Source organism: Prosthecomicrobium pneumaticum (genome assembly GCF_014199915.1).
GTDB lineage: Bacteria > Pseudomonadota > Alphaproteobacteria > Rhizobiales > Kaistiaceae > Prosthecomicrobium > Prosthecomicrobium pneumaticum.
The window spans coordinates 167,182-224,098 of the sequence record NZ_JACHOO010000003.1 but is presented as its reverse complement, the minus strand read 5'-3'; the positions used below and the strand labels follow the sequence as shown (position 1 = coordinate 224,098).

The following is a 56,917-nucleotide window of genomic DNA, read 5'->3' as shown; positions in this document are numbered from 1 at the left end:
TTGTTCGCTTCGACGCCCAATATCGGGCCGAAACGCGTTGCGGCAAACCGTCCCGATCGTCCCGCGCTGTTTCTGTTTGGTGAACGATCCCCTCGATCGCCCTCGGATCCGCCGCCGCAACGGAGGAGGGATCGACCCGGCGGCTCGGGCATTGCCATCCCGAGGGCGGCGTGGAGCGGAGCGATCCGCCGCGTCCCACGGGTCCCGCGACCGTCCCACGACGAAGCCGAACGAGAGGAAGACAGGATGGAAAAGATGACCCTGATGCGCAAGGCGCAGCTCGGCGTGCTCGCCATGGCGATGGCCCTGCCGGTCCCGGCGCTGGCGGCCCCCCTCGCCGTGCCCAGCGCGCCGACCGTCGACAGCCATCTCATCGAGGTTCAGTCGCGGGACCGCTTCGAGCGGCGGCGCGACCGGTTCGAAAGGCGGCGTGACGGCGCTTATCTCAACGGCCGCCGCGGCTATCGCGATCGCCGGCCCGGTTATCGTCAGTACAACGGCTACTGGTTCCCGCCCGCCGCCTTCATCGCCGGGGCGATCATCGGCGGCGCTCTGTCGAACCAGCGCCAGATGAGCAACGCGCATGTCGAGTGGTGCGCCAGCCAGTACCGATCCTACCGCACCTCGGACAACACCTACCAGCCCTATAACGGTCCGCGCCGGGCCTGCGTGTCGCCGTATCGGTGACCGTCCACGATCGTTGATCGGTGGAGTGTCGGCGGGCCTCGGCCCGCCGGCTTCTTCAGCGGCTGACGTAGCGCGCGGACGGGCTTCCGCCGAGTTCGACCATGGCGATCGGCTGGATCAGCGGCCCCGCGAAGCGGTCGGTTCGAAGGCCGTCATAGGCGGTGCGTCCGAAACCACGGCCGTAGGCGCGGTCCGGCGCGACGAACAGGGTGCGGATGGCGAAGGGGCGCGGCTTCTCGAGCAGCGCGTAAGGCCGCTGCCGGGTGGAGCCGTTGCGCAGCAGAAGCTGCATCACGTCGCCTTCGAAATCCGCGGCCACCAGATGGCCGAGCGGATCGCCGCCGCCCGGCGCGGGCGCCGCCGCTCCGCGCAGCGCGACGCCATAGAAGGGCGCCGCGACCGATGCACGCGCCGTGTCGCCCATGCGGGCCGTCGGCCGCGTCTCGGGCAGCGGCATGTCGGCCGGCGCATAGGCCATGACCGAAGTGGTCGCATCGGAATCACCGACAACGGCGGCAATGGCGTCGATCGCGCCGCGGCTCCGGCCGGCGTCGCGCTCTTCGGCGGCGGCGAGCACGACGTGCGGCGACGGCGAAGGCCGCGGCATCGGCATCAGCGGCTCGAGCGCGGCGCTGTCCTCGGCGGAAGCCATGGCGAAGGGGAGCGTGTCCGGCTCGGCCGGCCGGACCGGTGCACGGCGCGGCAGCGGCGCGAGCGCCGCGACGACGGCGGGTTCGGCCACCGGTGCGGCGGCGGGCTCGCGCGCGGGCGCGGCGGCGACCACCGCCGGCGCCATGTCCGCCTCGTCGTCGACCTCTTCGCGGTCGCGCCCGCCGAACAGCCGCCAGCCGCCCTTCTTGGGTGCGGCATCGGCGACGAGCGTGACCGCGCCGCCATTCGCCTTGCGCGACTTGTAGGCGGCGAGCGCCTCCTCATAGCCCGGCAGTGGCTTGCCGTCGGTCGGCACATGCAGCGTCTTGCCGTTCGGGAACACCCGCACGAGCTGCTCGCGCGTCATGCGCGGCCAGTGGCGGACGCTGCCGGTGTCCATGTGAACGAAGGGCGAGCCGGAGGTCGGGTAGAAGCCGACGCCGCCCGCCTGCATCTGCAGGCCGATCGCCCGCAGCTTGGCGAGCGGCACGTCGGGCAGGAAGAAATCGAGGGCCTTGCCCTTGGTGTGCTGGCTGTTCTGCGCGACCCCGCGGGAGCGCGAACGGAGCATGTTGTTGGTCTCGGGCGCACGATAGCCGCAGATCACGTTGATCGGGGCGCGCGAGCCGGAGCGCTGATAGACCTCCCAGACGAGATCCATCAGCTGCGGATCCATCTTCACTTCCTGGTTGCGGCGCCAGTCGCGCAGGAAGTGGTTGATCTGCGCGAGGCCCGCCGCGTCGTAGCGGTTGCCCCGCTTGAAGACGATGGTCGCCTTCTCGTGGGTGTGCAGATTGTAGAAGCTGAGGGCGCGCTCATTGGCCGCCTCGGCCGTCCCGATCGGCTTGGCGGCCATGCTGCCGGCGAGCACCAGCGCTGCCGCGACGCCGCTCTTCAGGATCGTCCCGAGCGCCCTTCGCACGCGCACGCCGAGACCGGTCGGATGGTTGGTGGTGCTACGCAACGTCTCTCGCCGTCCTAGCCCGGAATTGGGCGACCCCCGCGACGGGCAGATTGCAAGCGCAAGGTTAACGTCTGTTTACCACGATGCCAACCCGACCTTGTCGGAAGCTGTCGGGAGGCACCGACTCACCGCTTCGTGAACACTAGCCGGCGGATCATGGCTTTTGATAGGCGGGTCGGCGCGGCCGGGCTTCAGATCGGCACGCCATCGACCTGCCGCCGCAGCTGCTCGACGGTCTTGCCGAGACTCTCCCCGAGCCGCGGATCGAGGCTCAGCGCCCGCTCGAGCATGGCGAGCCCATCCTTGTCGCGCCCGAGCTGCTGCAGCATCATGCCGAGGCCGGTGAGCGCCACGAAATGGCGCGGCTCGAGCCGGATCACCCGCTCGAGATCGGAAATCGCCTTGCCGTATTCGTCGCGCATCACATGCAGCGCGGCGCGCGTATTCCAGCCCTCGATATAGTCGGGGCGCAGCAGCACGACACTGTCGAGATAGGAGAGCGCCGTGCCGATATCCTGGCGCGCGACCGCCTCCTGCGCCCATTGCATCAGGAGATCGACCGTGTCGCTGCCCGACGCCGCCCAGCGGCGCTGGATCTCGCGCTCGGCGCCCTCGGCCGCATCGCCGCCCGCAGCGAGCGTCGCGAAGAGCGCGTCGACGCTCTGTTCCGCAAGCGGCTGCACCGCCTCGCCCGCCGCGGCCACCGGCGCAGCAGAGTCCGGCGAGTCGGCCGCGACAGCGGCGACCGGCCCGGCGAAGACGGGAAGCAGCGCGAGGGCGAAAATGGAAAGGGCCCGCATGGTGCGAGGCTAACCTCGCCCGGCAGGCCCGGTCAAAGGAAAACGTCGCGCGGCGCGAAGGCGCCGCAGCGGACCGTTCAGCCCTGACGCGCCTTGTAGCGCGGGTTCTGCTTGTTGATGATGAAGACGCGGCCCTTGCGGCGCACCAGACGGTTGGCGCGGTGGCGGCCGAGCAGCGACTTCAGCGAGTTCTTGATCTTCATGACGGCGGCTCGCGAGGAATGACGGAAACGAAACGAGCGCACCAAGCCGGCTCGGGCGCTCGCTCCAAGAGTGGGCGGACCATAGGGACGGCCCCGCGGCTTGTCAACCTTGGCGGCCTCCCTCAGGCCGCCTCCTGCTTGGCGAAGCGGCGGATCAGGGCGGCGAGTTCGGGGCTGTCGACGCGCTCCGCGGCCTGATCGATCGGCAGCCATTCGATGTCGCGCTGACCGTGCTCCGGCCAGACCGCACATTCCGCGCGCACCTGCATCGCATAGAGGGCGACGTCGTCGGCACCGAGTTCGGCCGGGCCGCGGGCGTGGCGGAAGCTGCCGATCGGCAGCGGCGCCATGACGCCGAGCACGCCCGCCTCCTCGAAGGCCTCGCGCTCCGCCGATTCCTGGGCGGAGAGATCGCGCTCGATCGAGCCTTTCGGCACAACCCATCGGCGCGTGTCGCGCGTTGTGATGAGCAGGACCTCGACCCCGCTCGCCACCCGACGCCACGGCAACACGCCGACTTTCTTCGCCATTGCCGAAAACCTCCGAATGCCGATCGAACCGAACCGCCCTCTGCACGGATTGTGCCGCGATTCGTTTCAGGCCTCGGGAATATTCTCGCGAAACACGGTCTGAATCCGGACCGAGGGACCGAACGGGCGTTCGTCACCCTGCACCGCACGGCGCAGGCGATCAACCGCCTCGCGCGCCTCGACCCGCGGATTCTGGTCGATCACCGCGTCCATCGTGCCGGAGAGCAGAAAGCGGCGGGTGTGCTCGGTCAGTTCGTGGCCGACGAAAACGGTCGATTTCGCCCGGCCGGCCTCTTCGAGGGCTCGCGCAATGCCGCGGTTTCCCGCGCCGATGTTGTAGATGCCGGCGAGGTCGGGATGGCGGGCGAGCAGCGCCTTCGCCTCGGCATAGGAGCGCTCGGAATCGTCGCGCACCTCGCGCAGTTCGACCACGGCGAGCTCGCGGAACTCCTCCTCGAGAATGTGCCGGAAGCCCATCTCGCGCTCCTCGTGGCCGCGATAGGAGAGCGACCCGGCGAACAGCGCGACCTTGCCGCGGTCGGCCCGGATGAAGCGGCCGATCAGATAGCCCGCGACCCGCCCCGCCGCGCGGTTGTCGATGCCGACATAGGAGACGCGCGGCACATGGCTGATGTCGGAGCAGAGGGTCAGCACCGGAATGCCGGCGACGGCGAGCGAGCGGATCGCCTCGCGCACGGTCGGATGGTCGATGCCGACCAGGCCGACGCCGCGCGTCGTCCCCTCGATGCCGTGCAGCCGCTCGGCGAGCGCATCGGGGTTGAAGCCCTCGATCATATGGACACGCACCCGCACGTCGCGGCGCAGCCGCTCCTGCTCGGCGAGGCAGGAGGCGAGCAGATGCAGAAAGGTGTTGGTGCCGCCCGGCACGAGGAAGTCGAGCTCGACGACGTCCGCCATGTCGCCGATCTCGGCGACGAGCCGGCCGCCCTCCAGATAGCCGAGCCGCCCGGCGACCGAGAGCACCCGGTCGCGGGTCCGCTCGCGCACGCCGAGGCGGTTGTTGAGCACGCGGTCGACGGTCGCGGTCGAGACACCGGCCTCGCGGGCGATATCGGCAAGCGTCGCTCTCGTCACGGACAATGCGGTCTCCCCGTGGGCCGGAATCGGCGGAAGCTAGCTTTGTTCCCGAAACAGCGTCAATCGGCAGGACGGCGCAAAGCCAATCAAATAAATGATCGAAATGATGTTAATGCCATCATTCCGATCATTTCAGGACGGCGCCACTGCGCTGCGAAGCGTCGCCTTAAGGCCTGATTCCGCTTCGATTCTTGGCGCGTGTGCCTGCGAATTGGGCGGATACGGCACGCACGCGCAGAAATCGACGCTGCATCGCATCATGACGACAGCAGATCATGATGTGATCGCCTCTTGCTTGACATCAAGAAAAATCAAGATCAATCATCCCGGCGAAGTGCGGGACGGGAGACCCGCACGAAGGGGAGGAATTTCGCCATGACGACGCCTGCTGGCGTGTCGCGCCGCCGTGTCCTGAAGGCCGGCGGCTCGCTGTTCGCGCTCACATCCGCCATCGGCATCGCGCCGCGCTTCATCCGTCCGGCCTTCGCACAGGCCGGCCTCGCGCCCGGCATGGTCGGCGGACCGACCGGCTTTGCCGGCTGCGAACGCTATCAATACGGCCCGGATACGCCGGAGGCCCGCGCCATCGAGGGCATCAAGGCGCTCAAGGCCGCCGGCAAGGCGCCGGCGAAGATCGTGCTCGGCCTTTCGGACGGCTCGATCGGCCAGCTGACCCAGCCCTTCCCGGCCGGTGCGCCGTCGATCAAGGCGCTCTGGGAACAGGAGACCGGCGTTCCGATCGAGATCGTCGGCATGCCGAACGGCCAGGAATTCACGAAGACGATGCAGGACATTTCCACCAAGGGGGGTGCCTACGACATCTACGCCGTCGAGTGGAACCGGCTCGGCGACCTCGCCGAGACCAACGGCCTCGTCAATCTCGACGAGTTCGTCGCGCAGTACAAGCCGGAATGGGACGATCCGACCCGCGGCTATGTCGGCGGCGAGAAAGGCGTGTCGCTGCTCAACCAGTATCGCGGCTCGACCTATGGCGTGTCGCTCGACGGCGACTTCCAGACCTGGGTCTACCGCACCGACCTGTTCGGCGACGCGGCCGAGCAGAAGGCCTTCAAGGACAAATACGGTTACGATCTCGCGCCGCCCTCGACCTGGAAGCAGCTCGACGAGGTGGCGTCCTTCTTCCATCGGCCGGACAAGGGCCTGTTCGGCTGCACCGACCTGCGCAACCAGGGCTGGGGCTACACCAACTGGTACCAGCGCTACGTTTCGATGGCGGCGCCGAACCAGTACCTCTTCGCCGATGACGGCACCCCGCTCGTCAACGGCGAACAGGGCGTCGCGGCGACCAGGGAATATGTCGACAGCCTCGCCTACCATTCGCCGGACGCGGTCTCCTGGGGCTGGCCCGAGCAGTACGGCAATTTCGGCAATGGCGGCGCGGCGCTGACATGCGCTTTCTCGAACCTGCCGAAATTCCTCGACAATCCGGGCAATACCGGCTCGAAGATCACCGGCAAGGTCGGCTCCATGCTGCCGCCCGGCCGTCCGGTCGATGGCGGGCTCGTCCGCCGCTCGGTGTTGTGGCTCAACCTCTCGGCCTCGGTCTCGGCCCAGAGCGCCCATCCGGAAGCCTGCTACCTGCTCCTGCAATGGCTCGGCTCGAGCCGGATCTACTCCTGGATGACGGCGAACCCGGCCGGCTATTTCGACCCGTTCCAGCTCGCCAATTTCTCGGACGATCTGGTGCGCGAGACCTACCACGCCTACCACATGGACGTGGTGCGCGAGACGGTCGCCCGCACCGTGCCGACCATCAACTATCCGGGCGCCACCGCCTTCCACAACGCGCTCGACACCAATCTCGTCGCCGCCTGCACCAGGGAGAAGACGCCCGAGCAGGCGATGGCGGATGTCGAGCGCGAGTGGAAGCGGATCGCACGGCGCATCGGCGAGGAGAAGCTCGTCGAGGCGATCGTCACGCAGAAGCAGGCCTGGCCGACCATCGTCGACCCGGCCTGAAGGCCCTCACCCCAGCCCTCTCCCGCAAGCGGGAGAGGGAGGCTCTCTGCATTGAGGCCGTCTGAAGAGAAGAGCGGCAATCCCCTCTCCCGCTTGCGGGAGAGGGTCAGGGTGAGGGCCCTCCCTCGCCCGCCGAAGAACCCCGAGTGAGCCATGCGCCGATCCCTGCCCTTCGAGCTGTTCCGCTATGCGATGATCGCGCTCGCGCTGGCGCTGACGCTCATCCCGATCCTGTGGATGGCCTCGATGGCCTTCAAGCCGATCGCCGAATGGTCGGCGAGCGGCGCCGATCTCACCTGGTGGCCGAAGGCGCCGACCCTCGACAATTTCCGCTACATCTTCGGTGAGCAGACGACCGCCCTGATCGCCACGCTCGACCGCACCGCGACCAAGCCGATCCTCGCCTCGCTGCTCGCCGCCGTGTTCGGCACGCTGATCGCGATGTCGGCGGGGACGGCCGCCGCCTATGGCCTGTCGCGTTTCGGCTCGGGCCAGAACCTGCCGCTCGCCCTCACCCAGCTCCGCCTCTTCCCGCCGATGGCGGTGATGATCCCGGTGATGATCATGTGGGCCTTTCTCGGCCTGATCGACAGCTGGTGGGGCCTCGCCCTCATCTACGGCATCGTCACCCTGCCCTTCGCCTTCTGGCTGATGAAGACCTTCTTCGACGAGATGCCGAAGGAGATCGAGGAGGCCGCGCTCGTCGAGGGCTGCTCGCGCTTCCGCGTCTTCATGAAGATCACCCTGCCGATGATGCGGGCGCCGCTCGCCTCCTCGGCGATGTTCGTCTTCATCCTCAACTGGTCGGACTATCTGATCGGCCTGCTGCTGACGACCAAGGAATGGGTCACCATTCCCGTCTACATGGCCTCGCTGTCCTCCTCGATGACCGGCCAGCTCTACGGCGCCAAGGCCGCGCTCGGCCTGATCGCCGCGATCCCGCCCGTCATCCTCGGCATCGCCATCCAGAAGCACCTCGTCCGCGGCCTCACCTTCGGGGCGCTGAAGCAATGAGCCGGTCGACCATCAGCGCCCTCATCGCCCTGTCTTCGCGAGCCCGCCCGTGACCGCCGCCGACACCCTAGCCCCGGAGCCGACCATGCCGCCGTCCGGCACCAGGACCGTTGCGACCGACCGCGAGGAGCGCCGGCTCGGCTTCCGCCTCACGCTGCCGACCCAGGTCCTGATCCTCTTCATCGCGGTCTTCCCGCTCCTGATGCAGCTCTATATCAGCCTGACCGACTGGTCGCCGCTCGAGGGCACCGGCTGGTGGCGGGCCTATGAGCTGTGGAACGGCTTCGCCAATTACACCGACCTGCTCGGCGACAGCCGGCTGTGGGGCGCGCTGTGGCGCACCTTCGTCGTCATGCTCGTCTGCGTGCCGGCCGAGTTCCTGCTCGGCCTCGGCCTCGCCGTGCTGTTCATGGACGATTTCCCCGGCAAGCGGGTGTTCTATTCGATCCTGCTGATGCCGATGATGGTGGTGCCCGCCGTCGCCGGCTACATGTTCTTCATGCTGTTCCAGTCCGGCGGACCGGTGAACGGCATCCTCTCGGGCCTTACCGGGCTCGACGTGACGATCGCCTGGCTGTCCGACCCGACCCTCGCCCTCGTCGCGGTGATGATCGCCGACATCTGGCAGTGGACGCCCTTGATGTTCCTCATCCTCCTCGCCGGCCTCGTCGGCGTGCCGGAGGACCAGCTGAAGGCGGCGACGCTGCTCGGCGCCTCCTGGGGGCAGCGCTTCGTCACGATCATGCTGCCGCGCATCAGGACGGTGCTGATCATCGCGCTCGCCATCCGCGTCATCGAGAGCTTCAAGATCTTCGACACGCTCTACATCATGACCGGCGGCGGCCCGGGCGTCGCGACCGAGACGATCTCCGTCTACATCTACAAGGTGACGACGCAGGACCTGATCTGGGGCTATGTCGCGGCGATCGCGCTCGTCATCCTGATCGCCCTCTCCGTCCTCACCGTCCTCGCCATGAAGCGCATGGCCGCCGCCGGAGGCCGCGCATGACGACGATCCGCCTCGAAAACCTCGTCAAGAGCTTCGGCAGCTTCACCGCGCTGAAGACCATGGATCTCGAGATCGGCAATGGCGAGTTCGTCGCCCTGCTCGGTCCCTCGGGCTGCGGCAAGTCGACGACGATGAACATGATCGCCGGCATGGAGGCGCCGACCTCCGGCCGCATCCTGTTCGACGGCCGCGACATGGCGGGCGTGCCGATGGGGAAGCGCGGCGTCGGCTTCGTCTTCCAGAACTACGCCATCTTCACCCACATGACGGTCCGTCAGAACCTCGCCTATGGGCCGAAGGCCCGCGGCTGGCCGAAGGCGAAGGTCGATGCCGCGGTCGCCAAGATCGCCGACTTCCTGCAGCTGACGCCGATGCTCGACCAGAAGAGCGCCAAACTGTCGGTCAATATCCTGCAGCGGCTGGCGATCGGCCGCTCGGCGATCGTCGAGCCGGCGATCTTCCTGCTCGACGAGCCGCTGTCGAATGTCGACGCCGCCTTCCGCGCCGTGATGCGCACCGAGCTCAAGCACCTGCAGCGCGAGTTCAGGCAGACCATGGTCTATGTCACGCACGACCAGCTCGAGGCGATGACCATGGCCGACCGCATCGCGGTGATGGATCACGGCGTGCTGCAGCAGGTCGGCACCCCGATCGAGGTCTATAACGACCCGGTCAATCTCTTCGTCGCCCGCTTCATCGGCGCGCCGGGCATGAACCTCGTCGAGGGCACGCTCGCCGAGACCGATCGCGGCCTCGCCGTCGATCTCGGCGCCTTCGGCCTGTCGCCGCCTCTGCCCGCCGCCCTCGCCGGCGCGGCGCGGACCGCCGGCGCGAAGGAGGTCGTCTACGGCTTCCGCCCCGAAGAGGTGACGCTGCGCACGGAAGGGCCGGGCCTTCGGGCCGCCGTCGGCTTCGTCGAGCGGATCGGCGCCCGCACGATCGTCCATTTCGGCGCGGCCGACCGGGCGCTCAAGATCGTCGCCGAACCGAGCACGGCCGTTTCGGTCGGCGAGACGCTGTCGATCGAGCCGGTCGCGGCCTCGGTCCGCCTGTTCGACAAGGCCTCCGGCCGCGCGATCAAGGGAGCCGCCTGATGGCCGAGATCGCCTTTCGCAACGTGACGAAGCGCTTCGGCGACACGGTGGCGGTGAACGACACGTCGTTCACCATCGCCGACAACGAGTTCTTCTGCTTCTTCGGGCCGCCCTCTTCGGGCAAGACCACCATTCTGCGGCTGATCCTCGGTCTCGAGACGCCCGATTCCGGCGAGATCCTGATCGGCGGCCGGCCGGTCACGCACACCTCGCCCGCCGAGCGCAACGTCGCCATGGTGTTCCAGAACCTCGCCCTCTTCCCGCACATGACGGCGCGCGACAATGTCCGCTTCCCGCTCGTCGAGCGGAAGCTGCCGGAGGCGCAGATCGCGGCGCGCGTCGCCGCGGTGGCGGAGAAGCTCCATATCGGCCACATCCTGCACAAGCCGCCGGCGCAGCTCTCCGGCGGCGAGCGGCAGCGCGTCGCGATCGCCCGCGCGCTGGTGCGCGACCCCGCGGCCTATCTGATGGACGATCCGATCTCCGCCCTCGATGCGCGGCTGCGCGAGGAGACCCGCGTCGAGTTGAAGCGCATCCAGCGTGAGCTCGGCCACACCCTCCTCTATGTCACGCACGACCAGGAGGAGGCGATGTCGGTCGCCGACCGCATGGCGATCCTCGAGCGCGGCGCGATCCGCCAGATCGCCACCCCGCGCGAGATCTATGAGCGCCCGGCGAGCCGCTATGTCGCGGGTCTCGTCGGCGCGCCGGCGATCAATCTCCTCAAGGGCAGCGCCGACCGCGCGGCCGGCCTCTACGACCTCGCCGACGGCGCGATCCGCCTGCCGCTCGCCGCGGTGCCGGGCGAGGCGGTGGAGGTCGGCGTCCGGCCGGAGGCGATCCGCATCGCGCCGTTCTCCGGCAGCAGCACGAAGCCGGCGACGATCTGGGAGGTGGAGCCGCTCGGCGGCTTCACGGTGGTGACCCTCTCTGCCGGCGCCGACCGGCTCCGGGTTATGCTGCGCGGCCAGCCGCGTCTCACCGCGGACGAAAAAGTGGAGCTCAGCGTCGATCCGGCCGCGCTCCATTTCTTCGCGGCGGACGGCACGGCGCTCGCCGGCAGACAATGAAGACGGAGGAAACGACGATGGCCGACGCCAGGGGCTTCGCACCCGACCCCGAGATCCGGGTCAACACCTTCAGGATCGGCGCGATCGGCGCCGGCATGATCATGGCCGAGTGCCATCTCGCGGCCTATAAGGAGGCCGGCTTCCCGGTGGTGGCGATCGCCTCGCGCACAAAGGCGAACGCCGCCAAGGTCGCCGAGCGCTGGGGCATTCCGACCGTCCACGACACGCCCGAGGCGCTGATCGAGGACCCCTCCGTCGAGATCCTCGACATCGCCTTCCCGCCCGACCAGCAGCCGGCGCTGATCCGCCACGCGCTGAAACAGAAGCACATCAAGGGCATCCTCGCCCAGAAGCCGCTCTCGCTGTCGCTCGAGGAGGCGATCGCGCTCCGCGACGAGGCGGCGGCGGCCGTCAAGATCCTCTCGGTCAACCAGAACATGCGCTACGACCAGTCGATGCGGGTTCTGAAGCAGATCCTCGACAGGGGCGAGCTCGGCACGCCCGTCTTCGCCGAGATCGACATGCACGCCATCCCGCACTGGCAGACCTTCCTCGAGGACTATGACCGGCTGACGCTCGCCAATATGAGCGTGCACCATCTCGACGTGCTGCGCTTCCTGTTCGGCGATCCGGACGAGATCACCACGACGAGCCGCAAGGACCCGCGCACCACCTTCGAGCACACGGACGGCATCACCGTCTCGACGCTCCGCTTCCCCTCCGGCGTGCTGGCGCTCAGCCTCGAGGACGTCTGGGCCGGCCCGCGCGAGGCCGGCTATGAGGACGACCTCTACATCGCCTGGCGGGTCGAGGGCACGGACGGCGTCGCCAAAGGCACGATCGGCTGGCCGACGGGTGCCGCGTCCACCCTCACCTACGCCTCGAAGACGACGACGGGCGGAGCGTGGGTGACCCCGAGCTGGGACACGATGTGGTTCCCGCACGCCTTCAAGGGCGTGATGGAGCAATTGCAGTATGCGGTCGGGACCGGCACGCCGCCGGCGCTCTCGGTCGCCGACAATGTGAAGACGGTCGCGCTGATCGAGGCCGGCTACCGCTCGATGGCGGAAGCCCGCACGGTCAGGCTGTCCGAGTTCGAGACCTGAGGCGAGCCGTCATCCCGGGCGGAGCGCAGCGGAGACCCGGGACCCATCGCGCCGATCGGCGCATCGGCTGACCGGGTCCGGGCCTTCGCCGGGATGACGAACCCGCAGATGCCAAGACGAGAAAACCAAGGAGGACACTCATCATGATGCAGGTCGGCATTTTCACCGGCTACTTCCCCTATTCGCTCGAAGAGACGGCGAAGAAGATCCGTTCGCTCGGCTTCAACACCGTCCAGCTCGACCTCCACTTCAAGGACGTCGATCTCTCGGCTGGCCAGATCACCAAGGAGAAGGCGAAGACGGTCCGCGACACCTTCCGCGACCACGACCTGCCGATCTGCTGCATCTCGGGCTATACGAACATCATCCATCCGGACAAGGACGAGCGTGCCCGCCGCGTCGGCTATCTGAAGGAGATCATCCGCAACGCGCGCGACTTCGGCAGCCCCTACGTCATCTCCGAGACCGGCACCTACAACACCGAGTCGGACTGGGTGCACCATCCGAAGAACAAGACCGAGGAAGGCTTCGAGGAGTGCCGCAAGGTGATCGCCGACCTCGCCCAGACCGCCTATGACCACGGCGCGGTCTTCCTGCTCGAGACCTATGTCAACAACGTCGTCGGCTCGGTCGAGGAGACCGTGAAGATGTTCGCGCAGGTCGACCATCCCGGCCTCGGCCTGCTGATGGACCCGACCAACTATTTCGAGACGCACAACATCGACCGGATGGACCAGATCCTGAATCAGGTGTTCGACACGCTCTCGGACAAGATCAAGATCGGCCATGCCAAGGACGTGAAGCGCTCGGGTGACGACAAGAGCGAGAAGCACGCCGATATCGGCGACGAGGACGCGCTCGAATCGCATACCTTCCGCGGCGTGGGCGAGATCGAGCTGCCGGCGCCCGGCCTCGGCTCGCTCAACTACGATCTCTATCTGAAGCTGCTGGCGAAGAAGCACCCGAACATCCCGATGATCATCGAGCACCTCTCCGAGGACGATGTTCCGCGGGCGAAGAAGTTCCTCGACGGCAAGCTGCGGGCGAACGGGCTGTAAGGGTCGGGGAAGACCCTCACCCTGCCCTCTCCCGCAAGCGGGAGAGGGTTCCGCGGCCCGGCCGGATCGGCAAACCCCCTCTCCCGCGTGCGGGAGAGGGTCGGGGTGAGGGTCTTGCGGCACGGCCGGATCGGCAAGCCCCCTCTCCCGCGTGCGGGAGAGGGTCGGGGTGAGGGCTCTGGCGGCGCAGCCGGATCGGCAAACCCCCTCTCCCGCGCGCGGGAGAGGGCCGAGGTGAGGGCCTCGCGGGGCGCAGGCAACAAGAAGAAGGACGGAACGATGGTCGAACTTTTCGGTCGGACCTATACGCGGCGCGCGCTCGCCGCCCATTCCGGAATGCTGTCGCAATTCGCGGGCGTCCGGCTGACGACGCTGTCGGACGGCGTCGAGCGCGGCATCCGGCAGCTCGAATTCCGCACCGGCACGGGCCTGCGCTTCACCGTCCTCGTCGATCGCGCCTTCGACATCGCCGATTGCGACTACAAGGGCGTCTCGATCGGCTGGCACTCGCCGGCCGGTTTCAAGCATCCCGGCCTCGCCGAATATGAGGGCGAAGGCGGCCTCGCCTGGCTGCGCTCCTTCTCGGGGCTCCTCGTCACCTGCGGCCTCGACCACATCCTCTTCATGTATGACGAGGATGCGAGCCATTACGTCTACGGCCCGAGGAAGACCGTCTCGCATTCGATCCACGGCCGCATCGGCACGCAGCCGGGCCGGCTGGTCGGTTATGGCGAGCGCTGGGACGGCGACGAATGCACGCTGTGGGCCGAGGGCGAGGTACGCCAGGGCACGGTGTTCGGCGAGGATCTCGTGCTCATCCGCCGCATCGAGGCGAAGGTCGGCTCGAACGCCATCGCCATCCATGACCGCGTCGTCAACAACGGCTTCTACAAGACGCCGCACATGTATTGCTACCACATCAACCCGGCCGCGCCGGTGCTCGAGGAAGGCGCACGCTATGTCGCGCCGGTCGAGGAAGTGGTGTGGGCGGCGCATGCCGGCGCCGACTACCGGAAGCAGAATGTCGGCTATCGCCGCCTGCCCGCGCCGCAGATGAACTTCCACGAGCAGGTCTGGCAGCACGAGCTGAAGGCCGACGCGGACGGCCTCGTGCCGACCGCGATCGTCAACGATCGCCTCGGCATCGCCTTCGAGGTCGAGACCCGCAAGGATCAGTTCCCCTGCCAGTACGAATGGCAGAACTTCCAGGCGGGCCAGTATGCACTCGGCATCGAGCCGGCGACCAACCATGTCTATGGCCACGCCTATGCCCGCGAGAAGGGCGAGCTGATCTGGCTCGAGCACGGCGAGGAGCGCCGCTACGACACCGTGTTCCGCATCCATGACGGCGCGGCGGCGATCGCGGCGCTCGATGCGCGGATCGGCGCGATCGCCGTGCAGCCGGATGCGGACTATCCCGAGCCGACCGGCAACCACCGGCCGATCGGGGGACGCTGACCGCGCCCGAAGCGCCGTCATGCCCGGGCTTGGCCCGGGCACCCACGTCCATCTTCTGCCCGGCCCGATGCGTGGATGGCCGGGCCAAGCCCGGCCATGACGAGCCGAGGCGGAACGCTCGAGGCCCCGATGAACGTCAAAGGCAAGACCATTCTCTACACCGGCGCGGCGGGCGGGCTCGGCCTGCCCGCCACCCTCGCCTTCCTCCAGGCCGGCGCGACCGTGGTGGCGATCGACCACGATCCGAAGAAGATCGCCGCGCTCTCCGAGGCGGCGAAGGCGGCCGGCCACGACCGGCTGGTCATGAAGGCGCTCGAAATGGCCGATCTCGTCGAGTTCCGCGCCGCGCTCGAGACCATTTCACGCGAGGTCGGCGGCTTCGATGTGGTCATCAACAATGCCGCGATCTACCCCTCGAAACCCTTCGAGGAGTACACCATCGAGGAACATCAGGCGGTGCAGCGGGTGAATGTCGATGCCGGCATCGTCTGCGTCCAGGTCGCGCTGCCGACGATGAAGGCGCGCGGCTGGGGCCGCATCATCAATATCGCCTCGGTGACCGTCTATGGCGGCTGGGCGCTGCTCTCCCCCTATGTCCAGTCGAAGGGCGCGCTGGTCGGTCTCACCCGGGCCTGGGCGCGGGAGTTCGGCGCCCATGGCGTGACGGTCAACGCGGTCGCGCCCGGGGCCTTCCCGACCGACGCCGAGAAGATCCATCCCGATCCCGAGGGCTACACCCGCTTCGTGCTCGACCATCAGGCGGTGAAGCGGCGCGGCACCCCGGCCGACATCGCCAATGCGCTGATGTTCCTCGCCTCCGACGCCTCCGCCTTCATCACCGGCCAGACGCTCAATGTCGACGGTGGCTGGGTGATGCACTGACGGGCCGCGGGGCGGCTTCTCTCCGGCCCCGCCCCTCCTCCGGACCCCGTCCGGTCACTATGTCCCAACCCTCGCGGGCGTCGGGTGTTATAGGAACGGGGGCGTAAAGGAGAGCCCGATGAGCAAGCCCGATCTGCCCACCCATGGCATGACGCCGTTCCAGATCGGCATGCGCGGCGTCTGCCCGCGCTGCGGCGTCGGCAATCTCTTCAAGGGCTATCTCGATCTCGCGCCGCGCTGTTCCGCCTGCGGCCTCGATTTCTCCTTCGCCGATGCGGCCGACGGCCCGGCCTTCTTCGCGCAATGGGCGGGCTGCATTCCGGCGGTGATCTTCGCGCTCTGGCTCGAAGTGTCGGTCGGCCCGCCCTGGTGGGTGCACCTCTTCACCACGGTGCCGCTCCTGATCGTGCCGCCGCTCCTGCTGCTCCGCCCGATCAAGGCCTGGCTCATCGCCTCTCAGTACATGTACAAGGCCCAGGAAGGCCGGCTCGACCAGCCCTGACGCTCCGTCCTGCCGTCACGCCGCGGAGCGGACGTCCTCGGTCGGGATCGAGATGCGGCAGACGACGCCCGACGGCTCGAACTCCACCTCCGTGCCGCCGCTCGGCGTGTATTGCAGGCTGCGGGCAATCACCGTCTGGCCGAAGCCGCGCCGGGTCGGCGGAGCGACCGCCGGCCCGCCGACCTCCCGCCATTCGACCAGCGTCGAGCCGGGCTCCCCTTCCAGCCGCCGCACCAGCACCCGGCCGCCGAGCGTCGACAGCGAGCCGTATTTGACCGCGTTGGTCGTCAGCTCGTGGAAGACGAGGCCGAGCGCGATCGCCGCGCGCGGCGCGACATGGATCGACAGGCCCTCGGTCGAGACGCGGTCGCCGCCCTGCTGCAGATAGGGCGCGAGTTCGCTGCGCACGATGTCGCCGACCGAGACGTCGGCCCAGGAGCGCTCGGCGAGCAGGCCGTGCGTCGCGGCGAGCGCCTGGATGCGCGCGGTGAACGATTTCTGGAACCCTTCGAGGGTATCCTCACTGTGCATGGTGCGGCTGCTGATCGACAGCACCAGCGCGAGCGTGTTGCGGACGCGGTGGTCGAGTTCCTGCATCAGCAGGGTCTGCTGCTTCTCCGCCGCCTTCCTCTGGCTCAGATCGACCATCGTGACGACGCAGCCGCCGATCTCGTCATCGGACACCTGCAAGGGCGCGGCGCTGACCAGATAGTCCTTGACGATCGGGGCGGCCGGCGCCAAGGCCTCGAGCCCCTGGATCGAGGCGCCGCCGATCGCTCCCGCGACGAGATCTTCGGCGCCCGTGAAGCCTGCGCTACGGCGGAACTCCAGCGGGATCACCTCCGCGAAGGCATGGCCGACCGGCTCGACCCGCGTCGCGCCGCGCGCCGCCGCGTTCGCATGGCTGACGATGCCGTTGAGATCGCAGACGAGCACCGCCTCGTTCGCCGAGGCGATCACGGCGCGGGCGGCGCGCTCGCTCTGCAGCGCGATCTCCGCCTCGACGCGGTCGGTCATGTCGGTGAAGGTGACGGCATGGCCGCGCACCGTGCCGAGCCGAAGAGGCCGCGCGGCGACGAGGAAATGCCTGTCTCCTTCCGGCCCCCTCAGGCGGACCTCGGCCGCATCCGGGCTGCCGGGTGCGGGATCGAGCACCGCGTCGATCGCGGCGGCGAGATCGGCATCGACGAGATCGCCAAAACGGCGACCCTGCACGGCGCTCGCCTTCAAGTCGAGGGCCCGGGCGAGGGCGGAATTGACATAGAGCACCCGGCGGGCGTGATCGAGCGCGACCGCGCCGATGCCCATCACCTCCATGAAGGCCCGATAGGATTCGCTCTCGCCTTCGATCGTGAAGATCTGCTCGCGATCGTCGGCACCGACGACGAGAGCGTCCACTTCGCCTTCGCGGATGGCGCGGAGCGTCTCCTCGGCCTCGAACAGCCTGCGGCGCAGCTCCGCGATCTCCGCGGCGCTCATTCGCCCTCGATCCTCAGATTGACGAGCACCTTGTCGGCGTCGGAGAGGTCGCCGATGATCTTGCGGATCGGCACCGGCAGCTCGCGCACCAGGGTCGGGATGGCGACGATGCTGTGTTCCCGCGCGAGACGCGGGTTCTCCTTGAGATCGATCACCTCGATCTCGTAGCGGCCGGGCATGTGTTCGCTGCAGATGCGCTCGAGATTGGCGATCGCGGAGAGCGATTTCGGTGTCTGCCCTGCGACGTAGAGCACGAGCTTTCGGGGTGCTGTTGGGTTCGGCGGCATGTTCGATGTCCTCGACGGCGGCTCAGCTCCGCCGGCTCTCCCTGATCCTGGCGAAATCCGCCTCGGCCTGCCGAAGGAATTCCTGCTCACCCTCGAAGACGGCGGCGAGTTCCGCCTCGTCGGCCGCGAGATCGGCTTCGAGCGCCTCGATCTGCGCGCGCGTGCGGCGGCGGCGCTGGTCGAGCTGCTCGCGCAGCCGCGTCACTTCGGAGCGGCGCCGCAACTCCTCGCGCCGGGCGCGGCCTTCCTCGATCCGCCGGGCGGTGCCGGTCAGCGCGCCCGCGTCGCCGAGATAGGGCGGCAGGAGGCGGATGCCCCCGGCGCTCATGACGAATTCGCGCACCTGGTTCGAATGCGCCGTGCCCCGCGCCTTCAGGAGATAGAGTTCGCGGTTGAACTCGCCGCTCACCTCGCGGTTGAGCATCAGGATCCAAACGTCCATCAGCGAGGAGAGGCCGGCATCGGTGGTGATCGCGCCGTCCTGGCCGTGCATCAGATGGCTGAACACCGCGGTGACGCCCCGATTCTTCAGGAAGTCGACCATGCGCAGCAGCATCGCCTGCACTTCGAGCCGGTCGCCGCTCTCCGTGAAGGCGGAGATCGGATCGAGCACGACGAGCGAGGGGCCGAACCGGTCGACCTCGCGCAGCATGATCGCGAGATGCATCTCGAGACTGTAGAAAGTCGGCCGCACCGAGACGAAGCGCATCCGGTCTTCGCGGAGCGGGGTGGCGAGATCCATGCCGATCGAGCGCATGTTGCGCACCGCCTGATCGACCGACTCCTCGAACGAGAAATAGAGCGCCCGCTCGCCCTGCGCGCAGGCGGCCGCCGCAAAGCTCGTCGCGAGCGAGGACTTGCCCGACCCTGCAACGCCCGAAATGAGGATCGACGCGCCGCGATGGAAGCCGCCGCCATCGACCATGGCGTCGAGATCGGCGACTCCCGACGAGATCCGTTCTTCCGACGCCTTGTGATTCAGGCCGAGCAGGCTGACCGGCAGGACGGAGAAGCCGTCGCGGTCGATCAGGAAAGGGTATTCGTTGGTGCCGTGCGCGGTGCCCCGATATTTGACGATGCGCATCCGGCGCGTCGAGATCTGGTTCTGGACGCGGTGGTCGAGCAGGATCACGCAGTCGGAGACATATTCCTCGAGTCCCTGGCGGGTGAGCGTGCCATCGCCGCGCTCGGCGGTGATGACGGTGGTCATGCCCTTTTCCTTCAGCCAGTCGAACAGCCGCCGGATCTCGGCGCGCAGGATGGCGGGGTCCGAAAAGGCGGAAAACAGGCTCTCGATCGTGTCGAGCACGACGCGCTTCGCGCCGATCGAATCGATCGCCAGCTCGAGCCGCAGGAACAGGCCTTCGAGATCGTAATCGCCGATCTCGGCGAGTTCGGCCGGGTCGACCGCGATGTGCTCGATGACGACCTTCTCATCCTCGATCAACTGGTCGAGGGCGAAGCCGAGCGAGGCGACATTGCTGACGATGTCGACCGGACGTTCCTCGAAGGTGACGAACACGCCGGGCTCGTCGAAATCACGCGCGCCGTGGATCAGGAAGGTCGAGGCGAACAGCGTCTTGCCGCAGCCGGCCGCGCCGCAGACGAGGCTCGGGCGCCCCGTCGGCAGACCGCCGAATGTGAGATCGTCGAAACCGGTTATGCCGGTCAGAGACTTGGAAATGCCGGCCGGAACGTCCATGCGCGCTCGCAGAGGGAGGAGGAATCACGAGACCGGGCTCCTGCCTGCGAACACGCGGTTCTCCCGCCCCCGATCGTCCAACGCAGCACTGCCCGCACCCCAACGCGCGTCCCCGCGTTCGGTTGCATGACGATCGGGAGAAAAAAACGTGAGTGGCGCCGCCTCGCCTCAGGCGTGCGGCTGGACGACGGAGCGGATCGACAGGCCGGTTCGCATCAGGTCGAGCCCCTCATTGATCTCCTCGAGCGGCAGGCGGTGCGACAGCAGCCGGTCGACCGGCAGGAGGCCGCGGCGGAACAGCCGCACGAAGCGCGGGATGTCGCGCGACGGCACGCAACTGCCGAGATAGCTGCCGCGGATCGTCTTCTCCTCGGCGACGAGGTTCACCGCCGGCACGGCGAGCGTCGCGGCAGGCGGCGGCAGGCCGCCGGTCGTCACCGCGCCGCCGCGGCGGGTGATCCGGTAGGCGAGGTCGAGCGCCGGGGCGGCCCCCGCGAGTTCGATCGCCTCGTCGACGCCGCCTCCCGTCAGGGCGCGGATCGTCTCGGCGGCGTCCTCGCCCGCATGAACGACATCCGTGGCACCGAGCGCCCGCGCGAGCGCGAGCTTCTCCGGCACCCGATCGGCGGCGACGATCGTCTCGGCGCCGGCGGCACGCGCCCCGAGCAGCGCCGCGAGTCCGACCCCGCCGAGGCCGATCACGGCGACCTTCGAGCCCGGCCGCACGCGGGCGGCGTTGACCACCGCGCCGACGCCGGTGAGCACGGCGCAGCCGAACAGCGCGGCGTGCTCGAAGGCGAGGTCGGAATCGACCTTGACGAGCGAGCGGCGCGACACGACGGCGTATTCGGCAAAGGCCGAGACGCCGAGATGATGGTTGACCGCGCCGTCGTCGCAGGCGAGCCGGCGCGCGCCCGAGAGCAGCGTGCCGGCGCCGTTCGCCGCGGCGCCCGGTCCGCAGAGCGCCGGCCGGCCCTCGGCGCAACTCTCGCAATGGCCGCAGCTCGGCACGAAGATGCAGACGACGTGATCGCCGGGCGCGAGATCGTCCACCCCCGCACCGAGCGCCTCGACGACGCCCGCCGCCTCGTGGCCGAGCGCCATCGGCAGGGGCCGCGGCCGGTTGCCGTCGACGACGGAGAGGTCGGAATGGCAGAGCCCGGCCGCCTCGATCCGCACCAGCACCTCGCCCGGCCCGGGCGGATCGAGCGTGAGGGTGCGGATGGCGAGCGGCCGGCTCGCCGCATAGGGCGCGGCAAGGCCGGACTGTTCCAGAACGGCGGCACGAATCTGCATTCTTCTCCTCCGCGGATCGCGCCCGCCGGCGCGGCCCCGCTCTCCCCCGCGCACGGCGCGCCGGTCAGCCGATGTCGGACGCCTCGCGGCCACGGGTGAGCTGCGAAATGGTCACCGCGAGGATCAGCGCGCCGCCATTGAAGACGTTGGTCACCCAGAGCGGGATGCCGAGCATGGTCAGCCCGGTGATCCCGGTGGCGAGGAAATAGACCGCGACCACCGCGCCCCACGGGTTGAAGCGGCCGGGCAGGATGGTCGTCGCGCCGAGAAAGGCGGCGGCAAACGCCGGCAGCAGGAAGTTGAGCCCCGAATAGGGATCGGCCGAGCCGAGCACGCCGGCATAGACGATGCCCGCCGCCGCGGCGAGCACGCCCGAGGCGATCAGCGCGCCGAAGCGGACGCGATCGACGGCGATGCCGTTCAGCCGCGCCACCTCGCGGCCGCGCCCGACGAAGAGCAGGCGTCGGCCGAGCGGGGTGTAGTCGAACACATAGCCGAGCACGACGACCGCGGCGGCGGCGTAATAGAAGGCATAGGGCACGCCGAACAGCCGGCCGCCGACCACCGCCATGACGAGCGCATTGTCGATGCCGCCGATGGTCGAAGAGTTCGTCATCCACTGCACGATGCCGGTCATCAGCGAGGTGGTGCCGAGCGTCACGACGAGCGAGGGGATGCGGAAGAAGATGATGAAGAGCGCATTGACCGCGCCGACCACCGCCCCGGCGGCGAGCGCGAGTACGAGCACGAGGCCGATCGGCAGATGGTGCCAGACATTGAGCACGCCGATCAGCGCGGACGAGAGCGTCAGCGTCGCGCCGACCGAGAGATCGTAGTCACCCGCCGTCAAGGGCACGATGATCGCGAGCGCCAGCAGCGCCGCCGGCGCATAGGACGCGAAGATGATCGAGAAATTGCCCCAGTTCAGGAAGGACTGCGGCATCAGCGCGCCGAAGATCGCGATCAGGCCGACCCAGACGACGAGCAGCGCGATGCGCTCGAACAGCCGGCCGAGATGGAGACCGGCGGGACGGGCCTGCGTCATGGTGGAGACCGTTTCCGTCATGGGTGTCAGCTCGCAAGCGCCGGCGCCGCGGGCGCGGTCCGGCCGGTGAGGTCGATTGAAGCGTAGCAGGCCTCGGCGATGCCGTCCTTGGTGAGGTCCGGCCCGGTGATTTCGGCGCAGACCCGGCCGCGCGCGAAGATCAGCACGCGGTCGCAGATCTCGGCGAGCTGCTCGGCATCGGAGCTCGCGCACAGCACCGACATGCCCGCCGCGGCAGCGGCCCGCAGCGCGGCGAAGATCTGCACCCGCGTTCCGACGTCGACGCCCTGCGTCGGCTCGTCGAGCAGGAGGAGGCGCGGATTGCGGTTCATCCAGCGGGCGATCAGCACCTTCTGCGCGTTGCCGCCGGAGAGCGCCGAGAGCTTCATCGCCGGATCGTTCGGGCGCACCTCATAGCGGGTGCCGAGCGCGAAGGCCTCGCGCACCATGGCGCGGCGGTTGAGCAGGCCGAAGCGGAAGAAGCGGTCGACATCCGGCAGGAACATGTTGTCGACGATCGGCAGGCTGTCGACGCCGCTCGCCCCCTGGCGGTCGCCGGGCAGGAGGGCGAGGCCGAGATCGAGCGCCCGCTTCGGGCTCATCGCCGCGAGCGGCACATGTGCGCCGTCGACGAAGTCGAGCGCACCGGCGCGGCAGGGCCGGGCGCCGAAGATCAGATAGGGCAGCTCCTCATAGCCCGAGCCGATCAGCCCGGTGACGCCGAGGATCTCGCCCTTGCCGACGACGAGGTCGGTCGCGGCGAGCGCCCCGCCCGCGACCCCCGAGACACGGAGGAAAGCCGGCTTCGCGACCGCGGCCTGATGGCCCGGCGTGCCGAGCCGGGCGATGCGGCGGCCGACGATCATCTCGACGACCTCCTCGTGCGTCGCCTTCGCCGTCTCGAGCGCCCCGGCGAGCGCGCCGTCGCGCAGCACCGTGATGCGGTCGGTGATCGTCATCACCTCGTCGATGTCGTGCGAGATGAAGATGACGGAGGAGCCGGTCGCGGCGATCGAGCGGATCAGGCCGAACAGCTTCTCGACGCCCTCGCGCGGCAGGAAGGGGGTCGGCTCGTCGAGCAGGACGAGGCCGGGCTTGCCGGTCGCCGCGCAGGCGACGCGGATCTCCTCGAAGGCGCGCACGATCGCGAGCAGCGCCCGCTCGACCGGGCTCAGCCGGTCGACCCGCTCCGCGGTGTCGATCGACAGGCCGAAACGGCCGAGCGCCTCGCGCGCCGCGGCCCGTTCGGCCCGCCAGTCGATATAGCCCGAGCGCGCCGTCGTCAGATGCGCGAAGCGCAGATTCTCGAGCACGGTGAGCGACGGCACGAGGCCGAGATTCTGGTGCACGAAGCTCATGCCGAGGCGGCGGAAGTCACCCGGCTTCAGCGGCAGGTCGACCATCTCGCCGTTGAAGGCGAGGCGTCCGCCGTGATCCGGCGCATGGAAGCCGGCGAGGATCTTGACGAGAGTCGACTTGCCCGAGCCGTTCTTGCCGAGCAGGCCGTGCACCTCGCCCGGCGCGACCGAGAAGGACACGCCGCGCAGCGCCTTGGCGCCGCCGAAGGTCTTGGCGATGTCGGCCACGTCGAGGACCGGGAGCGCCCGCGGCGCTCCCGGCTCGGCAACGCGTCCGATGGCGGAGGGGACATCGGACATCGAGGCCGCCCTTACTGCAGCTTCCAGAGCGTGCGGAAGCCGGAGAGATAGGCGTCGCCATAGCCCTGGTCATAGCCCGCCGGCGTGCCGGCCTCGGCGGCGTTCGCCTTGTCGAAGATGTAGAACGGCACGTTGAGCGCGGCCGGCGAGCCGAGGCCGCAGAGATCGCGCAGATGGCCGTCGACGGTCGCATAGGCGATCCAGTCGAGGCTCTCGCCGAGGTCCATGTCGACGAGGCCCTGCTGGATGTAGTCGAGCACGAAGGGCGTGCCGTTGAAGGTCGCGACCTTCACGGTGCCCGTCTTGCCGGTCAGCCGCAGCGCCGGAACGACGAATTGCGACATCGAATCATAGATCGGGATGACGACGTCGATGTCCGGATTGGCCTGCACGGCCGACTGCACCGAGGGCTGGATCTTGGTCGCCCATTCCGTCACGCCGACATTGACCTCCTGCACGATCTTGCAGTTCGGGCAGTTGGCGGCGAGCTCGCTGCGCAGGCCCTCCATCAGCGGCTTGGTCGGCGGCACCTCGTCGGACTTGATGACGAGGATGTTCGCCTTGCCCTCGGTGTTCACCGCCGCCCAGTTGGCGAGCACGGTGCCGACCTCGCCGAAGCCGATCGTCAGCGAGCTCGAGACGAAGGGGTTCTGCGTGTCGCTCGGATCGTAGAAGTGCGAGGTCATCACCTTGACGCCCGCTTCCTTGGCCGCCTTGACCTGCGGCTCGATGGTCGCCGGGTCGATGCCCGAGATCAGGTCGACGATATCGTACTTGTCGCGGATGGCGAACTCGACACCCTGAACCCACTGGCTCGGCTGGCCCTGGTTCTCCCATTCGGTGACCTCGAGCCCGACCTCGGCGCCGGCCTTCTTCATCCGGTCGATGATGCCCTTGAGGAAGGGATTGGCGCTCGAATTGGGGATCGACAGCATCTTCTTGCCGGCGGCGCAGGCCTTGGCGTCGAACGGCTCGCCCGGCGGCACGAAGACCGGCTTGGCGGCGTATTTGGCGAGTTTCTCCTTCGCGGCGGCGAGGCCGTCCGCAGCGGCATCGGCGCGCGCCGGCATGCTCATGCCGGAAATGACGGCAGCCGCCATCAGCGCGGCGCCTGCAACGGTCCTGATCATGACATCTCCCTCTTCCGCCGCGCGGCCTGTTCCCTGCCGGCCCGCGACCGTTGAATACGCATTCAATACTTGCTCAGAAGCGGCACCGAGTCAACGCGCGCCGCAACGCGAAAAGCGGATATCGGAACGGCACCGGAAGCCCGAACATTGAACGCCGGCGCGGCTTGTTGCACACTGATGCGATCGCCGGCCGAAAGAGTGCAGGGTCGGCCGAAAACCAGAACGCGCGATGAATGCGTAGTCCGAACGCGATCAGAAAGCGGCCATGAAGCGAACCAAATCCCGCGCCACGTCCTTCGACGTCGCCGCGCTCGCCGGCGTCTCGCAATCGGCGGTGTCGCGCGCCTTCACGCCGGGGTCGAGCATCGCCGAGGACAAGCGGGCGAAGGTGCTCGAGGCGGCGCGCATGCTCAATTACGTGCCGAACTCGATCGCCTCGAGCCTGACCACCAAACGCACCAACATCATCGCGCTGATTCTCGGCAACATGCACAACCCCTTCTATGTGCACGTCCTCAACGAGTTCAGCCGCCGGCTGCAGGGGCTCGGCCGGCAGATCCTGATCTTCACCGTCGATCCCGGCTCGGAGAGCGACGACGCGATCCTGCGTGCGCTGCAATATCAGATCGACGGCGTGATCCTGACCGCCGCGCAATTGTCGACGCGGATGACCTCGATCTGCCACGAGCGCGGCATCCCGATCGTGCTGTTCAACCGCTACATCCCCGGCAGCGACGCCTCGGGCGTGCGCTGCGACAATGTCGGCGGCGGGCGGCTGATCGCCGAGGCCTTCCTCGCCGCGGGAGCAAAGAGCTTCGCGATGATCACCGGCGACCCGAAGGGCACGACGAGCCAGGATCGCGTGCGCGGCTTCGTCGAGCGGCTGATGGAAGAGGGCGTCCGGCGCAGCGAGATCGAGGAGGTGCCGGGCCATTCCTCCTATGACGGGGCGGCGAGCGCCGCGCTGTCGCTCTTCGCGGCGCGCAGCCGGCCGCGGCCGGACGCGCTCTTCGGCATCAACGACATCATGGCGATGGGGGCGATCGATGCGCTCCGCCACCGGCTCGGCCTGCGTATTCCCGACGATCTGATGGTCGGCGGCTTCGACGACATCCCCGAGGCGCGGCGCGCGCCCTACAAGCTCACCACGGTGCGCCAGCCGATCGACCAGATGGTGGCGCGCACCCTCGAACTGATGCATCTCGACGAGCCCGACCGGCCGATCGAACGCGGCATCGACCTGCCGCTCCCCTCGCGCCTCGTCTGGCGCGGCACGGTGCCGGTGCCGCCCGCCTTCCGGGCGGCGGCGGCCGAAGCGGCGGCCGCGGACCGGCCCGAATCCGGCTGAGGGCGCGCGGAGACAGCCCGCGGCGGACGGAGAGAGGGCGGGCCGAAGCCCGCCCCTCGCCTCACTCGGCGGCTTCGCGCAGCGGCGGTTCGAAGCCGAAATTGAACGGCGCCGGCGCGCCGCGCTCCGCCCGCATCGCGGCCCGCAGCGTCTCCGTCGCGTGCCGGTCGACCCGCTCGTCCGCCGTCACCACCACGCCATAGCCGTTCTTCGCCTGCTCGGCCGAGACGAGGTCGTAGCGCACGTCGCGGGCGACGATCTCGGCATCGCGCTCGAACGGATCGCCCCAGCCGCCGGCGCCCGCCGTGCGGAAGACGATGCGGTCGCCGGCGCCGACGGCGAGGTTGTCGATCTTCGAGGGGATGCGGGTCGGCTCCTCGCTGCCGGCCTTGATGAGCCATTTGCTCGACGTGCCGCCGAACTGGCCGCCATTGATGCCCCAGGGCGGCACCACTTCGCGGTCGTCATGGATCGAGACCTTGCCGGGCTCGAGCACGCGATAGATCTTCTCGATGCCGGCGCCGCCGCGATGCAGGCCCGGACCGCCCGAATCCCGGATCGGCCGGTAGCTCTCGACGAGCACCGGGTAGTAGTTCTCGATGTATTCGATCGGCGTCGCCGAAAAGAGCGGCCACCAGGCATGCCCGTCGAGCCCGTCGCCGCGCGGCCGGCCCGGCACGCCGCCGAACAGCAGCTCCATCAGCTGGAAATACTTGTTGTTCTTGTCGTGGCCGGTGAAGATGAAGTGCGGGCTGGTGCCATAGCCCGCCGCCATCGAAAGATGCGGCGCGCGCTGGCCGAGCGCGCCCGCCTGGCAGTCGAAGAAGCGGGTGTGGGTGTTGAGCCGGTTCGACAGCGCCGCGGGAAAGCGCGGATTGAGCAGCGACCCCTCCGGCAGCACGATCTCGAACAGGTCGTAGAATCCCTCGTTGAACAGGACGGAAGGGTCGAACGCCATGATCATATAGACGCCGAAGAAGAGCTTGCAGAGCCCTTCGTGGATATGGAAGTTGATCGGCCCTTCCGCCTGCGGGTCCGTCCCGGTCCAGTCGAACACCGCCTTGTCGCCGCGGCGGTAGATCGACAGCGTCATCTTGAAGGGGCCGTTGCCGAGGCCGTCATCGTCGACATAATCCGTGAAGCTGACCGGCTCCTCGGAGATGTATTTGTCGATCAGAACCTTCATCGCCTCGCGCGTGCGGTCGAGCAGCATGTCGCAGGCGGCGACATAGCTGTCGCGGCCGAAGCGGTCGCACAGTTCCTGGACGCGCGTCGCGGCGGTGCGGCAGCCGGCGATCAGCGCCATCAGGTCGGCGCGGTTCATGTCGGGCGTGCGCGTGTTGTTGAGCATGATGTCGAGCACGCCCTTGTTCAGCACGCCCTTGTCGTAGATCCGGACGGGCGGGATGCGCAGCCCCTCCTCCCAGATCGTCCGCGCGTCGAACGGCATCGAGCCCGGCACCTTGCCGCCGACATCGACCATGTGGCCGAAGATCGAGGAGAAGCCGACGAGAACGCCCTGATGGAAGATCGGCATCATCACGCACCAGTCATTGTTGTGCGAGATGGAGCCCTTGCAGGCATAGGGATCGTTCCAGACGAAGACGTCGCCCTCGTTGAGGTCGCCCTCGAACTTCTCGACGATCGCCGGGATGTAGGAGCCGAACTGGCCGACGACCATGCGGCCCTTGGCGTCGCAGATCATCGGGAATTCGTCGTGCTGCTCGCGGATGACCGGCGACAGCGAGATGCGGACGACGACGCCGTCCATCTCGGAGCGGGCGTTCTTCAGCGCATTCTCGATGATGTCGAGGGTGATCGGATCGACTTTGACGGTCATGGCGCTCAGTTCCCCCTCGAAACGGGCCAGATCAGCAGATTGCCGTGGGCGTCCACCTCGGCATAGTGGCGCGGCAGCACGACGGTGGTGGTGTCGTATTGGCGGATGATCGCCGGACCTTCGACCCGCGCGCCGACGGCGAGCTTCGCCCGGTCGTAGTTCGGCGTGTCGACGAAGGCGCCGTCGAAATAGCTCGGGCGCACCTCCATCAGCGCCGCGGCGATATCTCCGCCCGAGGCATCCGGCACCGCCTCGTCGACCGGTGCGGTCGCCCCGGTCGCGACGACGCGCAGCGCCACCAGTTCGACCGGCACGTCGAAGCGGACGCCATAGAGCCGCTGATGGGTGGCGTGGAACTTGTCGAGGATCTCGCCGGCGCCGCCCCGCGCCGCGACGAGGGCACGCGGCAGGTCGATCGTCACCTCGAAACCCTGCTGCTCGTAGCGCAGGTCGAGCGAATAAAGGATGCCGCGATCGGCGCCCTCGACCTCCTGCTCGTCGAGCCAGGCCTCGGCCTTCTGCGCCAGACCATCGAAGCGGGTCCAGATTTCGGCCGGGTCGAGCCCGACGGTCGAGCGGATGAAGGTCTGGACGAACTCGTTCTTGAACTCGGCCTCGAGGAAGCCGAGCGCGGAGAGCACGCCGGGGCTCGGCGGCACGAGCACCGGGTAGCAGCCGAGCAGCTCCGCCATGGCATTGGCGTGCAGCGGCCCGGCGCCACCGAAGGCGACGATGCCGAAATCGCGCGGATCGAGGCCGCGCTGCACGGTGATGACGCGCAGCGCTCCGAGCATCACCTCGTTCGCAATGTCGATGATGCCCTTCGCCGCCTCTTCCGCCGACAGGCCGAGCGCATCGCCGATCCGGCCGACCGCGGCGCGGGCGCCTTCCACGTCGAGCGCCATGTCGCCGCCGAGCAGCACCGGCGGCAGATAGCCGAGCACAACATTGGCGTCGCTCACCGCCGGCTCTGTGCCGCCGCGCCCATAGGAGACCGGGCCGGGCCGGGCGCCGGCGCTGCGCGGGCCGACGCGGAGCGACTTCGTCAGCTCCGACACTTCCGCGATCGAGCCGCCGCCGGCGCCGACGCTGCGCACATCGAGCGTCGGCACCTTGGCGGGGAAGAAGCCGACCTCGGTCGAGCGCGAGATCGTCGGCTGGCCGTCGATGATCACCGACACGTCAGTCGAGGTGCCGCCCATGTCGAAGGCGAGCAGCTTGTTGAAGCCGGTGCGGCGGGCGATCATCACCGTCGAGGTGACGCCGCCGGCCGGGCCCGAGAGCACGGTGTGCACCGGCCGCTCGGAGGCCGCCGCGGCGCTCATCAGCCCGCCGTCGGAGCGCACGATGTGCAGCCGGGCCGTCACGCCCTCGTCGCGCAGCCGATCCTCGATGCGCGACAGATAGCGCTTCATGATCGGCCGGACATAGTCGTTCATCACCGTGGTGATGGCGCGGTCATATTCGCGGAACTCCGGCAGGATGTCGGAGGAGAGCGAGACCGGGATGTCGGGATGCCGCTCGGCGACGATCGCGGCGAGCCGGCGCTCGTGCTCCGGATTGGCGTAGGAATGCATCAGCGAGATGGTCAGCGCCTCGATGCCGGAGCTGCACAGATCATCGATGAGCGCCGTCGCCTTCCCGATGTCGAGCGGCCGGACGATCTCGCCGCGGGCGTTCATCCGCTCCGGAATGCCGCGCGTGTCGGCGAGCGCGGCGAGCGGATCGGGCTTGTCCATCACGATCCAGCCGAACAGCGGGCCGGGCGTCCAGGACTTGGCGAGGTGGAGGGTGTATTCGAAGCCCTCGGTGACGAGCAGGCCGACGCGCGCGCCCTTGCCCTCGAGCACCGCATTGGTCGCCACCGTCGTGCCGTGCAGCACGAGTTCGATGTCGGACGGCGCTATGCCGGCCTTCTCGCAGATCAGCTTCACGCCCGCGGCGACGCCGATCGACTGGTCCTGCGGCGTCGACGGCGTCTTCGCCTGAAAGGTGCGCTGCGTCCGCTCGTCGTGCAGCAGCAAGTCGGTGAACGTTCCGCCCACATCGACTCCGAGCCTCATAGCCTCTTTCCCTCTGCTCTTGCGGCCCGCCCGGGGCGGCCGTCGACACGCTATTGAATGCGCATGCAAACTAGCATAGTTTGCTCTTCAGACGGGCCGCAAGAACAAATTTCAGGCCGATCGGGGAGGCTGTCCGGGCAGTTCGGAGAGGCCTCCGCAACGGCCCCGCGGCGAAGGCAACAGCGGACGGCGACAGCGGACGGAATGAGCGCGCTCACCCTCTACGACAAGGTCTGGCGGGACCACCTCGTCAAGGACTACGAGGACGGCACGTCGCTCCTCTATATCGACCGGCATCTCGTCCAGGAGGTGTCGAGCCCGCAGGCCTTTGCCGGCCTGATCGCGCAGAATCGCGCGCTTCGCCGGCCGGATGCGCATGTCGCGGTTGCCGATCACGCGGTGCCGACGCGCAACCGCGCCCGGCCGCTGCCCGACGGGCTCGCCGCCCGCCAGGTGTCGCGCCTGCAGGAGAACGCGACCCGCTTCGGCATCCCCTACATCCCGATGCGCGACCGCCGGCACGGCATCGTTCACGTCATCGGCCCGGAGCTCGGCTTCACCCTGCCCGGCGCGACGCTGGTGTGCGGCGACAGCCACACCTGCACACACGGCGCATTCGGCGCGCTGGCGTTCGGAATCGGCGCCAGTGAATGCGAATGCATCTTCGCGACCCAGACGCTCAGGCAGCGCAAGCAGAAGCGGATGCGGGTGACGCTCGACGGCCGCCTGCCGGCCGGCGTGACCGTGAAAGACGTCATCCTCGCCCTGATCGGCACGATCGGCACGGGCGGCGGCGTCGGCCACGCGATCGAATATGCCGGCGAGGCGGTGCGCGCGCTCTCGATGGAAGAGCGCATGACGCTCTGCAACATGTCGATCGAGGCGGGCAGCCGGGTCGGCATGGTGGCGCCCGACGAGACCACCTTCGCCTATCTCGAGGGCCGGCCGCTCGCCCCGCGCGGCGCCGAATGGGACGCCGCCCGCGCCGCATGGCGCGCGCTCGCCACCGATCCGGATGCGGTGTTCGACCGCGAGGTGCGGCTCGATGTCGGCGCGCTCGCGCCGCGCATCTCCTGGGGCACGACGCCGGAAGAGAACCTGCCGATCACCGCCGCCGTGCCGGACCCCGACGCGGAGCCCGACCCGGAGCGCCGCGCGCGGATGCGCCGCAGCCTCGCCTATATGGGGCTCGAACCCGGCCGCCGGCTCGACGAGATCCCGATCGACCGCGTCTTCATCGGCTCCTGCACCAATGGCCGGATCGAGGATCTGCGGCTCGCGGCGCGCGTCGTCGCCGGGCGCAGCGTCGCCCCGACCGTGCAGGCGATCGTCGTGCCGGGCTCGGCCGGGGTGCGGCTGCAGGCGGAGGCGGAAGGGCTCGACCGCATCTTCCGTGCCGCCGGCTTCGAATGGCGCGAGTCCGGCTGCTCGATGTGCGTCGCGATGAACGACGACCGGCTGGCGCCGGGCGAGCGCTGCGCCTCCACCTCGAACCGCAATTTCGAGGGCCGGCAGGGCAAAGGCGGGCGCACCCACCTGATGAGCCCGGCCATGGCCGCCGCGGCGGCGATCGCCGGCCGCCTCGCCGACGTCCGTTCCCTCGCCTGAGCCGCCGATGCAGCCCTTCCGTTCCGTCACCAGCGTCGCCGCCCCGCTGCCCGAGGCCGACCTCGACACCGACATCATCTTCCCGGCCCGCTTCCTGCTCCTGCTCGACCGCGAGGGGCTCGGCCGCCACCTCTTCCACGAGCGGCGCCACAAGGCGGATGCGCCGCCCTTCGTGCTCGACCGGCCGCCCTTCGATCGCGCGCGGATCCTCGTCACGGGGCGCAATTTCGGCGGCGGGTCGAGCCGCGAGCAGGCGGTCTGGGCGCTCGCCGATTTCGGCATCCGCGTCGTCCTCGCCGAGAGCTTCGGCGAGATCTTCCATGCCAATTGCTTCCGCAACGGCGTGCTGCCGATCGTCCTGCCGGCCGAGGACCAGGCCCGCGCGATGGCGGCGGCCGGGACCGGCGCGCCGATGACCGTCGATCTCGAGAGCGAGACGATCGCACTGCCCGACGGGGCGATCCTTCGTTTCGCGATCGACCCCTACCGCCGGCGCGCGCTGCTCGCCGGGCTCGACGAGATCGGCGCGATCCTCGCCGACGATGCGGCGGCGATCGACGCCTTCGAGGCGCGCCAGCGGCGCACCGCGCCCTGGCTCCATCTGGCGCGCGACCGGCTCGCCTTTTTCGACGATCTCAACCGGGCGCCCGACGGCGCCGAACCGGAAAGCCGTGCGGAGGCGGGATGACGGACGAATCGCTCTCGAGCAATTACCAGCGCGCCTTCGGCAAGCGGATCGGCTTCGGTGCCCGGCCGGCACTGATCCTGATCGATTTCGTCGAGGCCTATTTCGACCCGGCCTGCGCGCTCTATGCCGGCGTCGAGGACGCGCTCGCCGCGGCGCTCACGCTCCAGGCCGCCGCCCGGCGGGCCGGCGTGCCGGTGATCTACACCAATGTCGTCTATGACGCGGACGGCCGGAACGGCGGCCGCTTCTACCAGAAGAGCATGGTGCTGCATCATTTCGTCGAAGGCAGTCCGATGGGCCGCTGGCCGAAGGGCCTCACGGTCGCGCCCGGCGAGCTCGTCGTCTCGAAGCAGTATCCGAGCGCCTTCTTCGGCACGTCGCTCGCCTCGACGCTGACGAGCTGGGGCGTCGACACGCTCGTCATCACCGGCCTGTCGACCAGCGGCTGCGTGCGCGCCACCTGCGTCGACGCCTGCTCGCACGGCTTCATCCCGATCGTCGTGCGCGAGGCGGTGGGCGACCGCCATCCGGCGCCGCACGAGGCCAATCTCTTCGACATGGACGCGAAATATGGCGATGTCGTCGGCCTCGACGCGGCGCTCGCCTATCTCGAAACCTCCTCCGAAAGCGTCAGAGCATGAGCAAGCGCAGTCTGCGGGCGGCCCTCCAGTCCGGCGAGTTCGTCGCCGCGCCGGGCATTCACGACATGATCGCGGCGGTGGTCGCGAACAAGGTCGGCTTCGATTTCGTCTATGCCTCGGGCTACTGGACGACCGCCTCGGCGCACGGCCTGCCGGACGCCGGCATCGCCACCTATACCCAGATGCTCGACCGCGTCGCGACGCTCGCCCGCACCGTCGATGCGAGCGTCATCGCCGATGCCGACACCGGCTATGGCGGGCTCCTCAACGTCCACCACACGGTGCGCGGCTATGAGGAGGCGGGCGCCGTGGCGATCCAGATCGAGGATCAGGAATTCCCCAAGAAGTGCGGCCATACGCCCTTCAAGCGCGTCGTGCCGGTGATCGACATGGTCGAGAAGATCAAGGTCGCCTGCGAGGCACGCAGGAAGCCCGACGAGACCCTCATCATCGCCCGCACCGATGCGCGCCAGACGCACGGCTTCGAGGGCGCGCTCGCCCGCGGCGAGGCCTATGCCGAGGCCGGCGCCGACATCGTCTTCCTCGAGGCGCTCGAGAGCGAGGCGGAGATGCGCGAGGCCTGCCGGCGCATCCGCAAGCCGATGATGGCGAACATGGCCGATGGCGGCCGCACGCCGATCCGCTCGGCGAAAGAGCTCGCCGCATTCGGCTATGCGCTCGCCATCTTCCCCTCGATCACCGGCCTCGCGGCGGCGCAGGCGGCGGAGAACGCGCTCCGCGTCCTGAAGGCGGAGGGCACGTCGAACTCCCCCAACCTGCCGCTCTTCCCCTTCTCGGAGTTCAACACGCTGATCGGCTTCGAAGAGGTCTGGGCCTTCGAACGCCGCTGGGCCCGCCCCGCGGCCGAAGCGGCGGAATAGGAGCGGCCGGCCGGGCCGGCCTCCGCGGGCCGCACGGGGCGCCTTGAAGCATCGGGCCACCGACCGGTGCCCGCTGGGGGCCTCGCTGGCCCCCGTAACGTCCTGATCGCATTTCTCTGCGTCGGTCGCGAATTATAGCGCTGACGGCGGTAGCCGCAGAAATTCAATCACCACCAGCGCTATAGCGGCCACTGCACTCAGAAAGGAAGAAATTACAACCGCCACCGCGCCAACGTTTTGCCAGCGGGAGAGAACGACGTCCGTTCTGATATATTCGCCGTCCCAGTATAGGCGACCTCTGGCGTCTATACCAAGAAGGGATGTTCCTTCAAGAGATATTGGGCGGATGCCGCGCGGCCAGTCCGAAGGTGGCGAAGCATTTGCGTATTTGTGGCGCCTTATATGGTCCCAATCGACGCGATCCAAAGAAAGCCCCTGTTCTTACGACTTAGCTATGGTCAAGCTTAACATGGTTCTGTTCCGCGCAATGCCCACTGCTCGATGAATCCCGGATCTGCACGCGCCTTGCATCGGACGGTGACCAGGAGACCCCACGGGACAGAGAGCCAGAGCGGATGTCGGCCTGCAGGCCGACGCGCTCTCCGCCCGGCGTCACGATTATGGACCCCGGCACGAAGGCCGGGGTGACGGGTGTTCTCGATGGCGAGCACCGCTCTCCGGTTCCGGCCGTCGGGCACGCCCGTCCGGTCCGTCGCCCGGCCTTCGCGGCCACGCCGGCCCCTCGCTCTCGGAGCATCCCTCCCCACCCGTCATGCCGGCCTCCGTGCCGGCATCCATAATCGTGCGCGTGGGTGCTCCGGGGGCCGGCCTCTCCATCCGTCCCCCGGCGAAGGCCGGAGTCCAGCGAGCCGGGCCTCCGGCGCACAGTCGGGGGCACGGTCCTCCCCACCCGTCGTTCCCGCGAACTCATGAACAGAGGACGGCTCGGCGGAACGGGTTCCCGCCTTCGCGAGGATGACGGCGCGCGGGATCGGGAGGACGGGCACGTGTCGGCCGACCGGAACGAACGAACCGGGCGCAAGCGCCCCGTCTTGCACATTCGTCTATGGTCTCGGCTGAAGGATGGTGGGCGCGACAGGGATTGAACCTGTGACCCCTACGATGTCAACGTAGTGCTCTCCCGCTGAGCTACGCGCCCATCCGATCGTGTCGCCGGTGCGGGGCCGGCGGCGTGAGGCAGCGATATACAGGGTCGCGCCGGAGGGTTCAAGCGGTCCGTTCGAGGTTGTTCACACCCCTCCACCGGCGATCGCCGGGGCGATGCGCATGGCGGCGTCAGGCGGCGAGCAGGCGCTCCACCTCGGTGACCAGATCGCGCAGATGGAAGGGCTTCGACAACACCTTGGCATCCTTCGGCGCCTTCGAATCCGGATTGAGCGCGACCGCCGCGAAGCCGGTGATGAACATCACCTTGAGATCGGGGTCGAGCTCGGTCGCCCGGCGGGCGAGCTCGATGCCGTCCATCTCCGGCATCAGGATGTCGGTCAGCAGCAGCGTGAAGGGCTCCTCGCGGATCCGCTCATAGGCGCTCAGCCCGTTGTCGAAGGAGACGACGTCATAGCCGGCGTTCTCGAGCGCCTTTGCGAGGAACCGGCGCAGATCGTTGTCGTCTTCGGCGAGCAGGATGCGGTTCATGACAGGCCCGGAATGGTGACGGTGTCGAGATGCGCGACGACGGCCCCGCGCCGACGGCGCCGGCCCGTCATGGTTATCCATGGATGAGCGAACGGAGTAAACAACGGGTGAACGGGGGCGGCCCCGCGCGCGTTTGGCTCGACAGGCCCCGGTGTTCTTGGCAATCTCGATCGATCGCCTCGACCGCGCCGAAGCGGCCCGAAGCGAAGGGAGCCGGCCGGGAGGCCATGACCGAGAATCACGTGCCGCCGCCCTTTTCCGTCGCCGCTCCGGCGGAGCAGCGCATTCCCTTCGTGTTCAATTCGCCGCATAGCGGCCGGGATTATCCGGCGCATTTCCTCGCCGCCTCGCGGCTCGACGCCTGGTCGATCCGCCGCTCCGAGGACACCTATGTCGACGAACTGTTCGCGAGTGCGGTGCCGCAGGGGGCGCCGCTCCTGAAGGCGCATTTCCCGCGCGCCTGGCTCGACGTCAACCGCGAGCCCTACGAGCTCGACCCGCGCATGTTCGACGGCGAGCTGCCGGCCTATGCCAATGTCCGCTCGCTGCGGGTGGCGGGCGGCCTCGGCACGATCGCCCGCGTCGTCTCGGAGAACCTCGAGATCTACGACCGGCCGATCCGCGTCGAGGATGCGCTCGCCCGCATCGAAGGCGTCTACAAGCCCTATCACGACACGCTGCGCCGCCTGCTCGCCCGCACCCACAGCGATTTCGGCTTCGCCGTGCTGATCGACTGCCATTCGATGCCCTCCACCGTGCGCACCGCCGCCGGCCGCTCGCGGCCGGATTTCGTGCTCGGCGACCGCTTCGGGTCGAGCTGCGCACCCGAACTCTCGACCGCAGCGGCCGAGATCCTCGCCGGGCTCGGCTATTCGGTGGTCCGCAACAAGCCCTATGCCGGCGGCTTCATCACCGAGCATTACGGCCGGCCGGGCCGCGGCCTGCACGCTCTGCAGATCGAGATCAATCGCGGCCTCTACATGAACGAGCGGACGCTCGAGAAGCTGCCCGATTTCGGCCGGCTCGCCTTCGATCTCGCCCGCTTCTGTGCGGCGCTCGCGGCGATCCCCGATGCCGGCCTCCATCCGACCGCCGAAGCCGCCGAATAGCCGCCTCGGGCTCGGGCCGCGCTCAAAAGAAAAAGGGCCGCTCGTCGAAACGAGGCGGCCCAAGTCTAGGGAGGAAACGCCCAAGGAGGGCAGCAGCAACCCGACGCCAATCGAGCTACTGCACCGCAATAAGATGCCCCCGCGATGCAGCAAACGCAAGAGGCTTTCATCAGACTTTGGTCGTATGCGGCATCACGGCAACACTTCGCCCCCAGGCCCGACCGAAACGCGTGCGCCTCGTCTTTCACCGGCGTCGGTTGTGCGCGGACGTCCCTCCGGGCCACACCGCCGGGCATCGGGTCCGTGCCGTCGGGCCGTCCGTCGCCGCGGGCTTCCGCAAAGCCGTCCCGCGCTCTAAAGCTCGGCGATCGCAATCCGGAGCCGCCGATGGACCCCGCTCTCGTCGCCTTTCTCGACCGGCTCGCCGATGCCGCCGGCGCGGCGATCCTGCCGCATTTCCGCACCCCCTTCACGGTCGAGAACAAGGCGGCATCGGGCTTCGACCCGGTGACGGTCGCCGACCGGGCCGCCGAGACGGCGATGCGCGCCCTGATCGGCGCGGCCTATCCCGGGCACGGCATATTGGGCGAGGAGTTCGGTGCCGAGCGGGCCGATGCCGACGACGTCTGGGTGCTCGATCCGATCGACGGAACGCGCGCCTTCATCTCCGGCCTGCCGGTCTGGGGCACGCTGATCGGCCTCGTCTCGGGCGGGCGGGCGAGCCTCGGCATGATGGCGCAGCCCTTCACGGGCGAGCGCTATGCGGGCGACGGGAGAAGCGCCTGGTATCGCGGCCCGGGCGGCGACCGGACGCTCGCGACGCGGTCCTGCGCGACGCTCGAAGAGGCGGCGCTGTCGACCACCACGCCGGCGCTGTTCAAGGGCGCCGAGGCGCAGGCCTATCGGCGCGTCGAGGAGCGGGTGCGGCTCGTCCGCTATGGCTGCGACTGCTACGCCTATGCGATGGTCGCCGCCGGCCATATCGATCTCGTCGTCGAGGCGGGGCTGCACCCCTATGACATCGTCGCCCTGATCCCGATCATCGAGGGCGCGGGCGGCATCGTCACGAGTTGGGACGGCGGGCCGGCGACGGCGGGCGGCAATGTCGTGGCGGCCGGCGACCGCCGGGTTCACGAGGCGGCGCTCGAGGCCCTCGCCGGCTGACCGGCGCCCGCCTCGCCCGGCACGAAGGCGTCGAAGGCGGCCCAGAAGAGCGCCCGGATCCGGTCGCGCTCCATCAGGATCTCGTGCTGCGCGCCCGGAAGGATCACCGCCCGGCCGATCCGCAGCGTCCGGCCGAAACGCTCGATGGCGCGGTTCGACACGATGCGGTCCTCGCCGGCCGCGACGACGAGCACCGGCACCTTGAGCGCGGCGGCGAAATCCGGCCGCTCCGCCGCCCGCATCGCCGCCGTCGCGGCCTGGAGCCAGCCGACCGTCGGCGCGCCGACGAAGAGCTGCGGCGCGGCCTGCATCAGCGCGAGCGTACGGTCGTAGCGGGCGCGATCCCCCGTCAGCGGGTTGCCCTCGAAGCCGGGTGCGGCGCGCCGGCCCGGCCGGAGCGCGCCGAGCCCGCGGTCGCCGAGGCCGAACAGCACGCCGAGCGTCGCCAGCCGGCGCACCAGCGCGGTGGAGGGATAGACCGCGCCGAGACCGAGCAGCGGGCCGGTCGTCACCAGCCGGTCGAAGACCAGCCGGGTGCGCGTCGCAGCACGCAGCGCCACGAGGCCGCCCGTCGAATGGGCGAGCGCATAAAAGGGCGGCGGACAGTCGGGCAGCGCCGCCTGGCGCATGAAGGCCTCGAGATCGCGGTCATACTCGGCGAAATCGTCGACATGGCCCTTCGCGGGATCGGGGAGCCGCCGCTCCGAGCCACCCTGCCCGCGCCAGTCGAGCGTTGCGACCGCGAAGCCGCGGCCGAGCAGTTCGCCGATCACCTCGTAATATTTCTCGATCGCCTCGGCCCGCCCCTGGAGGAGGCACACCGTGCCGCGCCGGGCGCCGGGCGGCCGCCAGACCGCGGCGCGCAGGCGGATGCCGTCCGCCGTGACGACGGTCGAGGCGACGCCGCCCGGAGGCGCCGGATTGCCGGGAAACGAGACGAGCTCCATGCCGGCGAGTTAGCCCGCCGGCGGGGGGACTGCCAAGGTGGCGGGCGACAAAAAGAACCGGCGGCATCCGGAGATGCCGCCGGCGCTGCGGGCCGCCGCCCGAGGGGGCGCACGGAACGGCGGCCGGACGGGAAAGGATCACCAGCCGGCGGGGCGGCGGCTCAGCACTTCGCCGGTGCGGGCGCTGACGACGAGGATGAAATCGCGGCCGCGGCGGCCTTCGGCGCGTACGACATAGGTGCGGCCGCGGCGGTCGAGGATGCGGATCTCCTCGTAACCCTGCCAGCGCAGCCGGCGGCGCACCTCGCGCGGGCTCAGCCAGCCGCCGTGATACTGGACGAGTTCGGCGCGCAGATCGCCGGCCGGAGCCGCGGCGGCGACCGGGGCGGCGATGCCGGCGCCGATCGAGGCGGGCGCGGCACTCGCCGGCAGGACAGACGTGCCGGCAACGATCAGCGTGGTGGCGACGAGAAGGCTCTTCAGCATGATGTCTCTCCGATCCGCATTCCAGCCGGCCTCCCGGCTGCTCGAGGGGGAGAATGGCAGCGGCGATCTGAACGGCGGCCGAAGGCGGCGTTCATCGGCGGTTCAGGAAGGCGCTGCGGGAGGGTCTTGAAGGGCCGAAAGGGGCTTCCCACATCTCGGTAGCGGACGCCGGGAAGGGTCCGCGCGGGATCGGAACCCTCCGGCCATGATGGCGGAAACGAGCCGGTCCCGGTGCTTTCAGATCGCTCACAGGAGGACTGAACATGCGTACGTTTGACCTGAGCCCGCTCTATCGTTCGACCGTCGGCTTCGACCGTCTGTTCTCGCTCATCGACCAGATCGGCGGCGTCGAGAACGTCCCCGCCTATCCGCCCTACAATATCGAGCGGACCGGCGAGAACGCCTACCGAATCACCATGGCCGTCGCCGGCTTCGGCGAGCAGGAGCTCTCGATCGAGGCGCGTGAAAACGTGCTGACGGTGAAGGGCGAGAAGAAGGTCGAAGAGGCCGACGACAAGAAGGTGCTCTATCGCGGCATCGCCGCGCGCTCCTTCGAGCGCCGCTTCCAGCTCGCCGACCATGTCGAGGTACGCGGCGCGACGCTCGAGAACGGGCTGCTCCATGTCGACCTCGTCCGGGAGATTCCGGAGGCCGCGAAGCCCCGCCAGATCGCGATCGCGAACGGCGCCCGGGCAGAGCGCACGCTCGAGGCGAAGGCGGCCTGACGCCGCCGATCGAGCCGGGTCTCATCCGAGCCGCCGGGTGTCCGTTCGGGCACCCGTTTCGGAGCCCTTCGGGCGCCCCCGTTGCGGGGCGCCCTTTTCTGCATCTCCCGTCCAGCAGGGCGCCGTTGCGGCGCCCTTTTTCGTGGCGCTCAGGCGGCGAGCAGCGCGGCGAAGCGGTCGACCTCCTCCTCCCGCGTCGCGAAGCTCGCGACGAGCCGCACGAACACCTCGTCGGCGCCGAGCGGCGCGATGTCGAAGCCGGCGGTCGGCCAGTCGTAGAACACCGCGCCCTCCTCTTTCAGCCGGTCGGCCGCAACCTTGGGCAGAACGGCGAACAGTTCGTTGCCGTCCGGCTCCGCGGCGAGCCGCCCGCCGGCGGCGCGGATCGCCGCGCCGAGGCGCGCCGCCATGGCATTGGCGTGGCCGGCGAGGGCGAGCCAATGGCCGTCCTCGAGATAGGCGGCGAACTGCGCCGCGACGAACCGGCTCTTCGAGAACAGCTGCCCGGCCCGCTTGCGGGTGAATTCGAAGCCCTGCGCCGTGCCGCGGTCGAAGAAGACCACCGCCTCGGCCGCCATGCAGCCATTCTTGGTGCCGCCGAAGGAGAGCACGTCGACGCCCGAGCGCCAGGTCAGATCGGCGGGCGACAGGCCGGTGCCGGCGACCGCATTGGCGAAGCGCGCGCCATCCATATGGAGCGGCAGGCCTTTCCCGTGGGCGACGGCGGCCACCGCGGCGATCTCGGCCGGCCGCCAGGCGACGCCCGCCTCGGTCAGCTGGCTGATCGAAACGGCGCTCGGCTGGCCGCTGTGCAGCAGGTCCGGCCGGTAGCGGTCGAGCGCGGCGGCGACGGTCGCGGGGGCGAGGATGCCGCCCGGGCCGGCGACGCCGCAGAGCCGCGTTCCGGCGCCGAAAAATTCCGGCGCGCCGGCTTCGTCGGCGACGAGATGCGAAGCCTCGTGGCAGATGACGACGCCGCCGGGACGGGCGTAATGCGCGAGCGCGAGGGCGTTCGCGGCCGTTCCGGTGGCGACGAAGAACACCGCGACTTCATGCTCGAACACGGACGCGAAGGCCGCTTCCACCGCCTCGGTCAGCGTATCGCGGCCATAGGGGCGCGCCGGGCCGGCAGCAGCCGCCGCGACCGCCCGCACCACCGCCTCCGAAGCACCCGCCCAGTTGTCGCTCGCGAAGATCATGATCCTCTTCCGTCTCCTCGTCGCTGCCGCACCGCAAGAGCTTTATGTGCGGCGCACACCTTCTATCACCGGCAAGAAGATGTCGACGACGTAACATTCTTGCGCCGCCCCTGTCCGCCGGGCGGCAGGATGACCGATTGCATATGCCGCAAGGAAATATTGATAATGGCGGCTCTGAGGCGGCCTTGCCCGATGCGGACAAATCTGGCATGGTCGCGCGCCCTGAAGTAGGACAGGAATGCTGTCCCATTCTCGGGGAACGAGGCGGGCCGGCCGGGACGAAGGTCACGGGAACGGAACTTGCTTCGAAGACCGCGGACGATCGGACGCGCGCTGAGCGCGACGAACGGCGCGGGGGTCTCGATGGGGACGAAGGCGCCTTCGGATCGTCCGGGGGCGCGGACAGGTCGGTCCGGCGACGGCCGTCGCCGCCGTCCGGGAGCGGAAAGCTCCGGGCGGCGCGGCGGAAGGTCGGCGGAGCAAATGTGAGGGTTGCGAGATGACCGGGATGGAAGGACGGATCGTGGATGCTGCGCGGGCTGCAGCGGAGACGCGCGCCGCAAAAGCCACCCCGCGCGACCCGGGCCTGCCCGCGCCGCAGGGACTCTATCATCCGCGCAACGAGCGGGACGCCTGCGGCGTCGGCTTCATCGCCTCGCTGAAGAACGAGAAGTCGCACACGATCGTCGCGCAGGGCCTCGAACTGGTCGAGAACCTCACCCATCGCGGCGCGGTCGGTGCCGATCCGCTGATGGGCGACGGCGCCGGCATCATGACGCAGATCCCGCACCGCTTCTTCGCCGCCGAGGCGGAGCGGCTCGGCTTCGCGCTGCCCGAGCCCGGCCATTACGCCGTGGGCTTCCTCTTCCTGCCGCAGGATGCGGAAATCCGCGCCGGCATGGAGAACCTCGTCGCCGAAGTGGTGGCGGAGGAAGGCCAGGTCCTGCTCGGCTGGCGCGACGTGCCGGTCGACAACGCCTCGCTGTCGAAGGCGCCCGACATCGCCGCCACCGAGCCGGTGCACCGCCAGGTGTTCATCGCCCGCGGCCGCGGCATCGAGGACGAGGAGGCGTTCGAGCGGCGGCTCTACATCATCCGCAAGGTGATCTCGAACCGCATCTATGCCGCCTATTCCGGCCTCAACAACGATTTCTACGTCGTCTCGCTGTCGGCGCGGACCGTCGTCTACAAGGGCATGTTCCTCGCCTATCAGCTGAAGGCGTATTATCTCGATCTTTCGGACCCCCGGTTCGAGAGCGCGCTCGCGCTCGTCCACCAGCGCTTCTCGACCAACACCTTCCCGTCCTGGCGGCTCGCCCATCCCTACCGGATGGTCGCCCACAATGGCGAGATCAACACCGTCCGCGGCAACGTCAACTGGATGGCGGCGCGGCAGGCTTCGGTCGATTCCGAGCTGTTCGGCAACGACATCTCGAAGCTCTGGCCGATCTCCTATGAAGGCCAGTCGGACACCGCCTGCTTCGACAACGCGCTCGAATTCCTCGTGCGCGGCGGCTACACGCTGCCGCACGCGGCGATGATGCTCATCCCCGAGGCCTGGGCGGGCAACCCGCTGATGGACGAGGACCGGCGCGCCTTCTACGAATACCACGCCGCCCTGATGGAGCCGTGGGACGGGCCGGCGGCGATCGCCTTCTCGGACGGCATCCGCATCGGCGCGACGCTCGACCGCAACGGCCTGCGGCCGGCGCGTTATCTCGTCACCGATGACGGGCTCGTCGTGCTCGCCTCGGAGGCCGGCGTGCTGCCGATCCCGGAGGAGAAGATCGTCACCAAGTGGCGGCTTCAGCCGGGCAAGATGCTGCTCATCGACCTCGCCCAGGGCCGGATCATCTCCGACGAGGAGATCAAGACGGAGCTGTCGCACAAGCATCCCTATCCGACCTGGCTCGCCCGCACCCAGATCGTGCTCGAGGATCTGCCGCCCGTGCCGCCCCGCGCGCCGCGGACCGATGTCTCGCTGCTCGATCGCCAGCAGGCCTTCGGCTACACCCAGGAGGACGTCAAGCTGCTGATGTCGCCGATGGCGGTGACCGGCCAGGAAGCCGTCGGCTCGATGGGCACCGACACGCCGATCTCGGCGCTGTCGGACAAGTCGAAGCTCATCTACACCTATTTCAAGCAGAACTTCGCCCAGGTGACGAACCCGCCGATCGACCCGATCCGCGAGGAGCTCGTCATGAGCCTCGTCTCCTTCATCGGACCGCGGCCCAACCTCTTCGACCTGCAGGGCGCCGGCCGCCGCAAGCGGCTCGAGGTGCGCCAGCCGATCCTGTCGAACGAGGACCTCGAGAAGATCCGCGCCATCGGCGAGCTGGACGACAACCCGTTCCAGTCGAAGACGCTCGACATCACCTATGCCGCCGAGAAGGGCGCCGAGGGGATGGAGGATGCGCTGCAGCGGCTCTGCGAGCGGGCGGAGGCGGCCGTCCATGGCGGCTACAACATCATCATCCTGTCCGACCGCATGGTCGGGCCGGAGCGGATCCCGATTCCCGCTCTGCTCGCCACCGCGGGCGTCCACCATCACCTGATCCGCCAGGGCCTGCGCACCTCGGTCGGCCTCGTCGTCGAGACCGGCGAGGCGCGCGAGATCCATCATTTCTGCGTGCTGGCCGGCTATGGCGCGGAGGCGATCAACCCCTATCTCGCCTTCGAGACGCTGCTCTCGATGCGCGACGACTTCCCCGACGAGGTCGATGAGGAGGAGATCGTCCACCGCTACATCAAGTCGATCGACAAGGGCATCCTCAAGGTCATGTCCAAGATGGGCATCTCGACCTATCAGTCCTATTGCGGCGCCCAGATCTTCGATGCGGTCGGCCTCTCCTCCGCCTTCGTCGACAAGTATTTCTTCGGCACCGCGACGCTGATCGAGGGCGTCGGCCTGCGCGAGATCGCGGAAGAGACCGTGGTCCGGCACGCCGAGGCGTTCGGCGACGCGCCGGTCCTGAAGAACGCGCTCGATGTCGGTGGCGAATACATGTACCGCATCCGCGGCGAGCGGCACGCCTGGACCCCGGAAACGGTGGCGACCCTGCAGCACGCGGTGCGCACCCAGTCCTGGGACCGCTATGAGGACTATGCGAAGGCGGTCAACGAGCAGAGCGCGGCGCTCCTGACGATCCGCGGCCTGTTCCGGCTGAAGACGGCGGAGGAGGTCGGCCTCGTCCCGGTGCCGCTCGACGAGGTCGAGCCGGCCGCGGACATCGTCAAGCGTTTCGCCACCGGCGCGATGTCCTTCGGCTCGATCAGCCGCGAGGCGCATACGACGCTCGCCATCGCCATGAACCGGATCGGCGGCAAGTCGAACACCGGTGAGGGCGGCGAGGAATCGGAGCGTTTCCTGCCGCTCGCCAATGGCGACAGCCTGCGCTCGGCGATCAAGCAGGTCGCCTCGGGCCGGTTCGGCGTGACGACCGAATATCTCGTCAATGCCGACGTCATCCAGATCAAGGTGGCGCAGGGTGCGAAGCCCGGCGAAGGCGGCCAGTTGCCCGGCCACAAGGTCGACGCGACGATCGCCAAGGTCCGGCATTCGACGCCCGGCGTCGGCCTGATCTCGCCGCCGCCGCATCACGACATCTATTCGATCGAGGATCTGGCACAGCTGATCTTCGACCTGAAGAACGTGCAGCCGACGGCCGACATCTCGGTCAAGCTCGTCTCGGAGGTCGGCGTCGGCACGGTCGCGGCCGGCGTCGCCAAGGCGCGCGCCGATCACATCACGGTTTCCGGCTTCGAGGGCGGCACCGGCGCTTCGCCGCTGACCTCGCTCAAGCACGCCGGCAGCCCGTGGGAGATCGGCCTCGCCGAGACGCAGCAGACGCTGGTGCTCAACGGGCTGCGCAGCCGTGTCGCCCTGCAGGTCGACGGCGGGCTGAAGACCGGCCGCGACGTGGTGATCGGCGCGCTCCTCGGGGCGGACGAGTTCGGCTTCTCGACCGCGCCGCTGATCGCGGCGGGCTGCATCATGATGCGCAAGTGCCATCTGAACACCTGCCCGGTCGGCGTCGCCACCCAGGATCCGGTGCTCAGGAAGCGCTTCAAGGGCACGCCCGAGGACGTGATCAACTATTTCTTCTTCGTCGCCGAAGAGGTGCGCCAGCTGATGGCGGAGCTCGGCTACCGGCGCTTCGAGGAGATGGTCGGCCAGTCCGATCGGCTCGACAAGCAGGACGCCATCCGCCACTGGAAGGCGAAGGGCCTCGATTTCACGAAGCTCTTCTACCGTCCCGCGGCGGCGCCCGCCGCGATCCGCCACACCGAGCGTCAGGTCCATCCGATCGAGGCCGTGCTCGACCGCATGCTGATCGCCGAGGCCATGCCGGCGCTCGAAACCGGCAAGCCGGTGTCGATCGCCACCGGCATCCACAACACCGACCGCTCGGCCGGCGCGATGCTGTCCGGCGAGGTGGCGCGGCGCTATGGCCATGACGGGCTGCCCGACGACACCATCGCGGTGTCGCTCGAGGGCACGGCCGGCCAGAGCTTCGGCGCCTTCCTCGCCCGCGGCGTGTCGCTCGATCTCGTCGGCGCGGCGAACGACTATGTCGGCAAGGGCCTGTCGGGCGGCCGGCTGGTCGTGCGGCCGCCGGAGACGACGAAGGTGGTGCCGGAGGAGTCGATCATCGTCGGCAACACGGTGCTCTACGGCGCCATCGAGGGCGAGGCCTATTTCCGCGGCGTCGCCGGCGAGCGCTTCGCCGTGCGCAATTCGGGCGCCATCGCGGTGGTCGAGGGCTGCGGCGATCACGGCTGCGAATACATGACCGGCGGCGTGGTGGTGGTGATCGGCAAGACCGGCCGCAACTTCGCGGCCGGCATGTCGGGCGGCATCGCCTATGTGCTCGACGAGGATGATTCCTTCGCGCAGCGCTGCAACCTCTCGATGGTCGAGATCGAACCGGTCATCGAGGAGGAGGAACTGCTCGAGAAGCTGCACCACCACAGCGGCGACATCGAGCACAAGGGCCGGATCGACATCTCGTCGAACATGAACCGTTTCGACGACGAGCGTCTGCACCGGCTGATCTCGCAGCACCTGCACTATACGGGCTCGAGCCGGGCGAAGACGATCCTCGACGACTGGGCGCATTTCCGGCCGAAGTTCCGCAAGGTGATGCCGGTCGAATACCGGCGGGCGCTGATCGAGATGGAACGCGTGCGCTATGGCCTGGCGGCCGAGTAAGGGAACTCACCATGGGTAAGGTCACGGGCTTCCTGGAGATCGACCGCCAGGAGCAGAAGTATCAGCCGGCCTCCGACCGGATCCGGCACTTCCGCGAATTCACCCTGCCGCAGTCCGATCAGGACGTGTCGCGGCAGGCGGCGCGCTGCATGGATTGCGGCATTCCCTATTGCCACGGTCCGACCGGCTGTCCGGTGCACAACCAGATTCCGGACTGGAACGACCTCGTCTATCAGGGCGATTGGGAGGAGGCGGCGCGCAACCTCCATTCGACCAACAATTTCCCGGAATTCACCGGCCGCGTCTGCCCGGCGCCCTGCGAGGAGGCCTGCACCCTCAACCTCGAGGACATGCCGGTCACGATCAAGACGATCGAGCAGGCGATCGCCGACAAGGCCTGGGAAATGGGCTGGGTGCGGCCGGAGATCCCGGCCGTGCGCACCGGCAAGAAGGTGGCGGTGGTCGGCTCCGGCCCGGCCGGCCTCGCGGCGGCGCAGCAGCTCGCCCGCGCCGGCCACGACGTTCACGTCTATGAGCGCGAGCCGAAGGCCGGCGGCCTGCTGCGCTACGGCATCCCCGATTTCAAGATGGAGAAGCACCCGATCGACCGGCGCGTTGCGCAGATCGAGGCCGAGGGCGCGGTCTTCCATTACGGCGTCAACATCGGCGTGACGATGCCGATGTCCGAGCTGGTCGACGGGCACGACGCGGTCGTCCTCGCCGGCGGCGCCGAGCATCCGCGCGATCCGCAGCTGCCCGGCATGGAGTTCGAGGGCGTCCATTATGCGATGCCCTTCCTGATCCAGCAGAACCGCCGGGTCGGCCGCGAGGATCTGAGCCATGAGGAACCGCTCGTCGCGACCGGCAAGCGCGTCGTCGTGATCGGCGGCGGCGACACGGCGTCGGATTGCGTCGGCACCTCCTTCCGGCAGGGCGCCCACAAGGTGACCCAGCTCGACATCCGCCCGATGCCGCCCTTGAAGGAAGACAAGCTGACCATCTGGCCGTACTGGCCGACCAAGTTCCGCACCTCGTCCTCGCAGGCCGAGGGCGCCGAGCGCGAGTTCTCGGCCGCGACGCTGCGCATCGTCGGCAAGAACGGCCGGGTCACCGGCGTCGAATGCGCCCGCGTCGACGAGAAGCGGCGTCCGATCGAGGGCACCGAATTCGTCATCAAGGCCGATCTCGTCCTGATCGCGCTCGGCTTCACCGGGCCGCTCAAGGAAGGCATGCTCGCGCAGCTCGGCGCGACCCTCGACAAGCGCGGCAATCTCGCCGCCGACACCGAGAGCTACCGGACCTCGGTCGACAAGGTGTTCGCCGCCGGCGATATGCGGCGCGGCCAGTCGCTGATCGTCTGGGCGATCCGCGAGGGCCGCCAGGCGGCGCATGCGGTCGACGCCTATCTGATGGGCTCGACGACGCTGCCGCGCTGAGGCGCGGCCCCTCCCCCGACAAAGAAAGGCCGGGAGCGATCCCGGCCTTTTCCTTTCCGTGAAGCGTGATCGGCGTGCGATCAGGACGGCGCACCGCCCTGCGCCTCCATCGCCTTGATCATCTTGGCGTCGTGGCCATAGATGTCCGGCCGCGTCACCAGCCTGCCGTCGGCGTCGACGAAGGCGGTGAAATAGGTGAGGTGCACCGGCACGTGCCGGGGAAGGTTCACCCAGGCCTCCCGGCCGCCGACCATCGCGCGCAGCTTCGCGCCGGTGATGTTGGGCTGTTCCGAGACCAGCGCATCGGCGAAGTCGAACGGGTTCATCACCCGGATGCAGCCATGGCTGAGCGCCCGCATGTCGCGCTGGAAGAAGGATTTCGACGGCGTGTCGTGCAGATAGACGGCGTGTTCGTTGGGGAACAGGAATTTGATGTCGCCGAGCGCGTTGTCGTCGCCCGGGATCTGGCGGATGCGCACCGAGCGGGCGGCCGAGGAATTCCAGTCGATCATGCCGGGATCGACCGCGCGCATGCGGCCGCCGACATTGGCGAGCACCTCGTAATTCTGCCGCGTCAGGTAATAGGGATCGGCCTGGATGCGCGGCAGCATCTCCTTCACCGCGATCGACGACGGCACGTTCCAGTACGGGTTGACGACGATGCTCTCGATCTCGTCCGAGAAGATCGGCGACTGGTTGGTCGGTTTGCCGACCACGACCCGCGTCTCGTGCACGATCTCGCCGTCGCGCACCACGTCGAGCTCGAAGGCCGGGATGTTGACCATCACATGGAAGCGGCCGAGATCGCGCGGCAGCCAGCGCCAGCGCTCCATATTGGCGAGGATGACCGGCACCTTGTCGACGACCGCCGCGTTCATCACGCCGAGCGTACCGGAACCGACGACGCCGTCGGTCGAAAGCCCGTGCGCGCGCTGGAAGAGGACGACCGCCTCCTCGAGCGTGAGATCGTAGAGATCGGCATCGGCGGCGTCGGCCGGGGCGGCGACGCCGAGCCGCGCCCGCAGCGCCGGCACGCGCGGATCGCGCTGGCCGAGCCGGAGCGAAGGCCCGCCCGGCACCGGTTCGGGCCGCGGGGCGGCCTCGGCGGCGCGCTCGGCGGCGAGTTCGCGGCGCAGGTCCTGAAAGCCCGGATGCTGCGGATTGTAGCTCGCGAGCGCGGCCGCGGGATCGCTCTCGTTGCCGACGCGGCGCAGCACCTCGACGGGGTCGGGATAATGGGCCTTCGGCGTCATCAGCTTCGACAGCGTGCGCGGGTCGAGCCGGCCGCCATCCGCCTGGCGCGCATAGAGGAGCACGGCGCGGCTGACGATCAGTTCGAGCCTGGCGACCAGCGAAGGGGCGGCCGCGACGCGCTCGCCGAGGCCGGGCGCCGGCAGGATGTAGGCGGCCGGATCGAGCCCGTCCTCGTCGGCACGCGCGATCCGGGCGATGACGGCCTTGGCGCGCGGCGTCAGGAAGCCGTTCTCGGTCCACAGCGGCAGGTAATGCCGCTCCTTGTAGAATTCGGCGATGCCGGCCCGGTCGCGCTTGTCGGCGAAGGCGAGATCGCGGTTCGCCTCGCCGAGCAGATCGCGCAGCGCCGTCGCCGAAGGATCGCTCGCGACGTCGGCGAGCGCGAGGCTCGCGGCGCTGCCCGCCCGGGCGGCGAAGTCCGTTCCCTCGGGCACATAGGCGACGGCCGGCAGGGCCGTGGCGACGCCGCCGAGGAGCATGGAGCCGGCGAGCAGGCGGCGAGCCCAGGTTTGCATCATTCCATCATCCGTTCCGGGAACGGCCCCGATTCTCGATCGGACCCCGGCCGAGAAGAACCGAAGGGTCCTGTTTCTGCAAGAGCAATGCCGGCCGCCCGCAGACGGTTTCGATCACTCCGCCGCGAGTGGGCCGTCGACGCCGTCGAGGCCCAGTTCCTTCAACCGCCGATAGAGCGTCGACCGGCCGATGCCGAGCCGCCGCGCCACGAGCGCCATGCGCCCGCCATACTGGTCGATGGCGATGCGGATCACGTCGGCCTCGATCTCCGCCATCGGCCGGATCTCTCCGGTGCGGCCGAAGAGCCGGATCGCCGGCCCGCTCCGGCCGGCGGCCGGCCGCGCGAGCGGCAGGGCTGCCGGCGGCGCGGCGGCCACGTCCGGAGAGAGCGCGATCGCGACCGGCTCGGCGGAGGCGGCCCGCTCCGGCATGACGGAGGCGTCGGCGATCTGCGGAAAATCCTCCGGCTCGATCAGCGGCCCTTCCGCCGCCAGCACGGCGCGGAAGACCGCGTTCTCCAATTGCCGGACATTGCCCGGCCAGTCGTGGCGCATCAGCCGGTCGAGCGCCGCCGACGAAACGCCGCGCACCCCGCTCCGCCGTTCTTCCGCGGCGAAGCGCAGCGCGAAACGGCGGACGAGTTCGGGCACGTCGTCGCGCCGTTCGCGCAGTGGCGGCACGCGGATCGGGAAGACGTTGATCCGGTAGTAGAGATCCTCGCGGAAGCGGCCCTCGCGCACCAGCCGGATCAGGTCGCGCCCGGTCGAGGCGACGAGCCGGACATCGGCGCGCAGCGGCCGCCGGCCGCCGCCCGGATCGACCTCGCCTTCCTGCAACGCCCGCACCAGCCGCGCCTGCAGGAGCGGCGCGAGCGCCGCGATCTCCTCGATGAAGAGCGTGCCGCCATGCGCCTCGACGAGCGCCCCGACGGTCCGTTCGGCCGCCGCGCCCGTCGCCCGCTCGCCGCCGAACAGGAGCGCCGCGGCGCGCTCGTCGGCGAGCGCGGTGCCGTCGACCGCGACGAAGGGCCGGCCGCGCCGGTCACCGGCGGCGTGCAGGATGCGGGCGATGAGGGCCTTGCCGACGCCGGCCTCGCCTTCGATCAGCACCGGCAGCACGGTCGCCGCCGCCCGCTCCACGAGCCGCGCGACACGCTCCATCGCCGCGCTTCCGGCGACGAGATCGCCGAGCGCCGGCGCGCCGGCCGCCGCCCGGCGTGCGCGGCCGAGCGCTTCCTCGAGCGCGCGCATGCGCAGCGCCTGCTCGATCGAAAGCACGACGCGCTCGACAACAAGCGGCTTGACGAGCACGTCGACCGCCCCCGCCCGCAGTGCCGAAGGCGCCGCATCGAAGCCGCCGGCCGCGGCGAGCGCGATCACCGGCGGGATCGGCCCCCGCTCGCGCAGGCGCGCGAGCACCCCCATGCCGTCGAGTTCCGGCATGACGAGGTCGAGCACGACGAGGCCGAAGCCGTCGCGCCCCGCCGCGGCGAACGCATCGAGCGCCGCACGGCCGTCGGCGACGGCCACCGTGCGATGGCCGAGCCGCGCTGCCGCCGTCTCGACGAGACGGCAGACGGCCGGGTCGTCATCGGCGATCAGAAGGGTCGTGCTGGTTGGCATAGGTCGCCGGCTTCCCTCGGATACGCGAGACAGGAGACGGAACGGCTGGGGCGGAGCGATCTTCCGCGATGGGCCAGAATGGCCGCCGGAGGGTTAAGAGCCGGTGAATGGCGCCGCCGCGACCGACGATCCGCTGTGGATGCGTTGATCCCGGACGATCGCCATTCTAAGTACCGCTCGATTTCCTCTTCCAGGATGGTTCGATGTCCCCGATCGATCGCATGGCGTCCCCGTTCCGCTCCGCCGCCGCCGACGCGGCCGCCGAAGCCCAGCTCGCCGGCCTGCCGGAATGGAACCTCGCCGACCTCTATGACGGGCTCGATTCGCCCGTGCTCGCCGCCGATCTGGTGCGCGCGGAGGGCGAGGCGGCGGCCTTCGAGACGCACTGGAAGGGCCGGCTCGAGACCCTCGCGCGCGAAGGCGGCCTCGTCGCGCCGATCCGCGCCTACGAGGCGCTCGAGGACCTGCTCGGCCGGATCGTCTCCTTCGCCGGCCTCGTCTATGCCGGCGACACCACCGATCCGGAACGCGCGAAATTCTATGGCGACATCCAGGAGAAGGTGACCCGGCTGTCGACCCGGCTGTTGTTCTTCGGGCTCGAACTGAACCGCATCGAGGACGGGGTGATCGCCGCCGCGCTCGCAGCCGACCCGGCACTCGCCCATTACCGGCCGTGGATCGAGGACCTGAGGAAGGAAAAGCCCTACCAGCTCGAAGATCGCGTCGAGGAGCTGTTCCACGAGCAGTCGGTGACCGGCCGCGGCGCCTGGAACCGGCTGTTCGACGAGACGATGGCGGCGCTGCGCTTCACCGTCCAGGGCGAGGTGCTGACCCTCGAGCCCACCCTCAACCGGCTGCAGCACCATGAGGAGGCGCGCCGCAAGGCGGCGGCGGAGGCGCTCGCCGCGACCTTCCGCGAGAATCTGCGGCTCTTCACCCTGATCACCAACACGCTCGCCAAGGACAAGGAGATCTCCGACCGCTGGCGCGGCTTCGGCGATGTCGCCGCGGCGCGCCATCTCGCCAACCGCGTCGAGCCGGAGGTGGTCGACGCGCTCGTCGACGCCGTTCGGGCGGCCTATCCGCTGCTGTCGCACCGCTACTATGCGCTGAAGGCGAAGTGGCTCGGCAAGGACGCGCTCGACTACTGGAACCGCAACGCGCCGCTGCCCGACGTGCCGACGCGGGCGATCCCCTGGACCGAGGCGCAGGAGACGGTGCTCTCCGCCTATCGCCGCTTCTCGCCCGACATGGCCTCGATCGCGCAGCGCTTCTTCGACCGGGGCTGGATCGACGCCCCTGCCCGGCCGGGCAAGTCGCCGGGCGCCTTCGCGCATCCGACCGTCCCCTCCGCGCACCCCTATGTGCTCCTCAACTACATGGGCAAGACGCGCGACGTGATGACCCTCGCCCATGAGCTCGGTCATGGCGTGCACCAGGTGCTCGCCGCGCCGCAGGGTCCGCTGATGGCGCCGACCCCGCTGACGCTCGCCGAGACGGCGAGCGTGTTCGGCGAGATGCTGACCTTCCGCGCCCTGCTCGACCGCGCCGGGACCCCGGCCGAGCGCAAGGCGCTGCTCGCCTCGAAGGTCGAGGACATGATCAACACGGTGGTCCGCCAGATCGCCTTCTACAGCTTCGAGCGCCGCATCCATGTCGAGCGTCGCGAGGGCGAGCTGACCGCCGAGCGGATCGGCGCGATCTGGCTCGAGGTGCAGGCCGAGAGCCTCGGCCCGGCGCTCCGCTTCGGACCGGGCTACGAGACCTACTGGACCTATATCCCGCACTTCATCCATTCGCCCTTCTATGTCTATGCCTATGCCTTCGGCGACTGTCTGGTGAACTCGCTCTACGCGGTCTACCAGCGTGCCGAGACGGGCTTCCAGGACAAATACTTCGCGATGCTGAAGGCGGGCGGAACGCGCCACCACAGCGAGCTCCTCGCCCCCTTCGGCCTCGACGCCCGCGATCCCGGCTTCTGGACGGAGGGCCTCGGCGTGCTGAAGGGCTTCATCGACGAGCTGGAGGCGATGGAGGGATAGCCCTTCCGATGCGCGCGGCCGGGCGCCATGTTATACGGTGCCTATGACGCGGGAGAGCGTGATGAAGCTCGAAATCAGGAAGATCGGCGACTCGACCGGGCTGATCCTGCCGAAGGAACTGCTCGGTCGGCTCAATCTCGGCCAGGGCGACTGGCTTCACGTCACCGAAGCGCCGGACGGCTCGCTGCGGCTGACGCCCTATGATCCGGAATTCGATCGGGCCATCACGATGATGGATGAACTCATGGTGGAGTATCGCGACACGCTCGAGGCCCTTGCCAAATGAGCGAGCCGCGGTGGCTCCGCGAGGAGGAAATCCGCATCACCCACGAACGACAACTCGCGCGTTTCGGTGGGGCCATCGGGATACGGGATGTCGGCGCGCTGAGGTCGGCGCTCGACCGGCCGCGCAACAAATGGGCGTATGAGCAGGCTGATCTCGTCACGCTGGGCGCCGCCTACGCATTCGGCATCGCGCGCAATCATCCGTTCGTGGACGGCAATAAGCGGGTCGCGTTCCTGGCCATGATCGGCTTTCTGCGGCTGAATGGCGTCCGTTTCGCTCCACCGCCTGCCGAGGCTACCGGGGTCATGCTCAAGCTCGCCGCGGGCGAGATCGACGAGGCGGGCCTCGTGCGCTGGATCGCCGACAGTCTGGCGAAATCCGCCGCGGCGCCGTGACGCTGCCGGCGAGGGTTGAAGCCGGGCCGGCCGGTCTCATTTTCCGAGATCAGCCGCGCGAGAGGAAATCCCCTTGTCCGATCCCGAGAAGAACCGGCTTTCCGGCCGCATCGCCCGCTATGCCCGCGTCGGCACGGGGATGGGCGGCGTCGCGGCGCGGATGGCCGGCGCCCGGCTGTTCGGTTCGGATCTCGGCGGCGAGAAGGGGGCGGCGGAGCTCGCCGCCGCACTCGGCGGGCTGAAAGGGCCGCTCATGAAGGTGGCGCAGCTCCTCGCCACCGTGCCCGACCTCGTGCCGCCCGAATATGCGACGGCGCTCGGACAATTGCAGTCGAACGCGCCGCCGATGGGCTGGACCTTCGTCCGGCGCCGCATGCGCGCGGAGCTCGGCGAAGGCTGGGAGAGCCGCTTCGGCGCGTTCGAGCACCAGCCCTTCGCCGCCGCCTCGCTCGGCCAGGTGCACCGCGCCGCGACGACGGACGGACGGCCCGTCGCCGCCAAGCTGCAATATCCCGACATGCAGTCGGCCGTCGAAGCCGATCTCGTCCAGCTGAAGCTGCTGTTCTCCGCCTATCGCCGGCTCGACCGGGCGATCGACACCTCGCAGATCTATGAGGAGATCCGCGCCCGCATCCGGGAAGAGCTCGATTATGGCCGCGAGGCCCGCCACACCGCGCTCTACCGCACGATGCTCGCCGACGAGCCGCTCGTGCGCGTACCCGATATCGAGGCCGATCTGTCGACCGGCCGCCTCCTCACAATGTCCTTTCTCGAGGGACGGCGCCTGCTCGATTTCCGCGATCGGCCGCAGGACGAGCGGAACCGCATCGCCACCGCGATGTTCGCCGCCTGGTGGTCGCCCTTCGCGCGCTACGGCGTGATCCATGGCGATCCGCATCTCGGCAATTACACCGTCTTCGAGGAAGACGGCGCGGCCGCCGGCATCAACCTCCTCGACTATGGCTGCATCCGCATCTTCGAGGCCGGCTTCGTCGCCGGCGTCGTCGATCTCTTCCATGGCCTTCGCGAAGGCGACGAGGCGCGCGTCGTCTCCGCCTATGAGCGCTGGGGCTTCCGCGGCCTGTCGCGCGATCTCATCGAGGCGCTCAACATCTGGGCCCGCTTCATCTACGGCCCGCTGCTCGACGACCGGGTGCGGACGATCGCCGATGGTGTCGCCCCCGCCGAATATGGCCGGCGCGAGGCCTATCGGGTGCATCGGGTGCTGAAGGAGAAGGGGCCCGTGACCGTCCCGCGCGAATTCGTCTTCATGGACCGGGCGGCGGTCGGGCTCGGCTCGGTCTTCCTGCACCTCTCGGCGGAGCTCAATTTCCACCGTCTGTTCGCCGCGGCGATCGCCGATTTCGACGCCGATTCGCTCGCCGCTCGGCAGTCGGAGGCGCTCGCGCGGGCCGGGCTCTGAACGCGGCTTGAGGTGCCCCTCAATCCCGCATTGCCGGCCCCCGTCCTTTTGCTATAAGGGCGGTCCGACACGCTCAACCGAGAGGGTTTCGCCATGGCCGGCAATGCGATGGACTACCGCGAGCACGACCGTACCTATCGGTTCTTCACCGGCCTCACCAAGTGGGGCACGGTCGCCATCGTGGTCATCCTGATCCTGATGGCGATCTTCCTGCTCTGACCGGACAGCGGCCGGATTTCTGACGATCGAGGGGCGAGCCGGCCCGGCCGGCTCGGGAGGACAACATGAAGATCGGTATCCCGGCCGAAGTGGACCGGAACGAGAGCCGCGTCGCGGCGACGCCCGAGACCGTCAAGAAATTCGTCGCGCTCGGGGCGGAGGTGGCCGTCCAGTCCGGCGCCGGCCTCGCCTCGCGCATTCCCGACGCCGAATACGAGGCGGCCGGCGGCCGGATCGTGGCGAGCGCGGCGGATGCCGTGCACGATGCCGATCTGGTGCTGAAGGTGCGCCGGCCGATCGCCGGCGAGCTCGCCGCCTACCGCAAGGGGACGGTGGTGGTCGCCACCATGGACCCCTATGGCAACGAGGCCGCCGTCAAGGCGATGGCCGATGCCGGCCTGACCGCGGTGGCGATGGAATTCATGCCGCGCATCACCCGCGCGCAGGTGATGGACGTGCTTTCGTCGCAGGCCAATCTCGCCGGCTATCAGGCGGTGATCGATGCGGCGTCCGAATATGACCGCGCCCTGCCGATGATGATGACGGCGGCCGGCACGGTGCCGGCCGCGCGCGTCTTCGTGATGGGCGCCGGCGTCGCCGGCCTGCAGGCGATCGCGACCGCGCGCCGCCTCGGCGCGGTCGTGACCGCGACCGACGTCCGCCCGGCGGCGAAGGAGCAGGTCGAGTCGCTCGGCGCGAAGTTCGTCGCCGTCGAGGACGAGGAATTCAAGCAGGCCGAGACCGCAGCCGGCTATGCGAAGCCGATGTCGGCCGAATACCAGGCGAAGCAGGCCGCGCTGATCGCCGAGCACATCAAGAAGCAGGACATCGTCATCACCACGGCGCTCATTCCGGGCCGGCCGGCGCCGCGCCTCGTCTCGGCGGCGATGGTCGCCTCGATGAAGCCCGGCTCGGTGCTGATCGATCTCGCGGTCGAGCGCGGCGGCAATGTCGAGGGCGCGGTGCCGGGCGAGATCGCGACGACCGAGGGCGGCGTCAAGATCGTCGGCCATCTCAACGTCTCCGGCCGGATCGCCGCCACCGCCTCGCAGCTCTATGCGCGCAACCTCTACGCCTTCGTCGAGACGCTCGTCGACAAGGCCTCGAAGCAGCTCGCGATCAATTTCGAGGACGAGCTCGTCAAGGCGACCGTGCTGACGCGCGGCGGTGCGATCGTCCACCCGGCCTTCGCGCCGAAGGAAACCGCGGCGATCAGCGCCTGAGGGGGGAGAGATGGAACAGCTCACGCCGGACCAGGCGGCCGAGGCCGCCCGCCAGGCTGCGGACGCGGCGGCGGCCGCCGCCGACGCCGCCCGCGAGGCCGCGCTCGCGGCCCAGTCCTATGCCGATCAGGTCGCCGACGGCGCCGCGGCGGTCGTCCATGCCGCGACCGGCGGCGCGATCGACCCGTTCGTCTTCCGCCTGTCGATCTTCGTGCTCGCGATCTTCGTCGG

Annotated in this window: 48 protein-coding genes, 1 tRNA gene and 1 pseudogene (1 of these 50 cut by a window edge); 29 read left to right on the top strand and 21 right to left on the bottom strand. The window is 69.0% G+C overall.

Going from position 1 to position 56,917, the window contains the following annotated elements; genetic code table 11:
- Window positions 1-246: 246 nt before the first annotated feature.
- A complete protein-coding gene (locus tag GGQ63_RS08100) occupies window positions 247-687 on the top strand; it encodes a BA14K family protein (protein WP_246429685.1) in 441 nt (146 codons plus the stop codon).
- 55 nt (window positions 688-742) lie between these two features.
- On the opposite strand, the gene mepK is transcribed toward GGQ63_RS08100, so the two are convergent.
- The 5 genes from mepK to GGQ63_RS08075 form a co-directional block, all read right to left on the bottom strand.
- On the bottom strand, window positions 743-2,302 hold the full coding sequence (mepK, locus tag GGQ63_RS08095) for a peptidoglycan L,D-endopeptidase MepK (protein WP_425502067.1): 1,560 nt from the start codon (window positions 2,300-2,302) through the stop codon (window positions 743-745).
- Between the two features lie 191 nt (window positions 2,303-2,493).
- Window positions 2,494-3,102: a tetratricopeptide repeat protein gene (locus GGQ63_RS08090; protein WP_183854502.1), complete on the bottom strand. Its 609-nt coding sequence runs from the start codon at window positions 3,100-3,102 to the stop codon at window positions 2,494-2,496.
- 77 nt (window positions 3,103-3,179) lie between these two features.
- Entirely contained in the window at window positions 3,180-3,305 is a 126-nt protein-coding gene (ykgO, locus tag GGQ63_RS08085) for a type B 50S ribosomal protein L36 (RefSeq protein WP_183854501.1), read from the bottom strand.
- 122 nt (window positions 3,306-3,427) lie between these two features.
- Window positions 3,428-3,835: an NUDIX hydrolase gene (locus tag GGQ63_RS08080; RefSeq protein ID WP_183854499.1), complete on the bottom strand. Its 408-nt coding sequence runs from the start codon at window positions 3,833-3,835 to the stop codon at window positions 3,428-3,430.
- A 66-nt stretch (window positions 3,836-3,901) separates the two neighbouring features.
- Window positions 3,902-4,936 carry a LacI family DNA-binding transcriptional regulator gene (locus GGQ63_RS08075; protein ID WP_210308434.1) on the bottom strand — a complete coding sequence of 345 codons (1,035 nt, stop codon included), beginning with the start codon at window positions 4,934-4,936 and terminating at the stop codon, window positions 3,902-3,904.
- A 91-nt stretch (window positions 4,937-5,027) separates the two neighbouring features.
- On the opposite strand from GGQ63_RS08075, the gene GGQ63_RS08070 reads away from it, so the two are divergent.
- From GGQ63_RS08070 to GGQ63_RS08020, 11 genes are all read left to right on the top strand, one after another.
- Window positions 5,028-5,312: a hypothetical protein gene (locus GGQ63_RS08070; RefSeq protein WP_183854497.1), complete on the top strand. Its 285-nt coding sequence runs from the start codon at window positions 5,028-5,030 to the stop codon at window positions 5,310-5,312.
- Complete coding sequence (locus GGQ63_RS08065; RefSeq protein ID WP_183854495.1) at window positions 5,309-6,913, top strand: extracellular solute-binding protein; 1,605 nt, start codon at window positions 5,309-5,311, stop codon at window positions 6,911-6,913. The genes GGQ63_RS08070 and GGQ63_RS08065 overlap by 4 nt, the downstream gene beginning before the upstream one ends.
- 153 nt (window positions 6,914-7,066) lie before the next feature.
- Entirely contained in the window at window positions 7,067-7,927 is an 861-nt protein-coding gene (locus tag GGQ63_RS08060) for a carbohydrate ABC transporter permease (RefSeq protein ID WP_183854493.1), read from the top strand.
- An 85-nt stretch (window positions 7,928-8,012) separates the two neighbouring features.
- The gene (locus GGQ63_RS08055) at window positions 8,013-8,936 is read left to right on the top strand and encodes a carbohydrate ABC transporter permease (protein WP_183855378.1); all 924 of its coding nucleotides are present in this window, start codon (window positions 8,013-8,015) and stop codon (window positions 8,934-8,936) included.
- Window positions 8,933-10,030 carry an ABC transporter ATP-binding protein gene (locus GGQ63_RS08050; protein WP_183854491.1) on the top strand — a complete coding sequence of 366 codons (1,098 nt, stop codon included), beginning with the start codon at window positions 8,933-8,935 and terminating at the stop codon, window positions 10,028-10,030. The genes GGQ63_RS08055 and GGQ63_RS08050 overlap by 4 nt, the downstream gene beginning before the upstream one ends.
- Window positions 10,030-11,100: an ABC transporter ATP-binding protein gene (locus GGQ63_RS08045; RefSeq protein WP_183854489.1), complete on the top strand. Its 1,071-nt coding sequence runs from the start codon at window positions 10,030-10,032 to the stop codon at window positions 11,098-11,100. Before GGQ63_RS08050 ends, GGQ63_RS08045 begins: the two co-directional genes overlap by 1 nt.
- Window positions 11,101-11,117: 17 nt before the next feature.
- Window positions 11,118-12,206, top strand: a complete 1,089-nt coding sequence (locus tag GGQ63_RS08040; RefSeq protein ID WP_183854487.1) for a Gfo/Idh/MocA family protein — start codon at window positions 11,118-11,120, stop codon at window positions 12,204-12,206.
- Window positions 12,207-12,349: 143 nt separating this feature from the next.
- Window positions 12,350-13,264, top strand: coding sequence for a sugar phosphate isomerase/epimerase family protein (locus tag GGQ63_RS08035; protein ID WP_183854485.1), 915 nt, complete (start codon window positions 12,350-12,352; stop codon window positions 13,262-13,264).
- Window positions 13,265-13,543: 279 nt separating this feature from the next.
- Entirely contained in the window at window positions 13,544-14,722 is a 1,179-nt protein-coding gene (locus GGQ63_RS08030) for an aldose 1-epimerase family protein (RefSeq protein WP_183854483.1), read from the top strand.
- A gap of 129 nt (window positions 14,723-14,851) precedes the next feature.
- Complete coding sequence (locus GGQ63_RS08025; RefSeq protein WP_246429684.1) at window positions 14,852-15,604, top strand: SDR family NAD(P)-dependent oxidoreductase; 753 nt, start codon at window positions 14,852-14,854, stop codon at window positions 15,602-15,604.
- A gap of 118 nt (window positions 15,605-15,722) precedes the next feature.
- Window positions 15,723-16,106, top strand: coding sequence for a DUF983 domain-containing protein (locus GGQ63_RS08020; RefSeq protein WP_183854478.1), 384 nt, complete (start codon window positions 15,723-15,725; stop codon window positions 16,104-16,106).
- Between the two features lie 15 nt (window positions 16,107-16,121).
- On the opposite strand, the gene GGQ63_RS08015 is transcribed toward GGQ63_RS08020, so the two are convergent.
- From GGQ63_RS08015 to GGQ63_RS07985, 7 genes are all read right to left on the bottom strand, one after another.
- Window positions 16,122-17,585: a sensor histidine kinase gene (locus GGQ63_RS08015; RefSeq protein ID WP_183854476.1), complete on the bottom strand. Its 1,464-nt coding sequence runs from the start codon at window positions 17,583-17,585 to the stop codon at window positions 16,122-16,124.
- Window positions 17,582-17,872 carry a circadian clock KaiB family protein gene (locus tag GGQ63_RS08010; protein WP_183854474.1) on the bottom strand — a complete coding sequence of 97 codons (291 nt, stop codon included), beginning with the start codon at window positions 17,870-17,872 and terminating at the stop codon, window positions 17,582-17,584. The genes GGQ63_RS08015 and GGQ63_RS08010 overlap by 4 nt, the downstream gene beginning before the upstream one ends.
- A gap of 22 nt (window positions 17,873-17,894) precedes the next feature.
- Window positions 17,895-19,574 carry a circadian clock protein KaiC gene (gene kaiC, locus GGQ63_RS08005; protein ID WP_183854472.1) on the bottom strand — a complete coding sequence of 560 codons (1,680 nt, stop codon included), beginning with the start codon at window positions 19,572-19,574 and terminating at the stop codon, window positions 17,895-17,897.
- 168 nt (window positions 19,575-19,742) lie between these two features.
- Entirely contained in the window at window positions 19,743-20,870 is a 1,128-nt protein-coding gene (locus GGQ63_RS08000) for a zinc-dependent alcohol dehydrogenase family protein (RefSeq protein ID WP_183854470.1), read from the bottom strand.
- A gap of 64 nt (window positions 20,871-20,934) precedes the next feature.
- Window positions 20,935-21,936: an ABC transporter permease gene (locus GGQ63_RS07995; RefSeq protein ID WP_183854468.1), complete on the bottom strand. Its 1,002-nt coding sequence runs from the start codon at window positions 21,934-21,936 to the stop codon at window positions 20,935-20,937.
- Between the two features lie 5 nt (window positions 21,937-21,941).
- The gene (locus GGQ63_RS07990; protein ID WP_183854466.1) at window positions 21,942-23,573 is read right to left on the bottom strand and encodes a sugar ABC transporter ATP-binding protein; all 1,632 of its coding nucleotides are present in this window, start codon (window positions 23,571-23,573) and stop codon (window positions 21,942-21,944) included.
- Window positions 23,574-23,584: 11 nt separating this feature from the next.
- Window positions 23,585-24,703, bottom strand: coding sequence for a sugar ABC transporter substrate-binding protein (locus tag GGQ63_RS07985; protein WP_183854465.1), 1,119 nt, complete (start codon window positions 24,701-24,703; stop codon window positions 23,585-23,587).
- A 265-nt stretch (window positions 24,704-24,968) separates the two neighbouring features.
- On the opposite strand from GGQ63_RS07985, the gene GGQ63_RS07980 reads away from it, so the two are divergent.
- Entirely contained in the window at window positions 24,969-26,051 is a 1,083-nt protein-coding gene (locus GGQ63_RS07980; RefSeq protein WP_183854463.1) for a LacI family DNA-binding transcriptional regulator, read from the top strand.
- Window positions 26,052-26,112: 61 nt separating this feature from the next.
- Here GGQ63_RS07980 and GGQ63_RS07975 read toward each other — a convergent pair whose 3' ends face one another.
- The gene (locus tag GGQ63_RS07975) at window positions 26,113-27,891 is read right to left on the bottom strand and encodes a hydantoinase B/oxoprolinase family protein (RefSeq protein WP_183854461.1); all 1,779 of its coding nucleotides are present in this window, start codon (window positions 27,889-27,891) and stop codon (window positions 26,113-26,115) included.
- A gap of 5 nt (window positions 27,892-27,896) precedes the next feature.
- On the bottom strand, window positions 27,897-29,954 hold the full coding sequence (locus GGQ63_RS07970) for a hydantoinase/oxoprolinase family protein (RefSeq protein ID WP_183854459.1): 2,058 nt from the start codon (window positions 29,952-29,954) through the stop codon (window positions 27,897-27,899).
- A 204-nt stretch (window positions 29,955-30,158) separates the two neighbouring features.
- On the opposite strand from GGQ63_RS07970, the gene leuC reads away from it, so the two are divergent.
- From leuC to GGQ63_RS07950, 4 genes and pseudogenes are all read left to right on the top strand, one after another.
- Window positions 30,159-31,562: a 3-isopropylmalate dehydratase large subunit gene (gene leuC, locus GGQ63_RS07965; RefSeq protein WP_183854457.1), complete on the top strand. Its 1,404-nt coding sequence runs from the start codon at window positions 30,159-30,161 to the stop codon at window positions 31,560-31,562.
- Between the two features lie 7 nt (window positions 31,563-31,569).
- Window positions 31,570-32,160, top strand: a pseudogene (leuD, locus tag GGQ63_RS07960) (3-isopropylmalate dehydratase small subunit); the annotation flags it as partial.
- 86 nt (window positions 32,161-32,246) lie between these two features.
- Window positions 32,247-32,891, top strand: a complete 645-nt coding sequence (locus GGQ63_RS07955) for an isochorismatase family protein (RefSeq protein ID WP_183854453.1) — start codon at window positions 32,247-32,249, stop codon at window positions 32,889-32,891.
- On the top strand, window positions 32,888-33,772 hold the full coding sequence (locus GGQ63_RS07950; RefSeq protein WP_183854451.1) for an isocitrate lyase/PEP mutase family protein: 885 nt from the start codon (window positions 32,888-32,890) through the stop codon (window positions 33,770-33,772). The genes GGQ63_RS07955 and GGQ63_RS07950 overlap by 4 nt, the downstream gene beginning before the upstream one ends.
- 1,084 nt (window positions 33,773-34,856) lie before the next feature.
- Here the strand turns inward: GGQ63_RS07950 and GGQ63_RS07945 are convergent.
- Window positions 34,857-34,931: transfer RNA gene (locus GGQ63_RS07945), tRNA-Val, on the bottom strand.
- A gap of 137 nt (window positions 34,932-35,068) precedes the next feature.
- On the bottom strand, window positions 35,069-35,428 hold the full coding sequence (cpdR, locus tag GGQ63_RS07940; protein WP_183854449.1) for a cell cycle two-component system response regulator CpdR: 360 nt from the start codon (window positions 35,426-35,428) through the stop codon (window positions 35,069-35,071).
- Between the two features lie 227 nt (window positions 35,429-35,655).
- Between cpdR and GGQ63_RS07935 the strand changes: the two genes are divergently transcribed.
- Both GGQ63_RS07935 and hisN read left to right on the top strand, forming a co-directional pair.
- Window positions 35,656-36,537: an N-formylglutamate amidohydrolase gene (locus tag GGQ63_RS07935; RefSeq protein ID WP_183854447.1), complete on the top strand. Its 882-nt coding sequence runs from the start codon at window positions 35,656-35,658 to the stop codon at window positions 36,535-36,537.
- 387 nt (window positions 36,538-36,924) lie between these two features.
- On the top strand, window positions 36,925-37,701 hold the full coding sequence (gene hisN / locus GGQ63_RS07930; RefSeq protein ID WP_183854444.1) for a histidinol-phosphatase: 777 nt from the start codon (window positions 36,925-36,927) through the stop codon (window positions 37,699-37,701).
- Here the strand turns inward: hisN and GGQ63_RS07925 are convergent.
- Together GGQ63_RS07925 and GGQ63_RS07920 are read right to left on the bottom strand one after the other, a co-directional pair.
- Window positions 37,668-38,648: an alpha/beta fold hydrolase gene (locus GGQ63_RS07925; protein WP_183854442.1), complete on the bottom strand. Its 981-nt coding sequence runs from the start codon at window positions 38,646-38,648 to the stop codon at window positions 37,668-37,670. The two genes, hisN and GGQ63_RS07925, sit on opposite strands and share 34 nt — an antisense overlap.
- Window positions 38,649-38,786: 138 nt before the next feature.
- Window positions 38,787-39,134, bottom strand: a complete 348-nt coding sequence (locus tag GGQ63_RS07920) for a hypothetical protein (RefSeq protein ID WP_183854440.1) — start codon at window positions 39,132-39,134, stop codon at window positions 38,787-38,789.
- 263 nt (window positions 39,135-39,397) lie between these two features.
- On the opposite strand from GGQ63_RS07920, the gene GGQ63_RS07915 reads away from it, so the two are divergent.
- The gene (locus tag GGQ63_RS07915) at window positions 39,398-39,859 is read left to right on the top strand and encodes an Hsp20 family protein (protein WP_183854438.1); all 462 of its coding nucleotides are present in this window, start codon (window positions 39,398-39,400) and stop codon (window positions 39,857-39,859) included.
- A gap of 149 nt (window positions 39,860-40,008) precedes the next feature.
- Here GGQ63_RS07915 and GGQ63_RS07910 read toward each other — a convergent pair whose 3' ends face one another.
- Window positions 40,009-41,058 carry a threonine aldolase family protein gene (locus GGQ63_RS07910; protein WP_183854436.1) on the bottom strand — a complete coding sequence of 350 codons (1,050 nt, stop codon included), beginning with the start codon at window positions 41,056-41,058 and terminating at the stop codon, window positions 40,009-40,011.
- Window positions 41,059-41,557: 499 nt separating this feature from the next.
- Between GGQ63_RS07910 and gltB the strand changes: the two genes are divergently transcribed.
- Window positions 41,558-46,270: a glutamate synthase large subunit gene (gene gltB, locus GGQ63_RS07905; RefSeq protein ID WP_183854433.1), complete on the top strand. Its 4,713-nt coding sequence runs from the start codon at window positions 41,558-41,560 to the stop codon at window positions 46,268-46,270.
- A gap of 11 nt (window positions 46,271-46,281) precedes the next feature.
- On the top strand, window positions 46,282-47,706 hold the full coding sequence (locus GGQ63_RS07900; RefSeq protein WP_183854432.1) for a glutamate synthase subunit beta: 1,425 nt from the start codon (window positions 46,282-46,284) through the stop codon (window positions 47,704-47,706).
- Window positions 47,707-47,786: 80 nt separating this feature from the next.
- Here GGQ63_RS07900 and GGQ63_RS07895 read toward each other — a convergent pair whose 3' ends face one another.
- Window positions 47,787-49,478 (bottom strand): L,D-transpeptidase family protein, encoded by a 1,692-nt coding sequence (locus GGQ63_RS07895; RefSeq protein WP_183854430.1) that lies wholly within the window; start codon window positions 49,476-49,478, stop codon window positions 47,787-47,789.
- Window positions 49,479-49,589: 111 nt separating this feature from the next.
- The gene (locus GGQ63_RS07890) at window positions 49,590-51,098 is read right to left on the bottom strand and encodes a sigma-54-dependent transcriptional regulator (protein WP_183854427.1); all 1,509 of its coding nucleotides are present in this window, start codon (window positions 51,096-51,098) and stop codon (window positions 49,590-49,592) included.
- Between the two features lie 221 nt (window positions 51,099-51,319).
- Between GGQ63_RS07890 and GGQ63_RS07885 the strand changes: the two genes are divergently transcribed.
- From GGQ63_RS07885 to GGQ63_RS07855, 7 genes are all read left to right on the top strand, one after another.
- A complete protein-coding gene (locus GGQ63_RS07885) occupies window positions 51,320-53,140 on the top strand; it encodes a M3 family oligoendopeptidase (RefSeq protein WP_183855376.1) in 1,821 nt (606 codons plus the stop codon).
- A 61-nt stretch (window positions 53,141-53,201) separates the two neighbouring features.
- Entirely contained in the window at window positions 53,202-53,426 is a 225-nt protein-coding gene (locus GGQ63_RS07880) for an AbrB/MazE/SpoVT family DNA-binding domain-containing protein (protein ID WP_183854425.1), read from the top strand.
- Window positions 53,423-53,821, top strand: coding sequence for a type II toxin-antitoxin system death-on-curing family toxin (locus GGQ63_RS07875; protein WP_183854423.1), 399 nt, complete (start codon window positions 53,423-53,425; stop codon window positions 53,819-53,821). The genes GGQ63_RS07880 and GGQ63_RS07875 overlap by 4 nt, the downstream gene beginning before the upstream one ends.
- Before the next feature lie 73 nt (window positions 53,822-53,894).
- Window positions 53,895-55,244, top strand: a complete 1,350-nt coding sequence (locus GGQ63_RS07870) for an ABC1 kinase family protein (protein WP_246429683.1) — start codon at window positions 53,895-53,897, stop codon at window positions 55,242-55,244.
- Window positions 55,245-55,337: 93 nt separating this feature from the next.
- On the top strand, window positions 55,338-55,463 hold the full coding sequence (locus GGQ63_RS07865; protein WP_183854421.1) for an aa3-type cytochrome c oxidase subunit IV: 126 nt from the start codon (window positions 55,338-55,340) through the stop codon (window positions 55,461-55,463).
- A gap of 65 nt (window positions 55,464-55,528) precedes the next feature.
- Entirely contained in the window at window positions 55,529-56,686 is a 1,158-nt protein-coding gene (locus tag GGQ63_RS07860; RefSeq protein WP_183854419.1) for a Re/Si-specific NAD(P)(+) transhydrogenase subunit alpha, read from the top strand.
- Window positions 56,687-56,696: 10 nt separating this feature from the next.
- Window positions 56,697-56,917, top strand: partial view of a proton-translocating transhydrogenase family protein gene (locus GGQ63_RS07855; RefSeq protein ID WP_183854417.1) — the start only. 259 nt of this gene lie beyond the right edge of the window; 221 of the gene's 480 nt are visible here — the first part of the coding sequence; the start codon lies at window positions 56,697-56,699; its stop codon lies beyond the right edge, outside the window.

Coding starts and splice junctions, on each gene's coding strand:
- GGQ63_RS08100 (WP_246429685.1), top strand. CDS start 247: ATGGAAAAGATGACCCTGATGCGCAAGGCGCAGCTCGGCGTGCTCGCC.
- GGQ63_RS08090 (WP_183854502.1), bottom strand. CDS start 3,102: ATGCGGGCCCTTTCCATTTTCGCCCTCGCGCTGCTTCCCGTCTTCGCC.
- ykgO (WP_183854501.1), bottom strand. CDS start 3,305: ATGAAGATCAAGAACTCGCTGAAGTCGCTGCTCGGCCGCCACCGCGCC.
- GGQ63_RS08080 (WP_183854499.1), bottom strand. CDS start 3,835: ATGGCGAAGAAAGTCGGCGTGTTGCCGTGGCGTCGGGTGGCGAGCGGG.
- GGQ63_RS08070 (WP_183854497.1), top strand. CDS start 5,028: ATGATCGAAATGATGTTAATGCCATCATTCCGATCATTTCAGGACGGC.
- GGQ63_RS08065 (WP_183854495.1), top strand. CDS start 5,309: ATGACGACGCCTGCTGGCGTGTCGCGCCGCCGTGTCCTGAAGGCCGGC.
- GGQ63_RS08060 (WP_183854493.1), top strand. CDS start 7,067: ATGCGCCGATCCCTGCCCTTCGAGCTGTTCCGCTATGCGATGATCGCG.
- GGQ63_RS08055 (WP_183855378.1), top strand. CDS start 8,013: ATGCCGCCGTCCGGCACCAGGACCGTTGCGACCGACCGCGAGGAGCGC.
- GGQ63_RS08050 (WP_183854491.1), top strand. CDS start 8,933: ATGACGACGATCCGCCTCGAAAACCTCGTCAAGAGCTTCGGCAGCTTC.
- GGQ63_RS08045 (WP_183854489.1), top strand. CDS start 10,030: ATGGCCGAGATCGCCTTTCGCAACGTGACGAAGCGCTTCGGCGACACG.
- GGQ63_RS08040 (WP_183854487.1), top strand. CDS start 11,118: ATGGCCGACGCCAGGGGCTTCGCACCCGACCCCGAGATCCGGGTCAAC.
- GGQ63_RS08035 (WP_183854485.1), top strand. CDS start 12,350: ATGATGCAGGTCGGCATTTTCACCGGCTACTTCCCCTATTCGCTCGAA.
- GGQ63_RS08030 (WP_183854483.1), top strand. CDS start 13,544: ATGGTCGAACTTTTCGGTCGGACCTATACGCGGCGCGCGCTCGCCGCC.
- GGQ63_RS08025 (WP_246429684.1), top strand. CDS start 14,852: ATGAACGTCAAAGGCAAGACCATTCTCTACACCGGCGCGGCGGGCGGG.
- GGQ63_RS08020 (WP_183854478.1), top strand. CDS start 15,723: ATGAGCAAGCCCGATCTGCCCACCCATGGCATGACGCCGTTCCAGATC.
- GGQ63_RS08015 (WP_183854476.1), bottom strand. CDS start 17,585: ATGAGCGCCGCGGAGATCGCGGAGCTGCGCCGCAGGCTGTTCGAGGCC.
- GGQ63_RS08010 (WP_183854474.1), bottom strand. CDS start 17,872: ATGCCGCCGAACCCAACAGCACCCCGAAAGCTCGTGCTCTACGTCGCA.
- kaiC (WP_183854472.1), bottom strand. CDS start 19,574: ATGGACGTTCCGGCCGGCATTTCCAAGTCTCTGACCGGCATAACCGGT.
- GGQ63_RS08000 (WP_183854470.1), bottom strand. CDS start 20,870: ATGCAGATTCGTGCCGCCGTTCTGGAACAGTCCGGCCTTGCCGCGCCC.
- GGQ63_RS07995 (WP_183854468.1), bottom strand. CDS start 21,936: ATGACGGAAACGGTCTCCACCATGACGCAGGCCCGTCCCGCCGGTCTC.
- GGQ63_RS07990 (WP_183854466.1), bottom strand. CDS start 23,573: ATGTCCGATGTCCCCTCCGCCATCGGACGCGTTGCCGAGCCGGGAGCG.
- GGQ63_RS07985 (WP_183854465.1), bottom strand. CDS start 24,703: ATGATCAGGACCGTTGCAGGCGCCGCGCTGATGGCGGCTGCCGTCATT.
- GGQ63_RS07980 (WP_183854463.1), top strand. CDS start 24,969: ATGAAGCGAACCAAATCCCGCGCCACGTCCTTCGACGTCGCCGCGCTC.
- GGQ63_RS07975 (WP_183854461.1), bottom strand. CDS start 27,891: ATGACCGTCAAAGTCGATCCGATCACCCTCGACATCATCGAGAATGCG.
- GGQ63_RS07970 (WP_183854459.1), bottom strand. CDS start 29,954: ATGAGGCTCGGAGTCGATGTGGGCGGAACGTTCACCGACTTGCTGCTG.
- leuC (WP_183854457.1), top strand. CDS start 30,159: ATGAGCGCGCTCACCCTCTACGACAAGGTCTGGCGGGACCACCTCGTC.
- GGQ63_RS07955 (WP_183854453.1), top strand. CDS start 32,247: ATGACGGACGAATCGCTCTCGAGCAATTACCAGCGCGCCTTCGGCAAG.
- GGQ63_RS07950 (WP_183854451.1), top strand. CDS start 32,888: ATGAGCAAGCGCAGTCTGCGGGCGGCCCTCCAGTCCGGCGAGTTCGTC.
- cpdR (WP_183854449.1), bottom strand. CDS start 35,428: ATGAACCGCATCCTGCTCGCCGAAGACGACAACGATCTGCGCCGGTTC.
- GGQ63_RS07935 (WP_183854447.1), top strand. CDS start 35,656: ATGACCGAGAATCACGTGCCGCCGCCCTTTTCCGTCGCCGCTCCGGCG.
- hisN (WP_183854444.1), top strand. CDS start 36,925: ATGGACCCCGCTCTCGTCGCCTTTCTCGACCGGCTCGCCGATGCCGCC.
- GGQ63_RS07925 (WP_183854442.1), bottom strand. CDS start 38,648: ATGGAGCTCGTCTCGTTTCCCGGCAATCCGGCGCCTCCGGGCGGCGTC.
- GGQ63_RS07920 (WP_183854440.1), bottom strand. CDS start 39,134: ATGCTGAAGAGCCTTCTCGTCGCCACCACGCTGATCGTTGCCGGCACG.
- GGQ63_RS07915 (WP_183854438.1), top strand. CDS start 39,398: ATGCGTACGTTTGACCTGAGCCCGCTCTATCGTTCGACCGTCGGCTTC.
- GGQ63_RS07910 (WP_183854436.1), bottom strand. CDS start 41,058: ATGATCTTCGCGAGCGACAACTGGGCGGGTGCTTCGGAGGCGGTGGTG.
- gltB (WP_183854433.1), top strand. CDS start 41,558: ATGACCGGGATGGAAGGACGGATCGTGGATGCTGCGCGGGCTGCAGCG.
- GGQ63_RS07900 (WP_183854432.1), top strand. CDS start 46,282: ATGGGTAAGGTCACGGGCTTCCTGGAGATCGACCGCCAGGAGCAGAAG.
- GGQ63_RS07895 (WP_183854430.1), bottom strand. CDS start 49,478: ATGATGCAAACCTGGGCTCGCCGCCTGCTCGCCGGCTCCATGCTCCTC.
- GGQ63_RS07890 (WP_183854427.1), bottom strand. CDS start 51,098: ATGCCAACCAGCACGACCCTTCTGATCGCCGATGACGACCCGGCCGTC.
- GGQ63_RS07885 (WP_183855376.1), top strand. CDS start 51,320: ATGGCGTCCCCGTTCCGCTCCGCCGCCGCCGACGCGGCCGCCGAAGCC.
- GGQ63_RS07880 (WP_183854425.1), top strand. CDS start 53,202: ATGAAGCTCGAAATCAGGAAGATCGGCGACTCGACCGGGCTGATCCTG.
- GGQ63_RS07875 (WP_183854423.1), top strand. CDS start 53,423: ATGAGCGAGCCGCGGTGGCTCCGCGAGGAGGAAATCCGCATCACCCAC.
- GGQ63_RS07865 (WP_183854421.1), top strand. CDS start 55,338: ATGGCCGGCAATGCGATGGACTACCGCGAGCACGACCGTACCTATCGG.
- GGQ63_RS07860 (WP_183854419.1), top strand. CDS start 55,529: ATGAAGATCGGTATCCCGGCCGAAGTGGACCGGAACGAGAGCCGCGTC.